This is a genomic window from Streptomyces sp. NPDC001507 (assembly GCF_042894765.1).
Taxonomy (GTDB): Bacteria; Actinomycetota; Actinomycetes; order Streptomycetales; family Streptomycetaceae; genus Streptomyces.
Genome location: NZ_JBIAVV010000008.1, coordinates 272,487 through 328,892 on the forward strand (window position 1 = coordinate 272,487; position 56,406 = coordinate 328,892).

The 56,406-nt window shown below is 71.6% G+C and carries 51 protein-coding genes (2 of these 51 running past the window's edge); 15 read left to right on the forward strand and 36 right to left on the reverse strand.

Annotated elements, in window-relative coordinates:
• Positions 1–962 carry the 5' portion of a type VII secretion-associated serine protease mycosin gene (gene mycP / locus ACFY0K_RS26335; RefSeq protein WP_390641917.1) on the reverse strand. It extends 202 nt beyond the left edge of the window, so the window shows 962 of its 1,164 coding nt (coding positions 1–962); the start codon lies at positions 960–962; its stop codon lies beyond the left edge, outside the window.
• Positions 959–3,433 carry a hypothetical protein gene (locus ACFY0K_RS26340; protein ID WP_390641918.1) on the reverse strand — a complete coding sequence of 825 codons (2,475 nt, stop codon included), beginning with the start codon at positions 3,431–3,433 and terminating at the stop codon, positions 959–961. Before ACFY0K_RS26340 ends, mycP begins: the two co-directional genes overlap by 4 nt.
• Positions 3,434–3,695: 262 nt before the next feature.
• Here ACFY0K_RS26340 and ACFY0K_RS26345 point away from each other — a divergent pair, with 262 nt between their 5' ends.
• Positions 3,696–4,898 (forward strand): amino acid deaminase/aldolase, encoded by a 1,203-nt coding sequence (locus ACFY0K_RS26345; protein ID WP_390641919.1) that lies wholly within the window; start codon positions 3,696–3,698, stop codon positions 4,896–4,898.
• 11 nt (positions 4,899–4,909) lie between these two features.
• On the opposite strand, the gene ACFY0K_RS26350 is transcribed toward ACFY0K_RS26345, so the two are convergent.
• Genes ACFY0K_RS26350 through ACFY0K_RS26365 form a run of 4 tightly spaced genes read right to left on the reverse strand, consistent with a single transcriptional unit; the run spans position 4,910 to position 9,321 of the window.
• Positions 4,910–5,713, reverse strand: coding sequence for a DUF2510 domain-containing protein (locus ACFY0K_RS26350; RefSeq protein WP_390642071.1), 804 nt, complete (start codon positions 5,711–5,713; stop codon positions 4,910–4,912).
• Positions 5,714–5,762: 49 nt separating this feature from the next.
• On the reverse strand, positions 5,763–6,572 hold the full coding sequence (locus tag ACFY0K_RS26355; protein WP_382724108.1) for a 3-oxoacyl-ACP reductase: 810 nt from the start codon (positions 6,570–6,572) through the stop codon (positions 5,763–5,765).
• Positions 6,569–7,954 carry an aldehyde dehydrogenase family protein gene (locus tag ACFY0K_RS26360; protein ID WP_390641920.1) on the reverse strand — a complete coding sequence of 462 codons (1,386 nt, stop codon included), beginning with the start codon at positions 7,952–7,954 and terminating at the stop codon, positions 6,569–6,571. The genes ACFY0K_RS26355 and ACFY0K_RS26360 overlap by 4 nt, the downstream gene beginning before the upstream one ends.
• Before the next feature lie 8 nt (positions 7,955–7,962).
• Entirely contained in the window at positions 7,963–9,321 is a 1,359-nt protein-coding gene (locus ACFY0K_RS26365) for a glutamine synthetase family protein (RefSeq protein ID WP_390641921.1), read from the reverse strand.
• A gap of 94 nt (positions 9,322–9,415) precedes the next feature.
• Here ACFY0K_RS26365 and ACFY0K_RS26370 point away from each other — a divergent pair, with 94 nt between their 5' ends.
• On the forward strand, positions 9,416–10,150 hold the full coding sequence (locus tag ACFY0K_RS26370; protein ID WP_181807830.1) for a FadR/GntR family transcriptional regulator: 735 nt from the start codon (positions 9,416–9,418) through the stop codon (positions 10,148–10,150).
• A gap of 59 nt (positions 10,151–10,209) precedes the next feature.
• Complete coding sequence (locus ACFY0K_RS26375) at positions 10,210–10,902, forward strand: gamma-glutamyl-gamma-aminobutyrate hydrolase family protein (protein ID WP_390641922.1); 693 nt, start codon at positions 10,210–10,212, stop codon at positions 10,900–10,902.
• 233 nt (positions 10,903–11,135) lie between these two features.
• Here ACFY0K_RS26375 and ACFY0K_RS26380 read toward each other — a convergent pair whose 3' ends face one another.
• Entirely contained in the window at positions 11,136–12,056 is a 921-nt protein-coding gene (locus ACFY0K_RS26380) for a LysR family transcriptional regulator (RefSeq protein ID WP_351958886.1), read from the reverse strand.
• A gap of 70 nt (positions 12,057–12,126) precedes the next feature.
• Here ACFY0K_RS26380 and ACFY0K_RS26385 point away from each other — a divergent pair, with 70 nt between their 5' ends.
• Positions 12,127–13,245 (forward strand): TDT family transporter, encoded by a 1,119-nt coding sequence (locus tag ACFY0K_RS26385; RefSeq protein WP_390641923.1) that lies wholly within the window; start codon positions 12,127–12,129, stop codon positions 13,243–13,245.
• On the opposite strand, the gene ACFY0K_RS26390 is transcribed toward ACFY0K_RS26385, so the two are convergent.
• The gene (locus ACFY0K_RS26390; protein ID WP_390641924.1) at positions 13,157–13,867 is read right to left on the reverse strand and encodes a helical backbone metal receptor; all 711 of its coding nucleotides are present in this window, start codon (positions 13,865–13,867) and stop codon (positions 13,157–13,159) included. The two genes, ACFY0K_RS26385 and ACFY0K_RS26390, sit on opposite strands and share 89 nt — an antisense overlap.
• Before the next feature lie 82 nt (positions 13,868–13,949).
• Positions 13,950–14,522 (reverse strand): helix-turn-helix domain-containing protein, encoded by a 573-nt coding sequence (locus tag ACFY0K_RS26395; RefSeq protein WP_390641925.1) that lies wholly within the window; start codon positions 14,520–14,522, stop codon positions 13,950–13,952.
• 674 nt (positions 14,523–15,196) lie between these two features.
• Between ACFY0K_RS26395 and ACFY0K_RS26400 the strand changes: the two genes are divergently transcribed.
• Both ACFY0K_RS26400 and ACFY0K_RS26405 read left to right on the forward strand, forming a co-directional pair.
• Positions 15,197–16,126 carry a 5'-3' exonuclease H3TH domain-containing protein gene (locus tag ACFY0K_RS26400; protein ID WP_390642072.1) on the forward strand — a complete coding sequence of 310 codons (930 nt, stop codon included), beginning with the start codon at positions 15,197–15,199 and terminating at the stop codon, positions 16,124–16,126.
• Between the two features lie 160 nt (positions 16,127–16,286).
• A complete protein-coding gene (locus tag ACFY0K_RS26405) occupies positions 16,287–17,132 on the forward strand; it encodes a siderophore-interacting protein (protein WP_390641926.1) in 846 nt (281 codons plus the stop codon).
• Between the two features lie 75 nt (positions 17,133–17,207).
• Here the strand turns inward: ACFY0K_RS26405 and ACFY0K_RS26410 are convergent, their stop codons facing one another.
• The 3 genes from ACFY0K_RS26410 to ACFY0K_RS26420 all read right to left on the reverse strand — a co-directional run bounded on the left by ACFY0K_RS26410 (position 17,208) and on the right by ACFY0K_RS26420 (position 19,795).
• Positions 17,208–17,984 carry an ABC transporter permease gene (locus ACFY0K_RS26410; protein ID WP_351958891.1) on the reverse strand — a complete coding sequence of 259 codons (777 nt, stop codon included), beginning with the start codon at positions 17,982–17,984 and terminating at the stop codon, positions 17,208–17,210.
• A complete protein-coding gene (locus ACFY0K_RS26415) occupies positions 17,981–18,994 on the reverse strand; it encodes an ATP-binding cassette domain-containing protein (protein WP_390641927.1) in 1,014 nt (337 codons plus the stop codon). The genes ACFY0K_RS26410 and ACFY0K_RS26415 overlap by 4 nt, the downstream gene beginning before the upstream one ends.
• Positions 18,995–19,162: 168 nt before the next feature.
• Positions 19,163–19,795, reverse strand: coding sequence for a PadR family transcriptional regulator (locus ACFY0K_RS26420; RefSeq protein WP_390641928.1), 633 nt, complete (start codon positions 19,793–19,795; stop codon positions 19,163–19,165).
• Positions 19,796–20,005: 210 nt separating this feature from the next.
• On the opposite strand from ACFY0K_RS26420, the gene ACFY0K_RS26425 reads away from it, so the two are divergent.
• Complete coding sequence (locus ACFY0K_RS26425; RefSeq protein WP_390641929.1) at positions 20,006–21,535, forward strand: amino acid permease; 1,530 nt, start codon at positions 20,006–20,008, stop codon at positions 21,533–21,535.
• 107 nt (positions 21,536–21,642) lie between these two features.
• Entirely contained in the window at positions 21,643–22,599 is a 957-nt protein-coding gene (locus ACFY0K_RS26430; RefSeq protein ID WP_390641930.1) for an RluA family pseudouridine synthase, read from the forward strand.
• Here ACFY0K_RS26430 and ACFY0K_RS26435 read toward each other — a convergent pair.
• The 6 genes from ACFY0K_RS26435 to ACFY0K_RS26460 form a co-directional block, all read right to left on the reverse strand.
• A complete protein-coding gene (locus ACFY0K_RS26435; RefSeq protein ID WP_390641931.1) occupies positions 22,596–24,083 on the reverse strand; it encodes a cytochrome P450 in 1,488 nt (495 codons plus the stop codon). The two genes, ACFY0K_RS26430 and ACFY0K_RS26435, sit on opposite strands and share 4 nt — an antisense overlap.
• Before the next feature lie 97 nt (positions 24,084–24,180).
• Positions 24,181–24,801: an ATP/GTP-binding protein gene (locus ACFY0K_RS26440; RefSeq protein ID WP_382724094.1), complete on the reverse strand. Its 621-nt coding sequence runs from the start codon at positions 24,799–24,801 to the stop codon at positions 24,181–24,183.
• Positions 24,782–25,210, reverse strand: coding sequence for a DUF742 domain-containing protein (locus tag ACFY0K_RS26445; protein WP_351958898.1), 429 nt, complete (start codon positions 25,208–25,210; stop codon positions 24,782–24,784). The genes ACFY0K_RS26440 and ACFY0K_RS26445 overlap by 20 nt, the downstream gene beginning before the upstream one ends.
• Positions 25,207–25,614, reverse strand: a complete 408-nt coding sequence (locus ACFY0K_RS26450; protein ID WP_046726726.1) for a roadblock/LC7 domain-containing protein — start codon at positions 25,612–25,614, stop codon at positions 25,207–25,209. The genes ACFY0K_RS26445 and ACFY0K_RS26450 overlap by 4 nt, the downstream gene beginning before the upstream one ends.
• A complete protein-coding gene (locus ACFY0K_RS26455; protein WP_390641932.1) occupies positions 25,611–27,230 on the reverse strand; it encodes a sensor histidine kinase in 1,620 nt (539 codons plus the stop codon). The genes ACFY0K_RS26450 and ACFY0K_RS26455 overlap by 4 nt, the downstream gene beginning before the upstream one ends.
• Positions 27,231–27,565: 335 nt before the next feature.
• Positions 27,566–28,192, reverse strand: coding sequence for a helix-turn-helix domain-containing protein (locus ACFY0K_RS26460; protein ID WP_352365060.1), 627 nt, complete (start codon positions 28,190–28,192; stop codon positions 27,566–27,568).
• Between the two features lie 184 nt (positions 28,193–28,376).
• On the opposite strand from ACFY0K_RS26460, the gene ACFY0K_RS26465 reads away from it, so the two are divergent.
• The 4 genes from ACFY0K_RS26465 (at position 28,377) to atzF (ending at position 35,241) form a co-directional block, all read left to right on the forward strand.
• The gene (locus ACFY0K_RS26465) at positions 28,377–29,201 is read left to right on the forward strand and encodes an urea amidolyase associated protein UAAP1 (protein ID WP_351958901.1); all 825 of its coding nucleotides are present in this window, start codon (positions 28,377–28,379) and stop codon (positions 29,199–29,201) included.
• Positions 29,198–29,812 (forward strand): urea amidolyase associated protein UAAP2, encoded by a 615-nt coding sequence (locus ACFY0K_RS26470; protein WP_390641933.1) that lies wholly within the window; start codon positions 29,198–29,200, stop codon positions 29,810–29,812. The genes ACFY0K_RS26465 and ACFY0K_RS26470 overlap by 4 nt, the downstream gene beginning before the upstream one ends.
• Positions 29,809–33,321 carry a 5-oxoprolinase/urea amidolyase family protein gene (locus tag ACFY0K_RS26475; protein WP_390641934.1) on the forward strand — a complete coding sequence of 1,171 codons (3,513 nt, stop codon included), beginning with the start codon at positions 29,809–29,811 and terminating at the stop codon, positions 33,319–33,321. The genes ACFY0K_RS26470 and ACFY0K_RS26475 overlap by 4 nt, the downstream gene beginning before the upstream one ends.
• Positions 33,322–33,570: 249 nt before the next feature.
• The gene (atzF, locus tag ACFY0K_RS26480; RefSeq protein WP_390641935.1) at positions 33,571–35,241 is read left to right on the forward strand and encodes an allophanate hydrolase; all 1,671 of its coding nucleotides are present in this window, start codon (positions 33,571–33,573) and stop codon (positions 35,239–35,241) included.
• An 88-nt stretch (positions 35,242–35,329) separates the two neighbouring features.
• Here the strand turns inward: atzF and ACFY0K_RS26485 are convergent, their stop codons facing one another.
• From ACFY0K_RS26485 to ACFY0K_RS26500, 4 genes are all read right to left on the reverse strand, one after another.
• Positions 35,330–38,182, reverse strand: coding sequence for a DEAD/DEAH box helicase (locus ACFY0K_RS26485; protein WP_390641936.1), 2,853 nt, complete (start codon positions 38,180–38,182; stop codon positions 35,330–35,332).
• 219 nt (positions 38,183–38,401) lie between these two features.
• Complete coding sequence (tatC, locus tag ACFY0K_RS26490; RefSeq protein ID WP_390641937.1) at positions 38,402–39,346, reverse strand: twin-arginine translocase subunit TatC; 945 nt, start codon at positions 39,344–39,346, stop codon at positions 38,402–38,404.
• 47 nt (positions 39,347–39,393) lie between these two features.
• Positions 39,394–39,678: a Sec-independent protein translocase subunit TatA gene (gene tatA / locus ACFY0K_RS26495; protein ID WP_352365046.1), complete on the reverse strand. Its 285-nt coding sequence runs from the start codon at positions 39,676–39,678 to the stop codon at positions 39,394–39,396.
• Between the two features lie 262 nt (positions 39,679–39,940).
• Positions 39,941–40,135, reverse strand: coding sequence for a hypothetical protein (locus ACFY0K_RS26500; protein WP_351958908.1), 195 nt, complete (start codon positions 40,133–40,135; stop codon positions 39,941–39,943).
• Between the two features lie 218 nt (positions 40,136–40,353).
• On the opposite strand from ACFY0K_RS26500, the gene ACFY0K_RS26505 reads away from it, so the two are divergent.
• On the forward strand, positions 40,354–40,686 hold the full coding sequence (locus ACFY0K_RS26505) for a hypothetical protein (RefSeq protein WP_390641938.1): 333 nt from the start codon (positions 40,354–40,356) through the stop codon (positions 40,684–40,686).
• Positions 40,687–40,843: 157 nt separating this feature from the next.
• On the opposite strand, the gene ACFY0K_RS26510 is transcribed toward ACFY0K_RS26505, so the two are convergent.
• From ACFY0K_RS26510 to ACFY0K_RS26540, 7 genes are all read right to left on the reverse strand, one after another.
• A complete protein-coding gene (locus ACFY0K_RS26510; RefSeq protein WP_388599535.1) occupies positions 40,844–41,104 on the reverse strand; it encodes a hypothetical protein in 261 nt (86 codons plus the stop codon).
• Positions 41,105–41,163: 59 nt separating this feature from the next.
• Entirely contained in the window at positions 41,164–42,183 is a 1,020-nt protein-coding gene (locus tag ACFY0K_RS26515; RefSeq protein ID WP_352365041.1) for a WYL domain-containing protein, read from the reverse strand.
• Between the two features lie 19 nt (positions 42,184–42,202).
• Positions 42,203–43,156 carry a helix-turn-helix transcriptional regulator gene (locus ACFY0K_RS26520; protein WP_390641939.1) on the reverse strand — a complete coding sequence of 318 codons (954 nt, stop codon included), beginning with the start codon at positions 43,154–43,156 and terminating at the stop codon, positions 42,203–42,205.
• A gap of 207 nt (positions 43,157–43,363) precedes the next feature.
• Positions 43,364–43,735 carry an FKBP-type peptidyl-prolyl cis-trans isomerase gene (locus ACFY0K_RS26525; protein WP_093505093.1) on the reverse strand — a complete coding sequence of 124 codons (372 nt, stop codon included), beginning with the start codon at positions 43,733–43,735 and terminating at the stop codon, positions 43,364–43,366.
• Positions 43,736–43,809: 74 nt separating this feature from the next.
• Positions 43,810–44,808, reverse strand: a complete 999-nt coding sequence (locus ACFY0K_RS26530; RefSeq protein ID WP_390641940.1) for an FKBP-type peptidyl-prolyl cis-trans isomerase — start codon at positions 44,806–44,808, stop codon at positions 43,810–43,812.
• Positions 44,809–44,950: 142 nt separating this feature from the next.
• Entirely contained in the window at positions 44,951–46,312 is a 1,362-nt protein-coding gene (gene pafA / locus ACFY0K_RS26535; protein ID WP_028801611.1) for a Pup--protein ligase, read from the reverse strand.
• Between the two features lie 9 nt (positions 46,313–46,321).
• Positions 46,322–47,581: an MFS transporter gene (locus ACFY0K_RS26540; RefSeq protein ID WP_390641941.1), complete on the reverse strand. Its 1,260-nt coding sequence runs from the start codon at positions 47,579–47,581 to the stop codon at positions 46,322–46,324.
• Positions 47,582–47,627: 46 nt separating this feature from the next.
• On the opposite strand from ACFY0K_RS26540, the gene ACFY0K_RS26545 reads away from it, so the two are divergent.
• Positions 47,628–48,686 carry a LacI family DNA-binding transcriptional regulator gene (locus ACFY0K_RS26545; protein ID WP_390641942.1) on the forward strand — a complete coding sequence of 353 codons (1,059 nt, stop codon included), beginning with the start codon at positions 47,628–47,630 and terminating at the stop codon, positions 48,684–48,686.
• Positions 48,687–48,785: 99 nt separating this feature from the next.
• Here the strand turns inward: ACFY0K_RS26545 and prcA are convergent, their stop codons facing one another.
• The 6 genes from prcA to arc all read right to left on the reverse strand — a co-directional run bounded on the left by prcA (position 48,786) and on the right by arc (position 54,969).
• Positions 48,786–49,544, reverse strand: a complete 759-nt coding sequence (gene prcA / locus ACFY0K_RS26550; protein ID WP_352365029.1) for a proteasome subunit alpha — start codon at positions 49,542–49,544, stop codon at positions 48,786–48,788.
• Between the two features lie 69 nt (positions 49,545–49,613).
• Positions 49,614–50,459: a proteasome subunit beta gene (prcB, locus tag ACFY0K_RS26555; RefSeq protein WP_390641943.1), complete on the reverse strand. Its 846-nt coding sequence runs from the start codon at positions 50,457–50,459 to the stop codon at positions 49,614–49,616.
• Positions 50,411–51,004, reverse strand: a complete 594-nt coding sequence (locus tag ACFY0K_RS26560; protein ID WP_351958917.1) for an endonuclease VII domain-containing protein — start codon at positions 51,002–51,004, stop codon at positions 50,411–50,413. Before ACFY0K_RS26560 ends, prcB begins: the two co-directional genes overlap by 49 nt.
• A 33-nt stretch (positions 51,005–51,037) precedes the next feature.
• Positions 51,038–51,256, reverse strand: coding sequence for a ubiquitin-like protein Pup (locus tag ACFY0K_RS26565; RefSeq protein ID WP_234531430.1), 219 nt, complete (start codon positions 51,254–51,256; stop codon positions 51,038–51,040).
• A 190-nt stretch (positions 51,257–51,446) separates the two neighbouring features.
• Positions 51,447–52,958, reverse strand: coding sequence for a depupylase/deamidase Dop (gene dop / locus ACFY0K_RS26570; RefSeq protein ID WP_351958918.1), 1,512 nt, complete (start codon positions 52,956–52,958; stop codon positions 51,447–51,449).
• Positions 52,959–53,202: 244 nt separating this feature from the next.
• Positions 53,203–54,969: a proteasome ATPase gene (gene arc, locus ACFY0K_RS26575; RefSeq protein ID WP_351958919.1), complete on the reverse strand. Its 1,767-nt coding sequence runs from the start codon at positions 54,967–54,969 to the stop codon at positions 53,203–53,205.
• A gap of 539 nt (positions 54,970–55,508) precedes the next feature.
• On the opposite strand from arc, the gene ACFY0K_RS26580 reads away from it, so the two are divergent.
• Entirely contained in the window at positions 55,509–55,814 is a 306-nt protein-coding gene (locus tag ACFY0K_RS26580; protein ID WP_351958920.1) for a ferredoxin, read from the forward strand.
• A 72-nt stretch (positions 55,815–55,886) separates the two neighbouring features.
• Here the strand turns inward: ACFY0K_RS26580 and ACFY0K_RS26585 are convergent, their stop codons facing one another.
• Positions 55,887–56,406: the 3' portion of a hypothetical protein gene (locus ACFY0K_RS26585; RefSeq protein WP_390641944.1), read on the reverse strand. Its footprint extends 62 nt past the window's final position; only the last 520 of its 582 coding nucleotides appear in the window; its start codon lies beyond the right edge, outside the window — the gene reads right to left on this strand; it ends in the stop codon at positions 55,887–55,889.

The following is a 56,406-nucleotide window of genomic DNA, read 5'->3' on the forward strand; positions in this document are numbered from 1 at the left end:
GCCGCCGGGTCGATCATGCCGAAGCCGCGGGAGTCGTCGCGGCCGCCGGCGGGGGCGTCACGGGCGGTGTCCTCCAGGAGTTTCTTGATCTGGGCCGGGGTGAGCCCGGGGTGGGCGGCCTTGATCAGGGCCACGGCACCGGAGACGAAGGCGGACGCGGCACTCGTCCCCCAGCCCTCGTAGTACTTGTGGTCCGGGTCGGCGATGACGATGTCGACGCCGGGCGCGCTGACCGTGGCGTACCAGCGGCGGGTGGAGAACCCGGCGCGGGTGCCGAACTTGTCGACCGCGGTGGCGGCGATGACGCCCGGGTAGGCGGCCGGGTAGGAGATGTGGTCGCCCTTGTCGCCGCCGTTGCCGGCCGAGGCGACGACCACGACGTCCTTCTTCAGGGCGTACTGGATGGCCTCGTCCTCGCTGGGCTCGGGGTGCGCGGAGTCCGAGTCGTCGCCGAGGGAGAGGTTGATGACGTCGGCGCCGTGGTCGGCGGCCCAGCGGATGCCCTCGGCGAGGGCGTTGCCCCGGGTGGAGCGGGCCTTGGCGCGGGCGCTGTCGCCGTCTTCGAGGATGACCCGGACGGGGAGGATCTTCGCCTCGGGCGCGACCCCCATCACGCCGTCGCCGTTGCCGACGCCGTGGCCGTGACCGGCGATGATGCCGGCCATGGCGGTGCCGTGCCGGGCCCAGTCGCGGTCGCCAGGACCGGCGCCGAAGCCGATCATGTCCTTGGCGGCCAGGACGTTGCCGGCGAGGTCCGGGTGGTCGGCCTGGACGCCGGTGTCCAGGACGGCGACGGTGATGCCCTTGCCCTTGGTGGTCCGCCAGGCCTCGTCGAGGTGCAGGGCGGACAGGCCCCACTGCTGGGCGCGGATGCTGTCCGCGTAGGCGGTCGTCGACGGCAGCAGGGCGAGCGAGCCGGCCAGCAGCAGGCTCACCGCGGCCCCGGTCGCGCGGCGCTTCATGAGGGCTTCTCCGTCGCCGTACCGACGATGTTCTGGCGCAGACGCCGTTCGATGCGGTCGGCCAGGCCCTCCGCCTCGTTGCCGAGGCCCGCCTGGGCCGCGGCCGTGGTGGCGCCGGACGCCTCGGCGTCGGCGGCGGGCTGCGGGGTGTCGACGGTGCGGCCGTCGGCCCAGCCGGAGACGGCGTAGGCGACGACCGGGGCGTCGGTGAGCACGGAGATCGTCCAGGATGCGCGCTGGTGCGGGCCGAACCGCTCGGCCGCGGTGTCCTTCGCGGCGTACGGGAGGGGCAGCAGGTCGGTACGACGGTCCAGGCGCTCGCTCGCGAACCGCTTGGCGAGGGCGGTCATGCCGGCCGAGTCGGCCTTGGTGAACAGCAGGCCTACGGTCGTCACGTAGCTCTGGGTGGCGTCGGTGTAGGTGGCGCGGATCAGGCGCTGGCAGCCCACGGGGGCGAGGGCCTTGCGCAGCAGCGGGTCGAAGGCGCCGGAGCAGCCACCGGCCGGGGCGACGGCGATCCGGGTCCAGGTGCGGTCGGCTCCGCCGGGGCCGGCGCCGGTGCCCTGCACGGTGCGCGGGAACAGCTCGTCGACGGGCACGTTGTGCCAGAGGCCGGAGGCGGAGCTGAAGCTGGTCGCCGCGCTCGCGTCACCGCCGTCGTCGACGATCCAGCCGCCGGTCACCGCGCCGCCGATGAGGCCGAGGCCGAGGACCATGCAGGCGGCGGCAGTGGCGGTACGGGGCGCCACGCGACCGGCCAACGACAGCCCCCGCCCCCGCTCGTCGTACCCCTCGGGCTCACCGAAGGTGACAACGGGCCGCTCCCGGCCGGGAGTTCCCGCGGAGGCGCTCCAGGACATCGAGGGGTCCGGGGCGGAGTGGAAGAGGCGGGGCGGCGGAGCGGTGTCGCGGTAGGAAGGCGGAGCGGGGGCGGCAGAGGGCACGGGGGCGGCGGCCGGACGAGCCGGGACCTGGGCGGGAGCGGCCGAGGGCCGTGGCGGTGCTCCCGCCGCCGGGCGCGCGGGACCGTCGACGGCCGGGAAAGCCGTACCGGTCGACGGCGCGTCGGCGGAACGCGGCTGGACCCCGCCGTCCGGCAGCCCCACCGGACGCGGCGGACGGGCGGCGGCGGGGCCACCCGTCCGAGCCGGCGCCTCGGCACCCGAAACACCGGCTGCCGGAGCCACCGTCGGACGCGGCGGGGCGCCGGACGCCGGGACGCCGGTCGGACGCGAGGGCTCGCCGGACGCCGGGACGCCGGTCGGACGCGGCGGGGCGACGGGCGCCGTGGGAACGCCGGTCGACGCGCGCCCCGTCGGGGACGGTGCGGCGCCCGCCGCCGGAGGATTCGCGGGACGCGCGGGGGCACCGGCCGGCGGAGGCCCGGCGGGGCGCGGTGGGGTGCCCGTCGGGCGCGACGGCGCGTCGGCGGACGGCGGCTGGGTCGGCCGGGGTGGCGGTGGGGCGGCCTTCGGGGGTCCCGTGGGGCGCGGCGGGGCGGTCGGGACGGGGAACGTCCGCAGGTGCGGGCTCCACGCGCTGCCCGGGTCCTGCGTGCCGACGGCGGTGGCCGGGTGGTCGCCGCGCGGCGGTTCGAGCCGTCCGGGCCCAGCCGCGCCGGACGTGCCGGACGGGCCCCCGGCGGTGTCGCCCGACGGCGCGGACGGCGTGCCCGGGCGTGCGGGCGACGGCCCTGCGGCGGCACGGCGCTCGTCCGGCTGCGACGACGGCCTCGGCTCCGCCGCCGCGCGGAGGGGACGCGACGGGGCGGCCGGAGCCGACCCGGAGTCCGCGCGACGGGGCGCCCGGGCCGGGCCGTACGACAGCCGGAACGGCGCGGTCCGCCCGGTCTCCCGCCCGGCGGACGCGGGCGGTACGGCGCGGTCCACGTCCCGCTCCGCGGCCGCCTGCGACCCCCCTCGGCCGGTCTCCCCGCCGGTGCCCTCGCCGGAGAACGCGGAGGGCGCCGGTGGCGTGTCCGGGAAGCGGGCCGAGGCCGGTGGTGGGGGCAGGGGTGCGGTGGCGGCGTTCCGGGGCGGCTGCTCCTGTGGGGGCCGGAGGCCGGGGTGGCGGGGCCGAACGATGCGTTCGGCGGACGTCGAGCGGGTGACCGCCCGGTCCCCCGCCCCCTGTTCGGCCTGCCCCACCGCACCGCCCCGACTCGTCCGGTCATCACGACTCTGCTGCCCGCCGGGCCGTCCCGGCAGCTGGTCCTGCCCGGTGGTCCCGGCCCCACCGGTGGATACGTCCGGCCGCCGCGACCGGTTCATCCGGGCCGGCCGGTCGAAGAACCCGGGCCGGTCCGCCCGGCGGGACGCGTCGGCCGGGGCCGGGGTGTCGCCCGGGCCGGTGCCGCCGTTGCCCGGCCGCGCCCGGTCGGGCGTCGGCGCGGGCTCCCCGTTGGGCCCCGTCGGGGTGTGGTCGGGCGAGGGGCGTCGTGGGACGGGGGCGTGCCGCGGTTCGCCGCTCATGCGCCCCCCGTTTCCTCGTGCCCGGGCCAACTTCTCGTACGGGCCGTCGTGCTCCCCGGTGCGAAGGCGTCCGCCCCGGGCACGCATACCCGCACGCGCGGATCCGCATCCCGGCGCGGGTCAGGCGGCCGTGGCGTTCCGCCGTACGTGCGCGTCACTCTACGGGTTGTGCGAGCGCGAACGGCAACCAGTCCGCGGGCCCGCGGCATCTGCCCGGATCGTCCCCCTACCCTGCGGTAATCCTGTCTGGCAGGCTTCGTTCATGACTGCGCGCGCCGCCGACCGGGCCCGTTACGACCGGGCCACCGCCCACCTGGACGCCCCTCTCGCGATCGTCGATCTGGAGGCCTTCGACGCCAACGCGGACGACCTCGTGCGCCGGGCCGGCGGCAAGCCGATCCGGGTCGCGAGCAAGTCCGTGCGCTGCCGCCACCTGCTGGAACGGGTGCTCGCGAAGGAGGGTTTCGCGGGGATCATGTCGTTCACGCTCGCGGAGTCGCTGTGGCTCGCGCGGTCGGGGTTCGACGACGTCCTGCTGGCGTACCCGTCCGCCGACCGGAGCGCGTTCGCCGAGCTGGCCGCCGATCCGAAGCTGGCGGCCGCCGTGACGGTGATGATCGACGACCCGGCGCACCTGGACCTGATCGACGCCGCCCGGGACGGCGGGGGCGAAGTGGTCCGGGTCTGCCTGGAGTTGGACACCTCGCTGAAGCTGTTCGGGGGCCGGGTGCGGGTCGGGGCCCGGCGCTCGCCGCTGTACTCCCCCGCCCAACTCGCGGACCTGGCGCGGACCGTGGTCCGGCGGCCGGGCTTCAAGCTGGTCGGGATCATGGGGTACGAGGGCCACATCGCCGGGGTCGGGGACGACGTCGCCGGCCGGCCGCTGCGCTCCCGCGCGGTGCGGCTGATGCAGGCCACCGCCCGCCGTGAGCTGGCCGAGCGGCGCGGCGCGGTGGTGCGGGCGGTCCGGGCGGTGGCCCCGGACCTGGAGTTCGTCAACGGCGGCGGCACGGGCAGTGTGCAGACCACGGCGGCGGAGGACGCGGTCACCGAGATAGCGGCCGGGTCGGGCCTGTACGTGCCGCGTCTCTTCGACAACTACACGTCGTTCACCGGCCGTCCGGCCGCGCTCTTCGCCATGCCGGTGGTGCGGCGGCCCGGTGTGGGGGTCGTGACCGTCCTCGGCGGCGGCTACCCGGCCTCGGGCGCCGCGGGCCCGGACCGGCTCCCGGTGCCGTACCTGCCCGAGGGGCTGTCGTACGACTCCCAGGAGGGCCCCGGCGAGGTGCAGACCCCGCTGCTCGGCTCGGCGGCGGACGACCTGCTGATCGGCGACAAGGTGTGGTTCCGGCACGCCAAGGCGGGCGAGCTGTGCGAGCGGTTCACGGGGCTGCAGCTGGTCGAGGGCGACCGGGTGACGGCGACCGTACCCACGTACCGGGGCGAAGGTCACACCTTCCTGTGACCGACCGGCCGCTAACCGGCCGGGCGGATCCCGCTGGTGATCTTGTCCATGTCGGCCAGCGGCGGGCCGTCCGGGCCCGCGTCGAAGACGAACCGGACGACGACGGGGGCCGGCATGCCGGTGTCGGAGGGGAAGGCCAGGGACTGGACGTAGCCACCAGGTCCGTCGGCCGTCCGGACCCGCCAGCGCACCAGGTAGCCGTCGCGGCCCGCCACCGCGACCCGGCCGGACTTGACGACCTGGTGGGACCGGATGCCGCCGTAGGGCCGCCGGCCGCCGGGGTCGCGGCCGTAGGCCGCGTCGGCCGCGTCGGGTACGTCCCGTTCGGCGACGGTGCGCGGGGAGGTACCGTCGGCGCTGGCCGCCGTGCGGCTGATGACCTGGCCGTGACGGCACCGGCCGGTGTGGGCCGGGCAGGCGTAGGTGCCGTCGGTGGTCATCACGACGTCGTCCTGGGCGAGGTAGGAGGAGCCGGTCCAGCCGGCCGGGACCGGCAGGGTGATGCCGTTGAGCTGGTCGACGACGAGGGACGGGGGCGCCGCCGCGCTGGGGACGGCGCGGACGGTGGTGTCGGTCCGGCCGCGCGCCTCGTCGGTCCGGAGCACGGTCGCGCCGGAGACTATCGCCGTCGCCAGCACGGCCGCGGCGGACGTCAGCGCGACCGCCCTGGCCCGTCCGGACGCCCGCGCCGCCGGGGTGGGCGGCGCGGGGAGGCCGGACGGGGTGCGCCGGTGCTCGGTCCAGGCCCGTCCGTCCCACCAGCACTCCAGGTGCGGGGCGTCGGGGTCGGGGAACCAGCCGGGCGGCGGCGTCATGCTCACTCCCGCACTGTAGGGCGGGGGCGGGGGGTCCGTACACGGACTCCTAGAGGGGCGTGACGTACGCCCCGGAGATCCCGCCGTCCACCAGGAAGTCGCTGGCGTTGACGAAGGAGGAGTCGTCGCTGGCCAGGAAGGCGACGGCGGCGGCGATCTCCTCGGCCTCGGCGAACCGGCCGAGCGGGATGTGCACCAGGCGGCGGGCGGCCCGCTCGGGGTCCTTGGCGAACAGCTCCTGCAGGAGCGGGGTGTTGACCGGTCCCGGGCAGAGCGCGTTGACGCGGATGCCCTCCCGGGCGAACTGCACGCCCAGTTCACGGGACATGGCCAGAACTCCGCCCTTGGAGGCGGTGTACGAGATCTGCGAGGTCGCCGCTCCCATCCTCGCCACGAACGACGCCGTGTTGATGATGGAGCCCTTGCCCTGCTGCCGCATGTAGGGGATGGCGGCCTTGCAGCAGAGGTAGACGGAGGTGAGGTTGACCTCTTGGACGCGCTTCCAGGCCTCGAGTCCCGTCTCCAGGATGGAGTCGTCGTCGGGCGGTGAGATGCCGGCGTTGTTGAAGGCGATGTCGACGCTGCCGTAGGTGTCGAAGGCGGTCTTGAACAGGGCGTCGACCTGTTCGGCGTCGGTGACGTCGACCTTCACGAAGAGCCCGCCGACCTCCTCGGCGGCGGCTTTGCCGCGGGTCTCGTCGACGTCGGCGCAGACGACGTTGGCACCCTCGGAGGCCAGCCGCCGCGCGGTGGCGAGGCCGATGCCGCTGCCGGCTCCGGTGATGACGGCGGTACGGCCGACGAGCCGGCGGCAGACGATGTCAGAGGTCTCAGAGGTCTCAGGGGTCTGAGCGGTCACTGTGCGGGGCCCTCCGTGCTGATGAAGACGTTCTTGGTTTCGGTGAAGGCGGTGAGGGCGTCCGGGCCGAGTTCGCGGCCGATCCCCGACTGCTTGAAGCCGCCGAAGGGGGTCCAGTAGCGGACGCTGGAGTGGGAGTTGACGGACAGGTTGCCTGCCTTGACGGCCTGGGAGACACGCAGGGCGCGGCCGACGTCACGGGTCCAGATCGAGCCGGAGAGGCCGTACTCGGTGTCGTTCGCGAGGCGGACGGCGTCGGTCTCGTCGTCGAAGGGAAGGACCACGGCGACGGGTCCGAAGACCTCCTCGGCGGCCACACGCGCGCGCGGGTCCACGCCGGTGAGGACGGTCGGCGGGAACCAGAAGCCGGGGCCCTCGGGGGCCTTGCCGCGGATGCCGGGCGCGTCGGCGTCGACGTACGAACGGACCCGTTCCAGCTGGGCCCTGGAGATCAGCGGGCCCATGTCCGTCTTCTCGTCCGCCGGGTCGCCCACGGTCACGGCCTCGATGGCGGGGGCGAGGAGCTCCAGGAAGCGGTCGTACACGGTCCGCTGGACGAGGATGCGGGTGCGGGCGCAGCAGTCCTGGCCGGAGTTGTCCAGGAAGGACATGGGGGCCGCTGCCGCCGCGGCCTCGATGTCGGCGTCGGCGAAGACGAGGTTGGGGCTCTTGCCGCCGAGTTCGAGGGTGACGCGCTTCACCTGGTCGGCGCAGAGCGCCATGATGCGCTTGCCGACGCGGGTGGAGCCGGTGAACACGATCTTGGCGACGCCCGCGTGTTTCACGAGCGCCTCGCCGGCGATGTCGCCGCGGCCGGGCAGCACCTGGAAGAGGTGCTCGGGAAGGCCTGCCTCCAGGGCGAGTTCGGCGAGGCGGAGGGCGGTGAGCGGGGTGGTCTCGGCGGGTTTGAGGACGACCGCGTTGCCGGCGGCGAGGGCGGGGGCGGTGCCCCAGGCCGCGATGGGCATGGGGAAGTTCCAGGGGGCGATGACGCCGACCACTCCGAGGGGTTCGAGGAGGGTGACGTCGAGGCCGCCGGGGACCGGGATCTGACGGCCGGTCAGTCGCTCCACTCCGCCGGCCGCGTAGTCGAGCAGGTCCCGGACGTTGCCCGCCTCCCAGCGGGCGTTGCCGACGGTGTGCCCGGCCTCCCGGACCTCCAACCGGGCGAGCTCCTCCTGGTGTTCGTCGACAATGACGGCGAACCGGCGCAGCAGCCGGGCCCGTTCGCCGGGCGCGAGCGCGGCCCACCGCTCCTGGGCCCGCGCGGCCCGGCGGACGGCGGTGTCGACGTCCGCCTCCACGGCGCCGGGGACGGTCGCGATCACCTCCTCCGTGGCCGGATTGAGGACGTCGAGTTCGTACTGCTGTGGTTGCGACAAGGGGTGCCTCACATGCGTTCGAAGGAGCGGCGCAGCTCCCAGTCGGTCACCGCGGCGTCGAAGGCCGCCAGCTCGACGCGGGCCATGTTCCGGTAGTGCGCGACGACCTCGTCCCCGAAGGCGGCTTTCGCGACGGGGCTGTTCTCCCAGAGCTCGGCGGCCTCGCGCAGGGTGGTCGGGACGTGTGCGAAGTCGGCGGTGTAGGCGTTGCCGGGGCAGGCCTCGGGCAGTTCCAGCCGCTGCTCGATGCCGTACAGCCCGGCCGCGATCAGACCTGCCACGGCGAGGTGCGGGTTGACGTCGCCGCCGGGCAGCCGGTTCTCGAAGCGCAGCGAGCGGCCGTGGCCGACGACGCGCAGCGCACAGGTGCGGTTGTCCTGGCCCCAGGCGACGGCGGTCGGCGCGAAGGAGCCCGGCTGGAACCGCTTGTAGCTGTTGATGTTGGGGGCGTAGAGGAGCGAGAAGTCGCGGAGGGCGGCGAGCTGTCCGGCGAGGAAGTGCCGCATCACGTCGGACATGCCGGGCCCGTCGGCGAACACATTGCGGCCGTCCGCGTCCGTCAGCGACAGGTGGATGTGGCAGGAGTTGCCCTCCCGCTCGTTGTACTTGGCCATGAAGGTGAGCGAGACGCCCTCCTGGGCGGCGATCTCCTTGGCACCGGTCTTGTAGATGGCGTGCTGGTCGCAGGTGACCAGGGCCTCGTCGTAGCGGAAGGCGATCTCGTGCTGCCCGGGGTTGCACTCGCCCTTGGCGGACTCGACGGTCAGGCCGGCGCCCGCCATCTCGTTGCGGATCCGGCGCAGCAGCGGCTCGATCCGGCCGGTCCCGAGCACCGAGTAGTCGATGTTGTACTGGTTGACCGGGGTCAGCCCCCGGTAGTTGGCGTCCCAGGCCGCCTCGTAGGTGTCCTTGAACACGATGAACTCCAGCTCCGTACCGACCTGTGCGGTGTAGCCGAGTTCGGCGAGGCGCTCCAGCTGGCGGCGGAGGATCTGCCGGGGCGCGGCGACGACCGGGGAGCCGTCGTTCCAGGCGAGGTCGGCGATGAGCATCGCCGTGCCCGCGTTCCACGGCACGCGGCGGAGGGTGGAGAGGTCCGGGTGCATGGCGAAGTCGCCGTAGCCGCGGTCCCAGGAGGACATGGCGTAGCCGTCGACGGTGTTCATCTCGGTGTCGACGGCGAGGAGGTAGTTGCAGCCCTCGGTGCCGTGGCGCAGGACCTCGTCGAGGAAGAACCGGGCGGCGAACCGCTTGCCCTGCAGCCGCCCTTGCATGTCGGGGAAGGCCAGGACGACAGTGTCGATCTCACCGCTCGCGACGAGGGTGTGCAGCTCCTCGACGCTCAGCGGGGGTGTGCGGTCTGCCACGGGAGCTCCTTCGACTGGCGATGTGCTGCTGCGGCCGGGCGGGGAGCTCTAAGGTATTGAAGAGAACCATTGCTTGGGAAGGGGGTACGGCCACATGTCGCTGGACGCGGACGGCGCCCTCGACGACCCGTTGACGCCGGTGCTGCGACCGGTGCGGGCGGGCAACGGCTTCGAGGAGGCGCTGGAGCAGATCCTGCAGGTGGTCCGGCTGGGCCTGGTCCCGGGCGGCGAGCGGCTGCCCGCCGAGCGGGTGCTGGCGGAGCGGCTCGGGATCAGCCGGGTGACGCTGCGCGAGGTCCTGAAGGTGCTCCAGGACCAGGGGCTGGTGGAGTCCCGGCGCGGGCGCTACGGCGGGACGTTCGTGTTGCCGCGCACGGACGCCGGCGGCGAGGACGAGCTGCGGCGCCGGATCACCGAGGTCGACATCGAGGACGTGCTGCGCTTCCGGGAGGTCCTGGAGGTGGGCGCGGCGGGCCTGTGCGCGGCGCACGGCCTGACCGGCGAGCAGGCGCTCCGCCTCCGCGAGGCGCTGGCCCGCACCCACGAGGCACCGCTGGCCGACTACCGCCGCCTCGACACCCTGCTCCACCTCACGATCGCCGAACTGTGCGGCTCCCCCTCCCTGACCGCCCAGTACGCGGCGGTACGGGCCACGGTCAACGACCTCCTGGACTGCATCCCGCTCCTGGTCCGCAACCTGGAGCACTCGCAGCGCCAGCACATCGCGCTGGTGGAGGCGGTGCTGGACGGGGACGCGGACGGCGCGCGGGAGATGATGCGGGAGCACTGCGCGGGGACGGCGGCGCTGCTGCGGGGCTTTCTGGCGTAACGGGACCTGCCCATGTCATAAAGGTATTCGCGCACACCTTTGTGACTCGGGAGGGGTCCATGACCGGACGGCCGCTGATCGGCGTGAGCACGTACCTGGAGGCCGGGGCCCGCTGGGGTGTCTGGGAGCTGGAGGCGGCCCTGCTGCCGGCCGGCTACCCGCGCCTGGTGCAGCGGGCGGGCGGCCTGGCGGCGATGCTGCCGCCGGACGCCCCGGAGCATGCGGCGGCGACGGTGGCCCGGCTGGACGGCCTGGTGATCGCGGGCGGCCCGGACGTGGAGCCGGTCCGTTACGGCGCCGAGCCCGGTCCCCGGACCGGCCGCCCCGCCCGGGTCCGGGACGCCTGGGAGCTGGCCCTGATCGACGCGGCGCTGGGCGCGGGGGTACCGCTGCTCGGGATCTGCCGGGGCATGCAGCTGCTGAACGTCGCGTTGGGCGGCACGCTGGTGCAGCACATCGACGGGCATGCGGAGGTGCCGGGGGTGTTCGGCCGCCATCCGGTCAAGCCGGTCCCCGGCACCCTGTACGCCGGGACGGTTCCGGAGGAGGCGTCGGTCCCGACCTTCCACCACCAGGCGGTGGACCGCCTCGGCGCGGGGCTCGTGGCGTCGGCGTACGCGGCGGACGGCACGGTCGAGGCGGTCGAACTGCCCGCCGGGCACGGGTGGGTCCTCGGGGTGCAGTGGCATCCGGAGATGGGGGAGGATCTGCGGGTGATGCGAGCGCTGGTCGCGGCCGCGTCGGGGTCCTGAGGGGAGTTCTCGCCCCCGCCGCCCCTACCCGTCCCGTCCCCCAGGGGGTGGCCCCCCTTCGACCGCCCGCCCCGGGGGCTGCCGCCCCCGGCCCCCCGCATCGGCCTGAACGGCCTCGTCCTCAAACGCCGGACGGGCTGCGGTCCACTCTCCAGCTCCCCCTCTCGAGAAAGCGAGTCTGGTGGTGGGTGGGCAAGGGAACCGGGGGTGCAGGGGGCGGAGCCCCCTGGGGGTCAGGTGCGGGTCAGGGTCAGCAGGTCGCGGGCCGGGCCGGTCGGGCGGTGGCCGGTCGGCCAGACGGCTCGTAGGTCGCGGCGGAGGGCGATGCCCTCCAGCGGGATGCTGACCAGCCGCCGCATCGACAGCTCCTCGCCCACCGCCAGTTCGCTGAGGACCGCGGGGCCCGCGCCGCTGACCGCCGACGCCTTCACCGCCGTGGTCGAGGACAGTTCGATCAGCGGGCGGGCCAGGCCGCCCAGCGCGACGTCGAGGACCTGGCGGGTGCCGGAGCCGCGTTCGCGCAGGATCAGCGGGGTCGCCGCCAGTTCCGCCGCGGCGAGCGGGCGCCGGCGGCGGGCCCAGGGGTGGGCGGGGGCGACCACGACGATCAGCCGGTCGTGGGCTATCACCGCCGAGTCCAGGCCGTGCGGGACCGTCAGGCCCTCCACGAAGCCGAGGTCCGCCTCGTCCGCGAGCAGCCGTTCCGCCACCGCCGCCGAGTTGCCGGCGAGCAGGGACACCGCCGTGTCGGGGCGCTGGGCGCGCAGCGCGAGCAGCCAGCCGGGGAGCAGGTACTCGGCGATGGTCATGCTCGCCGCGACCCGCAGCCGCGAGTCCCGCCGGTCCCGGAGCGCCTGGGTCCCCGCGTCGAAGGCCTCCGCCGCCTCCACCACCCGCCGCGCCCAGTCGGTCACCAGCGCCCCCGCGTCGGTGAGCCGGGAGCCGCGCGGTGAGCGGTCGACCAGGGCCACGCCCAGCTGCCGCTCCATGGACCGGATGCGGCTACTGGCCGCCGGCTGGGTGATGCCGACCTCCCGCGCGGCCGCCCCCAGGCTGCCCAGCCGCGCCACCGCCAGCAGCAGCTCCAGCGCGCCGAGGTCCGGCACCCGGTGCGCCAGTGTGCCGCCGCCCGACCGTTCCTCCGTCTCGCTCATAAGACCAGCTTATGTCCCCATAGAAGCGGACTCCCTGGTCGCGGTCCCGAAGCGGCGGGACCGTGGAGCCATGGTCACCGCAGTCCGGCATCTCGGCCCCAACTGGTACGCGTCCGTCATGGGCACCGCGGCCCTCGCCCTCGGCGGCGCCGCGCTCGGCACCGACGGCCCGCGCGAGCTCCTCACCGGCGTCTGGGCGCTGTCCCTGCTGCAGCTCCTGGTCCTGCTGGTCGCCCGTGCCCTGCACTGGGCCCACCACCGCGACCAGGCCCTCGCCGGCCTTCGCGACCCCGCGGTCGCCCCCTTCTACGGCTGCCTGGCGATGGCGCTGCTCGCCGTCGGCGCCGGTGCCCTCGCCCTCGGGCAGGACTGGATCGGTGAGCCGGCCGCCGTCGCGCTCGACTCCGTGCTGTTCGTCGCCGGTACCGCCGTGGGACTCGTGGCCGCCGTCGCCGTGCCGTACCTGCTGGCCGTACGGCACCGGGTCGAGCCCGGTCAGGCCTCGCCGGCCTGGCTGCTGCCGCTGGTGGCGCCGATGGTGTCGGCCGCGGTGGGCCCGCAGCTGGTCCCGCATCTGCCGCCCGGGCAGCCGCGCGAGGCCCTGCTCTACGGCTGCTTCGCACTCTTCGGGCTGAGCCTGCTGGCCACGCTGCTGATGCTGACGCTCGTCTTCGCCCGGATGGTCACCGGCGGCCCGCTGCCGCTCGCGCTGACGCCGATGGTCTTCCTGGTGCTGGGCCCGCTCGGGCAGTCCACGACGGCGGTCGGTGCCTTCGCGGACCTCGCCCCGGGGGTCGTACCGGCGCCGTACGCGGCCGGCTTCGCTCTCCTCGCCGTGCTGTACGGCGTTCCGGTCATGGGGTTCGCCCTCCTGTGGCTGGCGCTGGCGGCCGCGCACGTGGTGCGGGCCCGGCGGCACGGGATGCGGTTCGCCATGACGTGGTGGGCCTTCACCTTCCCGGTGGGCACGTGCGTCACGGGCGCCGCCGCGCTCGGGCGCCACACCGGGTTCGCCGGCTACCACTGGCTGGCGGTGGGGCTGTACGGCCTGCTCGTCGCCGGCTGGCTCGCGGCCGCCTCCGGCACCGTACGCGGGCTGCTCAGCGGAGAGCTGCTCGCAGCGCCTCGCCCAGCACCCGCGGCGCCTCGGCCAGTGACGGTCCATACCACGTCAGGTGCCGTCCGCTGAGCAGCGCGCACGGCAGCCCGGGGAACGCCTCCGGGCCGTCGGCGGCGGTGAAGCGGTAGGGCTCGTCCGGGAGGACGACCAGGTCGGGGCCCGCGTCGCGGAGTCCATCGAGCGGGATGCGGGGGTAGCGCTCGGGGTGGTTCCCGAAGAGGTTGCGCACGCCGAGCCTGGCCAGCACGTCACCCGCGAAGGTGTCCCTGCCCAGGACCGTCCACGGCCGCCGCCAGATCGGTACGACCGCCGTGGCAAGGGGCTCGGGCAGCGGTGCCGACCACGCCTGCTCCGCCTCGTCCAGCCAGCGAGGGCGGCCGTTCGCCCCGCACGCGGCCAGCATCCGGGCCAGCTCGCGGAAGGCCTGTGGCACGTCCCGTACCTCCGTGACCAGGACCTCCACGCCGGCGGTGCGCAGGGCGTCCAGGTCGGGGGCGCGGTTCTCCTCCTCGTTGGCGATCACCAGGTCGGGGGTGAGGGCGAGGACGCGGTCGAGGGCGGGGTTCTTGGTGCCGCCGATGCGGGGGAGGTCGAGGCCGGCGGGGTGGGTGCACCAGTCGGTGACGCCGACGAGGACTTCAGGGAGCGTTTCTGCGATTGCCTCGGTGAGGGAGGGGACCAGGGAGACCACGCGCCGTGGTCCTCTGTCGGTCCGTTGTGGTTGCGCGCGCAGTTCCCCGCGCCCCTTGTGGGGCGCTTCAGTACGGGGGATGTCAGCGCTGGCGATCGTGGACTGCCTCGATGTGTTCCGCCACCGCGACCACGACGACCCGGGTGTCCGGGACCGTCGCGCGCCAGCGGTGGCGGACTCCGCCGGTGAGGTAGAGGGTGTCGCCGCGGCCCAGGCGGTAGGCGCGGCCCTCGGCCTCGACCTCCACGGCGCCGTCGGCGACGTACATCAACTCGTCGTTGCGGTGCTGGAATTCGCGGCCTGCTTCGTGGTCGCCGGTGAATTCCGAGGCGTGCAGCTGGTGGTGGCCGCGGACCAGGGAACGTACCCGGGGCGCGAAGTCCGGCCCGGAGGCGTCGTCGGCGCGCACGACGTCGACACTGCACGCGGGGTCGGCGGCGGCGAGGAGTTCGACGGCCGTGGTGCGCAGGGCGTCGGCGAGCTTCTCCAGGGAGGTGCGGCTGGGGCGGGCCCTGTCGTTCTCGACCTGGCTCAGGAAGGGCACCGACAGGCCGCTGCGTTCGGCCACGACGGCGAGGGTGAGCTCCAGCGCACGGCGGCGCCGCCGGACTGCCGCGCCCACCCGCACGGGCTGCTGGTCTTTGTGGTCGCCCATCGCTCCGGCTCCCTCCTTCGCTCGTCGTTCCGTCCTCCGGGTGCCCGGCTTGGACCGGACCCCTCCTGATGGGTTCTCTGCACCCTACGCATGTTCGGCAAACCGTTTCAGGCGGCCGTCACATCCCTGTCACGTCCGGTGAGTGCGACCCTCACAGTTCGCGCCAGTGCACGAGCCCGCCGGACTCACCGGGCGCGGGCTCCTCCTCCGGAATGAACACGCTGACCGGGCGGGCCGGACGGCCGTCGGATCGGTCAGCAGTGCGGCCGACGGACCGGCGAAGGCGCGGCTGCCGCCGGGGGTACGCGCCCTGTCAGGACGCGGGGACACCCCAAGGGCTCAATGCGCGAGCGGTCGCCGATGTTCCCGGCGGCGCCCCGGTCGAGGAGTGCCTGTTCGGCGCGGTGCTCCGGGCGCGTCCGCCGGACGAGCAAGTCCCGCGGGGTGCACCGGAGTTGCGGCCCGCTCCACGGTGCCTCGGGATACCCCGACGAGGTCGGGGGGTGACCTCGGCGCGCGTGGACGGGGTGGCGGCGCGTCGAACGCACGGTCGGCCGATCCGGCGGCAGGACGGAAAGGCTTGGGCAGTGCCGTAGCGCTATGTGGTTGGCCGGATCCTTTTCGTGGACGAGGGCCGCCGCACCGGACGGTCGCTGTCGGTGCCGTACGGCATGATGCCTGGCGTGACCGCACGACTGATGCTTCTCGACACCGCCTCGCTGTACTTCCGCGCCTACTTCGGCGTCCCGGACTCCGTGAAGGCGCCGGACGGCACGCCGGTGAACGCCGTGCGCGGGCTGCTGGACTTCATCGACCGGCTGGTCAAGGACCACCGGCCGGACCTGCTGGTGGCCTGCATGGACGCGGACTGGCGGCCGCAGTGGCGGGTCGACCTCATCCCCTCGTACAAGGCGCACCGGGTCGCCGAGGAGCGCGAGACGGGACCGGACGAGGAGGAGGTGCCGGACACCCTCTCCCCGCAGGTGCCGGTCATCGAGGAGGTACTGGACGCGCTCGGCATCGCCCGGGTCGGAGTCGCCGGGTACGAGGCCGACGACGTGATCGGCACCTTCACCGCACGCGCGGCGGGCCCGGTGGACATCGTCACCGGCGACCGCGACCTCTACCAGCTGGTGGACGACGCGCGCGGGGTGCGGGTGCTGTACCCGCTGAAGGGTGTCGGCACGCTGCAGACGACGGACGAGGCGTGGCTGCGCGAGAAGTACGGGGTGGACGGAGGCGGGTACGCCGACCTGGCGCTGCTGCGCGGCGACCCGAGCGACGGGCTGCCCGGGGTGCCCGGCATCGGCGAGAAGACGGCCGCGAAGCTCCTCGCCGAGTTCGGCGACCTGGCCGGGATCATGGCTGCGGTCGACGATCCGAAGGCGAAGCTCACGCCGTCGCAGCGCAAGCGGCTGGACGAGGCCCGGCCGTACGTCGCCGTGGCGCCGAAGGTGGTCCGGGTCGCCGGTGACGTACCGCTGCCGGAGGTCGACACGGCGCTGCCGAAGTCCCCGCGGGCCCCGGCGCGCCTGGACGCCCTCGCCGCCCGCTGGGGCCTGGGTGGCTCACTGAACCGCCTGCTGGCGACACTGGAAGCCTGACCACGCCTCCCCCCGAGGGCATCCCCGCGGGCATCCCCGCGGGCATCCCCGGAGGAATTGTTCCGGCAAAGGCCGCTCATGAAGTGTTCATGGAAGAGGTGTTCACTGGGAAAGAGGTGCTAACTTAGGTAAACCTAACCATTGAGCAGGGAGGTCGGTCATGGCAGAGCGCCCGGGACGTAAGCCGCGCAAGCCCCATTCCGCTCAGGTGGTGCGCACCGAGCGGCTGAGCCCGCACATGCAGCGCGTGGTCCTCGGCGGTGACGGGCTGGCCGGTTTCGCCGCGGACACCTGCACCGATCACTACGTGAAACTCCTCTTCGGGCCGGCGGGCGTCACCTATCCGGAGCCCTTCGACCTGGAGCGGATCAGGGCCGAGTTCCCCCGTGAGCACTGGCCGGTGACCCGGACCTACACCGTGCGCTCCTGGAATCCCGAACACCGGGAGCTGACCCTGGACTTCGTGGTGCACGGCGACGAGGGCCTGGCCGGGCCGTGGGCCTGCCGTGTCCAACCCGGCGAGACCGTGCGCTTCATGGGCCCCGGCGGTGCCTACGCCCCCGACACGGAGGCCGACTGGCATCTGCTCGCCGGTGACGAGAGCGCGCTGCCCGCGATCGCCCGTGCTCTGGAGTCCCTGCCGGCCGGGGCGAAGGCCTTCGCCTTCGTCGAGGTCGCCAGCCCCGAGGAGGAGCAGAAGATCGACTCCGACGTGGAGGTCGTCTGGCTGCACCGGGGCGGACGGCCGGTCGGCGAGGCCCTGGTCGCCGCCGTACGGTCGCTGGACTTCCCGGAGGGCCGGGTGCACGCCTTCGTGCACGGCGAGGCGAGCTTCGTGAAGGAACTGCGGGCGCTGCTGCGGGTGGAGCGCCAGATCCCGCGCGAGGACCTGTCGATCTCCGGCTACTGGCGTCTCGGGCACAACGAGGACGGCTGGCAGGCCTCCAAGCGGGAGTGGAACGCCCGGATCGAGGAGGAGCAGGAGGGCGACGCCGCCGCCGCGTGAGCCGACTGGCGGCACCTCACGAGAAGGTGCCGCCACCCGTTGCCGGTCACACCGGCCGCCGGTTCCGCGTGCCGGTCACACCGACCGCTGGTACGACCTGAATGTCCTGATCGACAGCCACACGGCCGCCACCGCCAGCGCCAGCAGCGCCCCGCCGCGGCCGAGCACCGCCCCCCAGTCGGGGTCCGCCGACAGCGCCGAACGGCTCGCCACCATCGCCCAGTTGAGCGGGTTGAAGTCGGCGATGTGCCGCATCCAGCCGGGCATCTGGGACGGTGCCATGAAGGCGCTGGACAGGAAGGTCAGCGGGAGCAGCAGGAAGGTGTTGATCCCGATGATCGACTCCCGCTCGCGCACCAGCATGCCGAGCGCGTTGGACAGCGCCCCGAAGATCGTGCCGAGCAGTACCGCGGAGACCAGCAGGACGGCCACGCCGCCGATCCCGCCCGGGTAGTCGGCGCCGCCCAGCAGGCCGAGCAGCACGATGATCAGCGACTGGCCGGCGGTGACCAGGCCGTTGTTCACCACGTTGCCGTTCATCAGCGCGGCCCTGCTGACCGGTGTGGTCAGGAAGCGGTTGAGGGTGCCGCGCTGGATCTCCTCCAGAGTGCCCATGCCCGCCCACATGTTGGAGCTGAGGGCGCTCATCACGACCACGCCCGGCACCAGGTAGTCGAGGTAGGAGGTGGTGCCGAAGCCGCCCAGCTCGACGACCTTCCTGAAGAGGTTGCCGAACAGGAACAGCCAGATCACCGGCTGGATCAGGGTGATGACGGCGAACGCGGGCTGCCGGGCGAACACCACGAGCTGACGCTGGGTCATGTACCAGGTCTGGGAGACGGCGTTGCTCATCGGGCACCTCCGGCCAGGGCGAGGGAGCCGGAGCCGGCGGTGTCGGCGTCGGCGTAACGACGGCCGGCGTAGCGCAGGTAGACGTCGTCGAGGGAGGGCCGGGCGACGGTCGCGGCGACCACGGTCACCCCGGCTCGCTCCAGGGCGGCCAGCAGCGCCGGCATCGCGGCCGCGCCGTCGTCGGCGCGGGCGCTGATCCGGCGCCCGTCGAACAGCGCCTCGCGCACGCCCGGCAGTCCGGTCAGCGCGCCGGTGAGCAGGGTGCGGCCGGCTTCCCCGGGCGCCTCGCGCAGCTCCACGTGGACGGCGTCGCCGCGCAGTTCGCCCTTGAGGGAGTCCGGGGCGCCCTCGACCACGACCCGGCCGCGGTCGACGATCGCGATCCGCTCGGCGAGCCGGTCGGCCTCCTCCAGGTAGTGCGTGGTGAGCAGGATGGTCAGGCCCTCCTGACCGGCCAGCCGGCCGATCTCGTCCCACATCGCGGTGCGCGCCTCGGGGTCGAGACCGGTGGTGGGCTCGTCGAGGAAAAGCACCTCGGGGCGGTGGACCAGGCCGAGGGCCACGTCGAGCCGGCGCCGCATGCCGCCGGAGTAGCCCTTGACCTGGCGGCCCGCGGCGTCGGTGAGGGTGAAGCGGTCCAGCAGCTCGTCGACCCGGCGGTCCAGCGCGGCCCCGCGCAGGCCGTAGAGCCTGCCCTGGAGCTGGAGGTTCTCCCGCCCGGTGGCGACGGGGTCGGCCCCGGAGTTCTGGGCGACCACGCCGATCGCGCGGCGCACCCGGTCCGGGTGGCGCAGCACGTCGTGCCCGGCCACGGTGGCGGTGCCGGAGTCGGGGCGGGCCAGGGTGGTGAGGATCTTGACAGTGGTGGACTTGCCGGCGCCGTTGGGCCCGAGGAGCCCGAAGACGGTGCCGGGTTCGACGGTGACGTCCATGCCGTTGAGCGCGGTGACGTCGTTGGGATAGGTCTTGATCAGCTGGCGCGCCTGCACTGCGGGCGCACGGGTGTTCATGACAGGGCTCTCCTGAATGAGCGGATGACAGCTGATCCGCCTGAGGAGCACCGGGCTATCCTGGGTGTGCCGCACCTCGATCGCCCGGATCTGCCTCTCGGCGGGTTCAGCTCGGGGTTCGAGACCCTGGCGGGGCTGCTGCAACAGCTCCGCCGGGGTCTGTTTCTGTTACCGGTCCGCCTCCGTGAACTCCGGCGGGACTTCGCCGGTCTCGTGGTACCGGCGCCATTCCTCGACGCCCGGCAGCGAACCGTCCTGCATCTCCCGCACGAAGCCGCGGACCCATTCGGTCTGCGCTTCCAGCATGTGCAGGTGGTATTCGACCTCGACGACGAACAGTCGGGGCAGTGTCTCGTGCAGCTTCTCCAGCACGGCCCGGCCGCCGGTGACCTCGACCTCCAGGGTGCTGAGCCGGTCCTCCAGCAGACGCTCGACCTCGTCGGGCGGCAGGGCGCCCATCAACGAGAGCGCCGTCTCGAAGATCGGGTACTCCTTCACCGGGACGGCCATCAGGTCGGACAGCCAGTGGATCATCTCCTCGCGCCCGGCGTCGGTGATGCCGTAGACCGTGCGCTCCGGGCGGTTGCCCTGCCGCTCCACGTCGGCCACCTCGACGAAGCCGTGCTTCTCCAGGTTCTGCATGACCGTGTAGAGCGAGCCGTAGTTGATCCGGGTGCTGGTGTCCTTGCCCTGACGGCGCATGGTCTGGGCGATCTCGTACGGGTGCATCGGACCCTGCAGGAGGGTCGTCAGCACGACGAGGGCCAGAGGATTGCTGAGCTTGCGCCGCTTCACCGCCATGCCGACCACCCCGCTTCCGAATATCCGTGGCCGAACATATCGCGTCCCCATGGCGTACGTCAATACACACGATGTATCGCGTCTGGAGCGATCACGCAAGGACGTGAGGACTTGGGACCGCCCCGGACACGCCCGTGTGACGCCTTCGAAACAGCGCGTCCCTAATTTCTGTCGCCCGACAGGAAATCGGCCTGACAGGCAGGTACCGCCGTGACGACCATCGACGACCACTCCCTGAGGGAGTCCGACGACCGCTCCCTGGAGGAGTTCGGCTACCGCCAGGAGCTGCATCGCAGCCTCGGCCGGTACGCCTCGTTCGCCGCCGGGTTCTCCTTCATCTCCGTACTGACGACCGTCTTCCAGTTCTTCGCCTTCGGGTACGCCTTCGGCGGCCCGGTCTTCTTCTGGGCCTGGCCGGCCGTCCTGGTCGGCCAGTTGCTGGTGGCCGCGTGCTTCGCCGAACTGGCCGGCCGCTACCCGATCTCCGGCGCCATCTACCAGTGGTCCTCCCGCCTGTCGAACCCGTCCTTCGGCTGGTTCGCCGGCTGGATCATGGTGATCGGGCAGGTCGTGGTGGTCGCGGCGGCCGCACTCGCCCTCCAGATGGTGCTGCCCGCGCTGTGGTCCGGCTTCCAGCTGATCGGCACGGACACCGCGGTGACCTCGGCCGACGGGGCCGCCAACGCAGCCGTGCTGGGCGTCGTCCTGCTGGTGCTCACCACCCTCGTGAACATCATGGACAACCGGGTGATGTCCGTGATCAACCGGGTCGGGGTGACCGCCGAGATCATCGGCGCGGTACTGATCATCGTCCTGCTGCTCACCCACTCCAAGCGCTCCCCCGGCATCACGTTCCACACCGGTACGGCCGCCGAGGGCGGTCTGCTGGGCGCCCTCCTGGTCGGCTCGTTCACGGCCGCCTACGTGATGATCGGCTTCGACAGCGCGGGCGAGATGAGCGAGGAGACCCACCACCCGCGGCGCACGGCGCCGCGCACGATCCTCACGGCGCTGACCGCCGCGGGCCTGCTCGGCGGCCTGGTCATCCTGGGCGGCCTGCTGGCCGCGCCCAGCCTGACCGACGGGCACCTCGGGGTCGACGGGCTCAGCTACGTCCTCACCAGCAGCCTCGGCGACGGGGTGGGCCGGGTACTGCTGGCCGACGTGGTGGTGGCCATCGCGGTGGCGACGCTGGCGATCCAGACCGCGGCCTCCCGGATGCTGTTCTCCATGGCGCGGGACGGGCAGCTGCCGTTCGCCGAGCGGCTGGCGCGGGTGAATCCGCGCACCGGGATGCCGGGGGCGCCGGCCGTGGTGGTGGGGGTGCTGGCCGCCGTACTGCTGTTGCTCAACTTCGCGTCGCCGGACGCGTTCCTGGCGATCGGGACCACGTGCATCGTGATGCTGTACCTCGCGTACGCGATGGTGACCGGGCCGCTGCTGGTGCGGCGGCTGCGCGGGGAGTTCCGGGCCGAGGGGGCGGACGAGACCGGGGCGCCGCTGTTCTCGCTGGGGCGGTGGGGGGTGCCGGTGAACGTGGTCGCGCTGCTGTACGGGCTTGCGATGACCGTGAATCTGGCGTGGCCTCGGGGGGCCGTGTACGACCCCAGTGGGGGGCACTGGTACTTCCGGTGGTTCACCGTGTTGTTCTTGACGGTGACGGTTGTGGTGGGTGCGGTCTGGCGACTTACCCGGACGGAGTCCAGCAGCGCGGTCGCCGTGCCGGAGGCTGTGGCGTAGTCGTCGGGTGCGGGCGGGCGGGGGCTGGTCGCGCCCACGCGGCGGAGCCGCATATCGACAGAGCCCCGCGCCCCTGACGGGGCGCGTCCCCGTAGCCTTGGCTGCAAATGAGACGCAAGACCGCAGCCCCACCCTCTCCCCTCCCCCAGCGCCAGGGGGTGGACCCCGTGCGGGTCCGGTTGCCCTTCTCCGACGGCTGGGCCACGGTCGGTGACTATCTGATCGAACGGCTCTCCGGAGCCGCCCCCGGCGAAGTCGCCGCGATGCTGGACTCAGGGCTCGTCGTGGGCGCCGACGGACACCCCGTCGCCGCCCACGCCCCCTACTCCCCCGGCCGCTACCTCTGGTTCCACCGCGACCTGCCCGCCGAGGTCGCCGTCCCCTTCCCCCTCGAAGTCGTCCACCGGGACGATCACCTCGTCGTCGCGGACAAGCCGCACTTCCTCGCCACCACCCCCCGCGGCAGTCACGTCACCGAGACCGCGCTGGCCCGGTTGCGGCGGGAGCTGGGGATTCCCGCGCTGGGGGCGGCGCACCGGCTGGACCGGCTCACGGCCGGGCTCGTGCTGTTCACCGTGCGGCCCGAGGAACGGGGGGCGTATCAGACGCTGTTCAGCGAGCGCCGGGTGCGCAAGGAGTACGAGGCGATCGCGCCGTACGACCCCTCGCTCGCCGTTTCCCGGACCGTGCGCAGCCGGATCCTCAAGGAGCGCGGGGTACCGGCGGCACGGGAGATCGAGGGGGAGCCCAACGCCGAGACGGTCGTCGAGCTGGTCGAACGCAGAGGTGACCTGGGGCGGTACCGGCTCACCCCGCGCACCGGCCAGACCCATCAACTGCGCGTCCACATGAGCGCGCTGGGTGTGCCGATCCTCGGCGATCCGCTGTATCCGGTCGTGGCCGGCCCCGTGCCGGACGGTGACTTCCGGCGGCCGCTGCAACTGCTGGCGCGGCGGCTTGAGTTCACCGATCCGGTCACGGGGGTGGAGCACCGGCTGTGCAGCGGGCGGACGCTGCAGGCCTGGGAGTCGTACCAGGCGTGGGCCGGTGACCGGGTCCGTTAGCGGCCCAGCCACCAGCGGCGCAGCCTGGGCCAGACGCCGCGGGGCCTGGCGGGTTCGGAGGCGGACACGGCCACCGGCGCCGGCTGGGGCTCGGGGGCGGGGACAGGGGCGGGGATCGGTTCCGGTGCTGCCGGGCGGGGGATGCCGACCTGCCAGTCGGTGCGCTGCGGAGGGACGAGGGCCGGGCTCGGCATCAGGGTGACGTCCTGCTTCGGCTTGGGGTCGAAGCGCACCGGCAGTTCCACCAGGTGCCGGGAGGCGATCGACGCGCGCCAGCGCAGCTCCTCCTCCTCGCAGTCCAGCTGGATGTCGGAGAGCCGGGTCAGCAGCTGGTCGACGCCGACGTCGGCGATGGCACGGCCGATGTCCTGGCCGGGGCATTCGTGCGGGCCGCCACCGAAGGCGAGGTGGGAGCGGTTGCCCTGCATGTTGGCCTTCAGGTCGGGGCGGACGCGCGGGTCGACGTTGCCCGGCGCGGGCGCGTAGAGCAGTCCGTCGCCCTTGCGGATGCGCTGGCCGCCGAGTTCCGTGTCCTGCTTGGCGAAGTAGGCGAAGACGGTACTGAAGGGCGGCTCGTCCCACAGGGACTGCTCGATCGCCTCCGGCACGGTCATCTGACCGCCGTTGAGCTGGGCGCGGAAGCCGGGCTCGGTGAGGACCATGCGCAGCGCGTTGGCGAGGAGGTTGGCGGTGGTCTCGTAAGCGGCGTAGAGGACGACCCGCAGGTGCTGGGCGACCTCGTCGTCGTTGAGTCCGGCCGGGTGGTTGACGAGGTGGCTGGCGAAGTCGTCCTCGGGGCGGGCCCGGCGGCGGGCGGTGAGCCGGGTCAGGGCGCCCATGACGTACTCGTTGCTGGCGATCGCGGTCTCGGTGCCCTTGAGCGCGTCCCGGGTGGCCTCCACGATCCGGTCGTTGTACTCCTCTGGCATGCCGAGGAGTTCGCACATGACCGCCATCGGCAGGTGCTCGGAGTACTGGGAGACCAGTTCGGCGCGGCCCTTCTCGCAGAACTCGTTGACCAGCAGCTGGGTGTAGCGGCCGATGAGGCGGCGGATGCTGCGGTGGTCGATGGTGGTCATGGCGCCCTGGACCGCGGCCCGCAGCCGCAGGTGTTCGTCGCCCTCGGCGTGCGAGCAGATCGGCTGCCAGGCGATGTGCGGCATGAGCGGGTGGTCGGGCTTGACCATGCCCTCGCGCAGCGGGGTCCAGATGCGGCTGTCCCGGGTGAAGACGGCGGGGGTGCGGACCATCTGGAGGTTCTCGGTGAGCCCGAGGACCACCCAGATCGGCACGTCGTCGTGGAGCAGGACGGGCGCCACGGCACCGTGTTCCTCGCGCAGCTTCTCGTACAGCTCGCCCAGGTGGTCCGCGTCGGCGCCGTAGAGCCGCTGCAGTCCGCCGGGGCCGCGGTCGTGCGCGGGACAGCCGGGCGGCGGGACCGGGTCCGTGCTGGCGCCGGCCTGGAAGGGGGATTCAGGCGTCACAGTGATCGCTCCGAGGAGATCCGAAAGAGTTCGAAGGACTGCGTAGGAATGCGCAGGAATGCGAAGGAGTTCGACAGAGGCTGGGGGAGCCCGGGTGTCAGGTGAGCGCGCCGGACATGGCGAGCGAGTGCAGGAAGCGCATCAGGGTCATCAGGACGTCGCGGCTGGAGGCCCGGCGGCGGGCGTCGCACTCGATGATGGGGACGTCGGGGGGCAGGTCCAGCGCGGTGCGCAGTTCCTCGACGGGATAACGGGGCGCGTCCGGGAAGGAGTTGACGGCGACGACGAACGGCACGCCGCGCTCCTCCAGGCGTCCCATCACGTCGAAGCTGACCTCCAGGCGCCGGGTGTCGATGAGGACGACCGCACCGAGGGCACCTTCGAACAGGCCGTTCCACAGGAACCAGAAGCGTTCCTGGCCGGGGGTGCCGAAGAGGTAGAGGACCAGCTGGTCGGTGATGCTGATGCGGCCGAAGTCCATGGCCACGGTGGTGGCGGTCTTGGAGTCGGAGCCGTAGTTGTCGTCGACCCCGATACCGGCCTGGGTCATGGTCTCCTCGGTGGTCAGCGGTCTGATCTCGCTGACGGAACCGACCATGGTGGTCTTGCCGACCCCGAAGCCGCCCACGATCACGATCTTCACCGCGGCCTGCGCGGAGTGCGGGAGATGGTCCTCGGTGCGGGGGCCGGGGATCGTGTCAGAGCTTTTGAAGTCCATGCATCACCGCTTCGAGAAGTGAACGGTCGGGGAGCGCCTGGCGGACGATCGGGGCGCGCGCCTGCACCAGTTCGGCCGTGATCAGCTCGGTGATCAGTGCCGTCATCGCGCTGAACGGCAGGTTGAGGTAGGCCGAGAGCTCGGCCACGGAGAGCGGGGCGAGACAGAGCCGGAGCAGCGCCGCCTGCTCCGGGGTGACGGAGGGCGGTGCGGCGGCGCGCGCCACGATTAAGGTGACCAGGTCGAGTTCGGCCCGCGCGCCGTCGGCACCGCTGATGACGTAGAGCCGTTCGGGGTTCTTGTTGTCCTCGTCCTCGCCGCCGTTCTCGGGGGCCGGCGGCGCGGACGGGACTCGGGGTGGAGCGAGTTCCGGCCTGGGTTGGCGCCGTTTGCGTTGCGGAGGAGTCATACGGTCTGCCCGTTCCGCCGGGGCGGACTGGTGAGGTGGGCGCCGATGCGGACGACGAGGTCGCGCATCATCTCGCTCATCCGGCCGGGTTCGCAGGTGACGTCGGCGAGCACGGCGAGGTAGGCGTTGGCGCCGGCGGACATGAGGTAGAAGTAGCCTCTGTCGATCTCGATCAGGACGAGGTTCATGTCGCCGTTGCTGATGGGGAGTTCCTGGGCGACGGCGCCGGCCAGGCTCTGCACGCCCGCGCAGGCCGCGGCGAGCCGGTCGGCCGCGTCGGGGTCACCGCCGTGCCGGGCGATGCGCAGGCCGTCGGCGGAGAGCACGACGATCATCTCGACGCCCGGTACGCCGTCGGCGAGTTGCTTGAGCATCCAGTCGAAGTTGCCTCGCTGCTGGATCACTTGAGGTCCCCCTCGTCGTCGGCCTCGGTGCCGGCCGGATCGTTGATCAGATGCAGGTACTTGGTGGGGTTCCGGGTGAAGTCGGTGGGGTGGACACCCGGGTTGTTCTTCTTGAGCCCCTCCCAGAAGGCATCGACCCAGAGGCCGGGCTCGCGGCGCTCGGGCTCCGGCTCGGGTTCGGGCTCCTTGTGCTGCGACCAGATGGTCGGGTTGCCCTCGCGTTCGGCGCGCTCGATGGCGGCCTGCTCGGCGATCCGCTGGCTGAGCGGCGTCTTCATCCGGCTGCGCCGCTGCGGCAGACCGCCCGCCGTCCATTCGGTGACCTCGGGGACGTCGTCCTCCATGGAGATCCCGGCGGGGATGCGGGGGCTGGTGGGCCGGCGCCGCTTGGGCGGGCGCTTGGGGCCTTCGAGGGCGCCGAGTTCGGGCTTGGGGATGCCGGTGGCGCCGATGCCGTGGGCGATGCCGGGGGCGGGGTCGGTGGTCATCATGTCGCTGGGCACGATGAGGACGGCCCGGACCCCGCCGTACGCGGAGGCGCGCAGCGAGACGTCCATGTTGTACGTCTTGCACAGGCGGCCGACGACCGAGAGGCCGAGGCGCGGGTTCTCGCCGAGGACCTGGATGTCCTTGCCCTGCTTGGCCTTCTCCAGCAGGCCCTCCAGGCGGTCGCGGGCCTCCTCGTTGAGGGTGACGCCGGCGTCCTCGATCTCGATGCACACGCCGGACTGCACCTCGACGGCGGTGACGTGCACCTTGGTGGAGGGCGGCGAGTAGCGGGTGGCGTTGTCGAGGAGTTCGGCGGCCGCGTGGATGACCGGCTCGACGGAGGTGCCCTTGATGTTGACCTGGCAGATGGAGTGCAGCTCGATGCGCCGGTACTCCAGGATCCGGGACATGGCGCCGCGCAGCACGCTGTAGAGGGCGACGGGGTTGGGCCACTGGCGGCCCGGCCGGCCGCCGCCGAGCACGGAGACCGAGTCGGCCAGGCGTCCGATCAGCGCGGTGCCGTGGTCGATGCGCAGCAGGTCGTCGAAGACCTCGGGGTTGCGGCCGTGGTCCTCCTCCATCTCCCGCAGTTCGTGGGCCTGCTGGTGGACGATGGCCTGGACGCGCCGGGCGACGCTGACGAAGGAGCGCTCCAGGGAGTCGCGCTGGAGGTCCTCCTCGTCGACGATGTCGAGCATGATGCGGATCAGCCGGCGCTGCGACTCGGGGGCGTGGCGCATCCGCGGGTCGACGTCGAAGAGCTGGCGCACCACCTCTTTGGGTGACTCGCCGGCCTTCAGCCGGTAGAGCGCGGTCGGGAAGACCTCCCGGCCGAGGTGCTCGATCTCTTCCTCGCTCGCGGTGAGGCGCCGTTCCAGATACGCGCGGTGACGGTCGTGCTCGGCACGGGCGTCCTGGAGCCTGCGGCCGCGGCGCACCGCTTCCGCCGCCGTCGCGAGCACCAGCAGCATGCCGACGGCCCCGCACACGCCGACGGCGATCCGGGCGGACCCCGCCACCAGGACGACGGCGGCGACGGTCGCCGCGGCCATCAGTATGGCGGGCAGCAACAGCACGCGCGCCAGGGAAAGTTCACGGCCATCGGGAGGCGATTGCACACTCACCATGTATGCCTTCTGAGACGAATCGGCTGGGTGTCGGGGGAGCTCGTGGGGGGAAGGTTCATGGAGCAGTCTGGATCTTCCGTATGTTTGGGAACAGGCGCACGAATTCACCTCAACTCGGTGCGCCGCGGGCGAGCTTAGTCCGACCGGATCAACGCCGTGTCATATTCGGCAAGCACCTGAAAATGCCCGAAGCACTGGAGTACCCTCGGTCGTTTTGCACGGAGGGCATTCATTCGAACACTACCTGTTACGGCGTACAGGCATACGAAAGTGACTCACCGTGACGAGTGAAAGGCGCCTTCGGAGCGAAACCTCCGCCGTCCCCGCGAGGCTCCTCAGACCCCCACGATCCGCAGCGCGGCCTCGGCCGTGGCGCGGGCGAACTCGTGGGCGGGGCGCTCCGGTTCGGAGCGGTGGACGAGGATGACGCCCTCGATCAGCCCGAAGACGAGATCGGTCCGCAGCTCCAGCTCCCCCTTGGCCAGCGCCCCGCCGGCCGCCGTGCCGGCGATCAGCTGCCGGTAGGCGTCCTTGAGCTCGGCGCGTACGGCATGGAACCCGGCGAACCGCTCCGCGTGCACCTCGGGCAGCAGGTAGAGCGCGCCGAGGTTGTGCGGTCCGGCGCACAGCAGCTCCACGTCGGCCCGGCACAGGACCCGCAGCCGTTCCTCGGCCGGGGTCACGTCGTCCGCGAGCAGTTCCCGCGCGCAGGCCAGGGAGGGCGTGACGGTGGACTCGAGGAGCTCGGCGAGGAGTTCCTCCTTGCCGGAGACGTAGTGGTACATCGACGCCTGCCGCATGCCCGCCCGCTCGGCGACGGCCCGGGTGGTGGTGGCCGCGTAGCCGCGGGTGGTGAACAACTCGGCCGCCGCCGCCAGCAGTTCGGCCCGCGGTTCGAGACCGCTGTCCGGTCGCTGCGCGGCCCGCGGCCGGCCGACCCGGCGGCCACTGCTCGTCCCCATGCGTTCGATCCTCGCACACGACGCCGTACGGCGATCACGCCGACGCCGCACCCCGGCCGGCCGCCGCCCCCGGTGAGCCGTCGGCAACCGGGCCGTTACGCCGCGGCAACGCCGCCGACCCGGCCCGCCCCTAATTTCTGTCGAGCGACAGAAATCCCCCAGTCCAAGGAGCCGGAGGTCAGCGATGGCGACAGCGACCACGTACGGAGCCCGCGCCCACGCCCGCGCCCAGGAGGGCACCCGCGCCGAGGCCATGCCCGTCGTACCGGCCGCCGACTGGCCGGACCCGCCCTGCGAGGCGGGCCACCTGGTGTGGGCCGAGACGGTGGCGGGCGGCAACTACACGCACCGCGTCCTGGCCCGCGGCACCGAACTGCGCCTGACCGACCCGGCCGGCGACGCCTGCGCGCACCTCCTGCTGTACGCTGACGGCCGCCCCTGGGAGCGGCTGAACGTCGCCGACACCGTCAAGGTCCAGTGGAACGCCTACCTCGGCGAGGGCGTCCTGCTCCTCTCCGACCAGGGCCGGGTCCTCGCCTCCGTCGTCGCCGACACCTCCGGCCGGCACGACGCGCTGTGCGGCACCTCCACCCTGGCCCGCAACACCGAGCGGTACGGCGACGGTACCCCGCAGTCGCCCTCACCCGCGGGCCGCGAGCTGTTCAAGCTGGCGGCGGCCAAGAACGGCCTGGAACCACGCGACCTGCCGCCGTCCCTGTCGTTCTTCCAGGGCGTGGAGGTGCGCGAAGACGGCTCGCTGGACTTCACCGGCCCGTCCGGCCCCGGCGGCAGCGTCACGCTCCGCACCGAGCAGGACGTGACCGTACTGATCGCGAACGTCCCGCACCCGGCCGACCCGCGCCCCGACTACGTCAGCACCCCCCTGGAGGTGCTGGCCTGGCGCGCGGCGCCCACCCCGCCCGGCTCCGCGCTCTGGGACGCCACCCCCGAAGGCCGCCGCGCCTTCCTCAACACCGCCGAATTCCTCGCCGCCAGGGGGCTCGCATGAGCACGAGCACGCAGACCGCCGTCGTCCCGGCCCGCGCCGCCTGGTCCGCGGTGATCCCCGCGGGCGACACCCTCACCATCACCGACCTGCACGGCAACCAGGCCGTCGACTTCCTCGTCTACGACGCCCACGACACCTCGGTCCGCTACAGCGCGCCCGACACCGTCCACGCCCAGGGCAACATCTTCCTCACCACCGGCAGCGTGCTGCTCTCCAACGAGCACACCCCGCTGATGACGGTGACCGCCGACGAGGTCGGCCGGCACGACACGGTCGGCGGCGCCTGCTCCAAGGAGTCCAACACCCTGCGCTACGGCCACCACACCTGGTCGCAGCACGCCTGCGTGGACAACTTCCTCGCCGAGGGCGCCCGGCACGGCCTCGGCAAGCGCGACCTGGTCTCCAACATCAACTGGTACATGAACGTGCCGGTCGAGAAGGACGGCACCCTCGGCATCGTCGACGGCCTCTCGGCCCCGGGCCGGAAGCTGAGCCTGCGCGCCGAGCGCGACGTCCTCGTCCTGGTCTCCAACTGCCCCCAGATCAACAACCCCTGCAACGGCTTCGACCCGACGGCCGTGCAGATGACGATCACCGGGGCCGCGGAATGACCTCCTTCGACAAGCTGCTGATCGCCAACCGGGGCGAGATCGCCGTCCGCATCATCCGCACCGCCCGCGAACTGGGCCTGCGCACGGTCGCCGTCTACTCCGACCCCGACCGCTCGGCCCCGCACGTACGCCTCGCCGACGAGGCGGTACGGCTCGGCCCGGCGCCCGCGAAGGAGTCGTACCTCGACGCCGACCTGGTCCTCAAGGCGGCCAAGGACACCGGCGCGGGCGCGGTCCACCCCGGCTACGGATTCCTGTCCGAGGACGCCGACTTCGCCCGGCGCTGCACGGAGGCCGGGATCGTCTTCGTCGGCCCGACCCCCGAACAGCTGGAACTCTTCGGCGCCAAGCACACCGCGCGGGCGGCGGCCCAGGCCGCCGGTGTCCCCCTCGCGCCCGGCACCGGCCTGCTGCACGACCTTCCCGAGGCCCTGCGCGAGGCGTCCGCGATCGGCTACCCGGTCATGCTCAAGGCCACCGGCGGTGGTGGCGGTATCGGTATGTCGGCATGTCGGTCGGCCGACGAACTGACCGATGCCTGGGACCGCGTCCAGCGGGTCGCCGCCGCCTCCTTCTCCTCCGCCGGGGTCTTCCTGGAACGCCTGGTCGAGCACGCCCGCCATGTCGAGGTCCAGGTCTTCGGCGACGGCGACGGCCGGGTCGTCACCTTCGGCGACCGGGACTGCTCCCTCCAGCGCCGCAACCAGAAGGTCGTCGAGGAGGCCCCCGCCCCCGGCCTGCCCGGCCACGTACGCGCCCGGCTCGCCGCCGCCGCCCGCGACCTGTGCGCCTCGGTCGGCTACCGCTCGGCCGGCACGGTCGAGTTCGTGTACGACGCGGCCCGCGAGGAGGCCTACTTCCTGGAGGTCAACACCCGCCTCCAGGTGGAACATCCGGTCACCGAGGAGATCTACGGCGTCGACCTGGTCGCCTGGATGCTGCGCCTCGCCCGCGGCGAGACCGGCGTGGTCCGCGACCCGGGCACCCCGCGCGGCCACGCCGTCGAGGCCCGCGTCTACGCCGAGGACCCCTCCCGCGAGCACCGGCCCAGCGCGGGCCTGCTGACCCGGGTCGGGTTCCCGGACGGGGTGCGCGTCGACGGCTGGGTGGAGACCGGCACCGAGGTGACCACGTCGTACGACCCGATGCTCGCCAAGGTGATCGCGTACGGCGCCGACCGCGCCGAGGCGCTGCGGCGGCTGGACGAGGCGCTGGCCCGCACCCGCGTCGACGGCATCGAGACCAACCTCGGCCTGGTCCGCGCCGCGCTCGCCGACCCCCGCTTCCGTTCCGCCGCCCACTCCACGGCCACCCTCGCCACCGTCACCGACCCCACCCCCCGCGTCGAGGTCGTCGCCGCCGGCACGCTCACCACGGTCCAGGACTGGCCGGGCCGCACCGGCCACTGGCAGGTCGGCGTCCCGCCGAGCGGCCCGATGGACGACCGCTCCTTCCGCCTCGGCAACCGCGCCCTGGGCAACCCGGAGGGCGCGCCCGGCCTCGAATGCACCCTCCAGGGCCCCTCCCTGCGCTTCACCCACCCCACCACCGTCTGCGTGACCGGCGCCCCGGCCCCGGTGACGGTCGACGGCGTCCCGGCCGCCCAGTGGGAGCCGGTGACCGTCCCGGCCGGCGGCCTGCTGGAGATCGGCGCCCCCGCCGAACACGGCCTGCGCACCTACGTCCTGTTCGCCGGCGGCGGCCTGGACGTCCCCGGCTTCCTCGGCAGCGCGAGCACCTTCACCCTGGGCCGGTTCGGCGGCCACGGCGGCCGGGCGCTGCGCACGGGTGACGTCCTGCACGGCGGCGCCGTGACGGACGGCGCGCCGGTCGCCGACCGCCCGCGCTTCACCACCGCCTGGCAGGTCGCGGCCGTCGAAGGCCCCCATGCGGCCCCGGAGTTCTTCACCGAGGACGACATCCGCGACTTCTACGCGGCCGAGTGGAAGGTGCACTTCAACTCGGCGCGCACCGGCGTCCGCCTGGTCGGTCCCAAGCCGCGCTGGGCCCGCACCGACGGCGGCGAGGCGGGCCTGCACCCGTCCAACATCCACGACACCCCGTACTCGGTCGGCGCCGTCGACTACACCGGCGACATGCCGGTCCTGCTCGGCCCCGACGGCCCCTCCCTGGGCGGCTTCGTCTGCCCGGCGACCGTGCTGAGCGGCGAACGCTGGAAGCTCGGCCAGCTCCGTCCCGGCGACACGGTCCGCTTCACTCCTGTCGACGTCACGGGCGCCCCCCGCCCCGAGATCGTCGACGGCGGAGTCCTGGCCCGCGACGGTGACGTGACCTACCGGCGCAGCGGCGACGACAACCTGCTGGTCGAGTTCGGCCCCATGCAGCTGGACCTCGCCCTGCGGATGCGTGTCCACGCGCTGATGGAGGCGGTGACGGCGGCGGAGCTGCCCGGGGTCACGGACCTCACCCCCGGCATCCGCTCCCTCCAGATCCGGACCGATCCCCTCGTCCTCCCCCAGGCCGAACTCCTGGGCACGGTACGGCAGATCGTGGACGGACTGCCGCCCACCGACGAGCTCGTGGTCCCCTCCCGCACGGTCCACCTCCCCCTGTCCTGGGACGACCCGGCGACCCGTGAGGCGATCGCCCGCTACATGGCGGGCGTCCGCGACGACGCGCCCTGGTGCCCGTGGAACATCGAGTTCATCCGCCGGATCAACGGCCTGGACTCGCCCGACGACGTCTACCGCACGGTCTTCGACGCGGAGTACCTGGTCCTGGGCCTCGGCGACGTGTACCTGGGCGCCCCGGTCGCCACCCCGCTGGACCCCCGCCACCGCCTGGTCACCACGAAGTACAACCCGGCCCGCACCTGGACCGCCGAGAACTCCGTCGGCATCGGCGGCGCCTACCTGTGCATCTACGGCATGGAGGGCCCGGGCGGCTACCAGTTCGTGGGCCGTACCACCCAGGTGTGGTCGGGCTGGCAGCAGCGCGGCGCGTTCGAGCCGGGCATGCCGTGGCTGCTGCGGTTCTTCGACCGGATCAGGTGGTACCCGGTGTCCGCGGACGAACTCCTCGACCTGCGCGCCGACATCACCTCGGGCCGGTTCGTCCCGCGCATCGAGGAGGGCACCTTCTCCCTCGCCGCGTACGAGAGCTTCCTCGCCGAACACGCCGCACCCATCGCGGAGTTCAGGTCACGTCAGCAGACGGCCTTCGCGGCGGAGCGCGACGCGTGGGAAGCGGCGGGCGAGTTCGCACGGGCGGAGGCCTCGGCCGCACCGGCCGCCGCACCGGCCGAGGTGTCGATCCCGCCGGGCGGCCGTCTGATAGAGGCCGAGTACGCGGCATCCGTGTGGCAGTTGAACGTCGCGCCGGGCGACGAGGTGACGGCGGGCCAGCCGCTGCTCGCCCTGGAGGCGATGAAGATGGAGTCCAGGGTGCACGCGCCGATGCCCGGTGTGGTGACGGAGATCCTGGCCCGGCCCGGCGACCAGGTGGAGGCGGGCACCGCCCTGCTCGTCCTGGCGCCGGCCGCGAACTGAGCCCAGGGGGTGTCTTCTGGATCATGCCAGCGACGCGGGCCCTGGCACGCACTCCCCCAGAGGGGGCACCCCCAGCCGCGTTGTCGTCACTCGCCGACGTCCCCCAGCCTTCGGCCGGGAGGTGCCCCCACCGCGTCGACACCCTCCTCCGCCTTGCAGCTGCACGCACCAGACCCCGCTCGGCTCGGCAGAAAGGCGCCGCACCTATCCGCCGGCCTGATCCAGAAGACACCCCCTAGGAGCAAGACCATGTCCAGCACCCTCTCCCGTGTCCGGGCCGCCTACGCGCGCATCGAGGCCGTCGACCGGCCCGAGATCTGGATCGACCTGCGCCCGCGGACCGAGGCCGAGGCGGAGGCCCGCACGATCGACGAGCGGGTGGCCGCGGGGGAACACCTCCCCCTCGCGGGCCGCCTGTTCGCCGCCAAGGGCAACATCGACGTGCACGGCCTGCCCACCACGGCGGGCTGCCCGGCGTACGCCTACGAACCGGAGGCCGACGCGCCGGCGGTGGCCCGGCTGCGGGCGGCCGGCGCACTCGTCCTCGGCACCACCAACCTCGACCAGTTCGCGACCGGCCTGGTCGGCACCCGCTCCCCGCACGGCGCGGTCCGCAACGCGATCGACCCCAGCCGGATCAGCGGCGGCTCCAGCTCCGGCTCGGCCGTCGCCGTGGCCCTCGGCATCGTCGACCTCGCCCTCGGCACGGACACCGCGGGCTCCGGCCGGGTCCCCGCCGCCTTCAACGGCATCGTCGGCCTGAAGCCGACCCGCGGCCTGGTCCCGACGGCCGGTGTGGTCCCGGCCTGCGCGTCCATCGACTGCGTGACGGTGTTCGCCCGGACGCTGGCGGAGGCGGAGCAGGCACTGTGCTATGTCACATACCACCCGGACCGCGCCCTCCCGCCCCTCCCCCAGCGCCCCCCTGGCCCCTGGCGCATCGCCGTCCCGCCCCTGACCCAGCTCGGCGAGCTGGACGAGGGCTGGGCCGAGGCCTACGAGGCGGCGGTGCACCGCCTGGCCGCCGCCGGCGCCTCGGTCCGCCCCATCGACCTGACCCCCTTCACCGAGGCGGCCACGATGCTGTACGAGGGCGCGTTCGTGGCCGAGCGCTACACGGCAGTGGGTCCCTTTGTCGACAAATTGATCTCGTCCGGCGGCGAGGGCCTCGATCCCACCGTGGCCGGCATCATCACCCGGGCCCGGGACATCCCGGCCCACCGGCTCTTCACCGACCAGGTCCGCCTGGCGGACCTGCGCACCCGCGCCCTGGCCGAACTCGGCGACGCGGACGCCCTGCTGCTCCCCACCACCCCCGGCCACCCCACCCTGGCCGAGGTGGCCGCCGACCCGCTGGGCGCCAACGCCCGCCTGGGCCGCTTCACCAACTCGACGAACCTCTTCGACCTGGCCGCGGTGGCGGTACCGGCGGGCGAGGTGAACGGCCTGCCGTTCGGCGTGATGCTGATCGGTCCGGCGTTCACGGACGACCGGCTGGCCACGATCGCCCGCGCCCTGGAGCCGCGGGTGAGCCTGGCGGTGGTCGGCGCCCACCTGACGGGCCAGCCCCTCAATCCCCAGCTCCTGGCGCTGGGGGCGGTGCTGGAGCGCACCACGACGACGGCACCGACGTACCGCTTCCACGCGCTGCCGACGACCCCGCCGAAGCCGGGCCTGGTCCACGTGGGCGAGGGCGGCGCCGCGATCGAGACGGAGGTGTGGAGCCTGCCCCCCGATGGCCTGGGCCGCCTGCTCGCGACCCTCCCGCACCCGATGGCACTGGGCAGCGTCGACCTGGCGGACGGCACCAGCGTCCCCGGCTTCCTCTGCGAACCGAGCGCGCTCGTGGACGCCGAAGACATCACCCACCACGGAAGCTGGCGAGCCTACTTGCAAGAAGCCCGGGAAAAGCGCCCCTGAAAGGGGCGCTGGGGGTCCCCCCGGCCGAGGGCCGGGGGAGGAACTGCGCGACCAGCCACACCCCAACCCGCACCCGCCGACGAATCCGTCACCCCACCGACGAGTAGGCCACCACTCCCCGCAGCACCAGATCAACCGCCTTCCGCGCAGCCTTCCCCACGGTCGAGCCCTCAGCAGGAGAAGCCGCCGAGATCTGCCCGAGCACGTCGATGACCTGCTTGCACCACCGCACGAAGTCGCCGGCGGGCATCTCCGCCTCCCGCAGCACCTCGTCCAGGCCCATTCCGGTGGCCCACATGTAGGCGGCCCAGGCGAAGCCGAGGTCCGGTTCGCGCTGCCCGACGCCCTCGGTCTGGTTGATCCGGAAGTCCTCCTCAAGAGCGTCGAGGCGCCCCCAGATCCGGACCATCTCGCCGAGCGCGGCCTTGGCCTTCCCGGAGGGCAGCTTGGGCGCCATCGCGTCGTCGCCGACCCGGGCCTCGTACACCAGCGCCGAGACGCACGCGGCGAGTTCGGCGGGGCTGAGTCCCTCCCAGACGCCGGCCCGCAGGCATTCGCTGGCGAGCAGGTCGAGTTCGCCGTACAGCCGCGCCAGCCGCTTGCCGTGTTCGGTGACCTCGTCGCCGCGCAGGTAGTCCAGCTCGGTCAGCAGCGCCACGATCCGGTCGAAGGTCCGGGCGATGGTGTTGGTCCGCCCCTCGATGCGCCGCTCCAGCTGGGAGGTGTCCCGGATCAGCCGGTGGTAGCGCTCTGCCCAGCGGGCGTGGTCCTCGCGGTCGTTGCAGCCGTGGCAGGGGTGCGCCCGGATCGCGGTGCGCAGCCGCGCGATCTCCCGGTCGTCGGCCGCCTGCGAGCGCTTCTTGCGGGCCCGCTCCGGCGGGATGTGCCCGGCCTTGGTGCGCAGCGCGGAGGCGAGGTCCCGACGGGACTGCGGGGAGCGGGGATTGAAGGACTTGGGGATCCGCATCCGCTCCAGTGCCTCGACCGGCACCGGGAAGTCGATGGAGGCAAGGCGCTTGACCTGCCGCTCGGCCGTGAGGACCAACGGCCGGGGCCCGTCGTGCTGCTCGAAGCCGCGGTGGCCGTTGGACCGCCCGGCCGGCAGCCCGGGGTCCAGCACGAGCGCCAGACCGGCGTACTTGCCCGTCGGGACGTGGATGACGTCCCCCGGCTTGAGCTTCTCCAGGGCGACCGACGCCTCGGCGCGCCGCTGGGCCGCGCCCTGGCGGGCCAGTTCGGTCTCCCGGTCCTTCAGCTCCCGCCGCAGCCGCGCGTACTCCTCGAAGTCGCCGAGGTGGCAGGTCATGGACTCCTTGTAGCCGGCGAGTCCCTCCTCGTTGCGCTGGACCTGGCGGGAGATCCCGACGACCGACTTGTCGGCCTGGAACTGTGCGAACGACGTCTCGAGCAGCTCCCGCGAGCGGTGCCGCCCGAACTGCTCGACCAGGTTGACCGCCATGTTGTACGACGGCTTGAAGCTGGACCGCAGCGGGTAGGTGCGGGTGCCGGCGAGCCCGGCGAGGTGCTCGGGGCTCATGCCGCGCTGCCAGAGCACCACTGCGTGGCCCTCTACGTCGATGCCGCGGCGGCCCGCACGGCCGGTCAGCTGGGTGTACTCGCCCGGGGTGATGTCGGCGTGCTGCTCGCCGTTCCACTTGACGAGCTTCTCCAGCACCACCGAGCGGGCGGGCATGTTGATGCCGAGCGCGAGGGTCTCGGTGGCGAACACGGCCTTCACCAGGCCGCGTACGAAGAGTTCCTCGACGACCTCCTTGAAGGTCGGGAGCATGCCGGCGTGGTGGGCGGCGATGCCGCGCTCCAGGCCCTCCAGCCACTCGTAGTAGCCGAGGACGTGCAGGTCCTCCGGCGGGATCGACGAGGTGCGCTCCTCGACCAGGGCGCGCACCTTCTCCCGCGCCTCGTCGTCGTTGAGCCTGAGACCCGCGTACAGGCACTGCTGGACGGCGGCCTCGCAGGCGGCGCGGCTGAAGATGAAGGTGATCGCGGGCAGCAGGCCCTCGTTGTCGAGCCGTTCGATGACCTCGGGGCGGCCCGGTGTCCACACCCGGGACCGCTGCCTGCGCTCCCGCTCCCGGTCGGCCTCGCGCATGGCCCGGCCGCGTCTGCGGTCCTGGTACGACGGACGCTGTGCCTCCATGCGGGCCAGCCGGGCGAGGTCGGGGTTGACGGCCTTCTTGTGGCCCTCGCCCTCCTCGAACAGGTCGTACATCCGGCGTCCGGCGAGCACGTGCTGGAAGAGCGGGACCGGCCGGTGCTCGGAGACGATGACCTCGGTGTCGCCGCGGACGGTGTCGAGCCAGTCGCCGAACTCCTCGGCGTTGGAGACGGTGGCCGACAGGGAGACCAGGGTGACGGACTCCGGGAGGTGGATGATCACTTCTTCCCAGACGGCGCCGCGGAACCGGTCGGAGAGGTAGTGGACCTCGTCCATGACCACGTAGCCGAGGCCGAGGAGGGTCTGGGAGCCCGCGTACAGCATGTTCCGCAGGACCTCGGTGGTCATGACGACCACGGCGGCGTCGGGGTTGATGCTGTTGTCTCCGGTGAGCAGGCCCACCATGCCGTCGCCGTAGCGGCGGCAGAGGTCGGCGTACTTCTGGTTCGACAGCGCCTTGATGGGTGTCGTGTAGAAGCACTTCTTGCCCTGCATGAGGGCGAGGTGGACGGCGAACTCGCCCACGATCGTCTTGCCGGAGCCGGTGGGGGCGGCCACCAGTACGCCCTTTCCGGCTTCGAGCGCCTGGCAGGCCTCGATCTGGAAGGGGTCGAGGCCGAAGTCGTACATCTCGCGGAACGACGCGAGCGCGGTGGCCTGCTCGGCGGCCCGCTTGCGGGCCGCCGCATACCGCTCGGCCGGTGAGAGGTCCTCTGTCATCGTGCTTTCGAGCGTACCGGTCCCCACTGACAACAGGACGATCATTATCAAGGACCGGGCAACCGCCGTCCGCGTCCCGTCCGGCTTCGGCGCCTACCCCTCGATCACGAGGCGAACAGACATGATCACCCACGTGGGAACGCTTGTTCGAAATTGAATGGGGGGCTCCCCGTCCATCTGATCACCGACGCACGACGGGGTGCCGTCCGCGGCGAGCGGGCGGCACCCCGTCGCTGCCGGTCGGCAGAGGGAGGATCCGGCGCCTCAGGTCACGTCGTCGTACCCGTTCACCCGGTCCGCGCCCGGCTGGTGCGGAAGCGCGCGGCCGGCGGACACGGTCTCGATCTCGCCGATGTCCTCGGGCGTGAGGTCCAGGTCGGAGGCCTCGTCGTCGGCGGGGCCCGCCTCCTCGCGACGGCGCTTGCGGCGGTCGTTCAGCAGCGAGAAAACGCTCGCGCCGAAGTAAAGAACCCAGATCGGTCCGGCGAGCGCCAGCATGGTCAGCGGGTCCGTGCTGGGCGTCGCCACCGCGGCGAAGACCGTGATGCCCAGGATCATGGCGCGCCACCAGCCGATCATGCGCTTACCGCTGAGCACACCGGTGAGGTTCAGCATGACCAGGAACAGGGGCAGCTCGAAGGAGAGGCCGAAGACCAGCACCATGCGGACGATCAGGTCCAGCAGATCGTCGAGGGGAAGCTGGTTGTCCAGGTTCGCCGGCGAGAAGCCGAGCAGGACCTTCGCCATGGTGGGAAGGGTCTTGTACGCGAAGAAGGCCCCGCCGAGGAACAGCGGGAACCCGGTGGCGACGAAGGCCAGCGCGTACTTCTTCTCGTGACGGTGCAGCCCCGGGGCCACGAACGCCCAGAGCTGGTACAGCCAGATCGGCGACGCGAAGATCACTCCGGCCATCAGGGAGACCTTCAGAGCCAGCGTGAACGGGGTCAGCAGGCCGTTCAGCACGATACGGGCGCAGGTCCCGCTCGACCTCACCGACAGCTCGGACAGCGTCGATTTGCAACCGACGGCGCTGAGGATCGGGTTCGTGAAGAACTCGATGATGTCCTTGTAGAAGAAGGCAGCTGCGATCGTCACGACGACGATCGCCAGGACTGCCTTCGCGAGCCGGTTGCGGAGCTCACGAAGGTGATCCGCGAGAGGCATCCGCCCCTCGGGATCCTTCTCCTGTTTGCGGGCAGACTTTTGCAACCCACATCCTCATCTCGTGCGGCAGGCCGGGGGCTACCGGCCTTGCGTCAGCGCTGGGTGGAGTCCGACGGCTCGTTGACCGGGCGGGCGCTGGTCACGTCGCCGGGGGCCGCCTGGATGGTGCGCTGCGCCTGGGACTGCTCGCCGGAGGCGGGCGCCTGGGCGGAGGTGGTGGTGTTACCGTCTTCCTTCATCGCCTTGGCCTCGCTCTTGAGGATGCGAGCGGACTTGCCGAGCGAGCGCGCCATGTCGGGAAGCTTCTTCGCGCCGAACAGCAGGATGACGACGACGAGGATGAGAATGATCTCGGGGGCGCCGAGCCTTCCGAACATAAGTCTTTACCTTCTCACCGAGGCGGCTGGGGTGGGGTGCCGTCCGACCGGTTGGACACCTGTCCGATCGACCGTGCTGACAGCGATCGTAACGCCGAGGAGTGAACATCAGGCAATCCCCGTGCGTACTCCCGGTCCGCGGTCCGGGCCTCGTTCTCCGGGGCCGCGCCAGCAGCCTACCCGCCACTATGGCCCTGGTGACAGGTCGAAGTGACCCAAAACGGCCGCACCGCCGAGACTCACACCCCTCGCACAGCGCCGCTCACAGGCTGTCCGCGGCCCGTGCGGCGCTCGCCGCGGCCCGCTCCAGGTCCTCGGCGGCCCGGTTGATCCGCCGCGCCGAGTCCGTGACCTGCCTGCCGAGGCGCCGGGCCTCCAGGAACACCCGCACGGCGCACACGCCGAGCACGGCGAGACCCAGGAAACCCACAGCTACAGCGAACATCGGCCAGAACATGAGGCCGAGCCTAAGGGGTGCTGGGCCATGGTTGCCCGGGACACCGGGCGAGGTCAGCGTGCGCACTCGCAATGTCGCTTGACACCCGTTGCCGATCTTCAGTTACTCTCTGCCCGACCAGAGGCCAGGGACCACTAACTCTCCTGCATGTAAGGCGAGTTGACCGACCATCCATCGAGTGTTCCTTGGTCTTCCTTTTGCAAACCCCTGGGGGGAACATGAGTTTCAGGCACCGCTTCGCCGTCACCGCCGCCAGTTCCGTGGCGATCCTCGGCATGGTGGCCGTCACACCGGCGAGCGCGGCCACCTTGTCGCCCGCCTCCTCCCACACCGGCAGCGTCGGCTGCTTCAACTACTCCTGGGCCGACGGCACCGTGTCCTACACGATCTACTACCACAACACCTGCACCGTGAAGTCCGCCATAGCCGGCACCACCGACGCCCTGTTCGACAACAAGTGGTGCGCGAACGTGGCCGCGGACGGCAAGGGGCACACCGTCGTGTACAACAAGCCGATGACCTTCTCGTCCGCCCGGGGCGGAAGCTGCTGACCCGCTGACGACGGGGCGTGACGGCGAGCTGCCGGATCCTGGCCGTCGGCCCCCTTCAGCACCGGCCGTGGCCGGGGCCCCTGTGCGGGCCCCGGCCACGCGCCGTCCAGCGGACGGCCTCGGAAGACCGGCGGCCCCGGCGACTCGACACGGCGCCTCAGACCGAGGGGTGCAGCCGCAGTGTCCTGACCCCGCCGCCGGTGAGCAGTTCGACGATCCGCTCGCCGGCGGGCTTGCGGACGGCGGCCCCGCAGTCGGGGCAGGTGAACGAGTAGAACGTCGTCTTGCTGGTGGCTCCGATGGCCAGGCGCAGGGCGCTCGCGGCGAGCTCGAAACTGCTCCGGCAGTCCGGGCAGCCGGCCCTGAACACCACGGGGACCACTCTTCTCATCCCGGCGAAGGCGGCCGCGACCGTCATCTCCCGCGCGCCCGCGCCGCCGGAACCCGAAGACCCGTCCAGAACCCCCGAAGACTCGTTCAAAACCCTCGCCCCTGCCCTTCCTCGTCGCCGTGCCCGACGTGGTCGTACGCCGCCAGTGCCTCGCGGGCCGCCCGGCGGGCGCTGTCGGCCAGCTCGGGCGGTGACACGATCCGGCCGTCGCCGCCGAGCCTGAGCGCCAGCCGGCGCAGGGAAGCCGGATCGGGGGTGCGCAGAGTAATACGCAGCCCGCCGTCGGGAAGCTCATCCGCGCTGTCGTGCGGGTAGTACTCGGCGACCCAGCGCCCACCGGGGCCGACCTCGACGACCACCTCGGGGTCCTCGGCAGCCGGCTGCACCAGGGCCTCGGACAGGTCGCGCAGCTCGATCTCGGGGGGTGCGGACGGCTCGTCGAGGATCCTGATCTCGGCGACCCGGTCGAGACGGAAGGTGCGCCGGGCCTCGGAGCGGCGGCACCAGGCCTCCACATAGGTGTGGCCGACGCTGACCAGGCGGATGGGATCGATCTCGCGCTCGGTGACCTCGTCGCGGGCCGGTGAGTAGTAACGGATCCACAGCCGGCGGCGCTCGGCGATCGCCCGGTCGACGTCGGCGAAGACCCCGCCCTCGGACTCGAAGGTCACCGAGAGCCGGGCGCTGGCATCGCCCGCCTCGCCCGCCGCGGTCTCCACCTTGGCGGTGGCCCGCAGCAGCGCCTGCCGGTCGCCCTCGCGCAGGCCGGGCAGGGTGGCCACCGCGCGGGCGGCGACCAGGAGCGCGGTCGCCTCGTCGGCGGCGAGCCTGAGCGGTTCGGCGGCCTCCTCGCCGAGCGCGGCCGCGTTGTGCCACCAGATCCGCTCGCCGTCGGTGTCGATGTCCAGCAGATCGCCGCCCCGGAAGCTGGTGCCGCACATGGGCAGCACGTCGAGGTCGGAGACCAGTTCGTCCTCGGTGATCCCGAAGGCGCGCGCCACGTCCGCGATCCGGGCGCCGGGGCGCTCGCGCAGGTAGGTCACCAGGGAGAGCATCCGCCGGGTCTGGTCGATGGCGTTCACGGGCCTGACCGGTTTGCCTGCCACTGCCTTGCTCCGCTCCCCCTCAGCCCTTGGCCACGGCACGCAGCCGGTCCACCACGTCCGCCCGCAGCTCGGCCGGCTCCACCACCATGACGTCCGGCCCGAACTCCACCAGCCAGGCGTCCAGCCCGTGCCCGTACGGAATCTCCAACTCGTCCCACCCGTCTCCGAGTTCCCGCACCGCGGTGGCTTTCGCCCGAAGGGGGTAGCCGGCCCCGGAACGCAGCCGGATCCGCGCGGAACGGTCCGCGATCTCACCGGCCCAGCTCGCCACGGTCTCGCGGACGGTGACGACGTCCGGGACCGGCGCCGTGAAGGCGGTGCCCCGGGAGCGGACCTTCCCGGTGATCCGGGACAGCCGGAACACCCGCTCGGCACCCCGGTCGCGGTCCCAGCCCGCCAGGTACCAGTGGCCGCGCCAGCACTCCAGGGCCCAGGGCTCCACGTTCCGGGTCTCGGGGTGGGCGGCGGTTGCCTTGCGGTAGTCGAAGACGACCGGGCGGCGGTCCCGGCAGGCCAGCATCAGAGGCTCGAAGGCGGCCTCGTGCACCGGGATCCGCGGCTCCAGCGCGCCGTGCGCCTCGTACGGGTCGACGTCCTCGGGGAGGCCCGCCGCGCGCAGTTTCTGCAGGGCGCCGCTGGCGGCACCGGCCAGCCGGGCCTGCTGCCAGACCTTGGCCGCGAGACCGAGGGCGGCGGCCTCCTCGGCGTCCAGGGTGATGGGCGGCAGCCGGTTGCTGTCGCGGCGCGCGAGGTAGCCGACCTCGCCGTCCAGGTTCTCGACGGTCTCGATCACCAGCCCGAGTTCGCGGAGATCGTCCTTGTCCCGCTCGAACATCCGGCTGAAGGAGTCGTCGCTGCCCGCCTCCAGGTAGGCCTCGATGGATTCGCGCAGCTCACGCTTGCTGAGCGGCCGCCGTGTCCCCAGCAGGCACAGCGCCAGGTTCATCAGCCGCTCGGCCTTGGCAATGGCCATCGACGCCCTTCGCCTTCCCTATGGTGCTCCTGACCGATGACCGTACCGCTCCGGAGTGTCACGGCAAAAGCCGGTCCAAACAATGGCGGCCGAAACGGACACGGCACGACAAACGCCGAGGGCCCGCGCACACGGCACGGGCCCACGGCCGGCCTGTTCCCGGTCAGGACCGGCCGGCGTCCGGACGACGCCGGCCGGGGACGGGGATCAGACCCCGAGCAGGTCCACGACGAAGATCAGCGTCTCGCCGGGCTTGATCGCCGGCGTCGGGCTCTGGTCGCCGTAGGCGAGGTGGGCCGGGATGGTCAGCTGGCGGCGCCCGCCGACCTTCATGCCCTGCACGCCCTGGTCCCAGCCCTTGATGACCCGGCCACCGCCCAGCGGGAAGCGGAAGGGGGTGCCGCGGTTCCAGCTGGCGTCGAACTCCTCGCCGGTGCTGAACGCGACACCCACGTAGTGCACGGTGACGGTCTGGCCGGCCTGGGCCACCTCGCCGTCACCCTCCCAGATGTCCTTGATCTCCAGGTCGGCCGGGGCCGGGCCCTCGGGGAAGTCGATCTCGGGCTTGTCGATGCTCACGTCTTCTGCTCCTGCTTGTGTACGACACGGAACCCGCACAGTCTTTCATCCCCGCCCGGGTCACGCCCCCGCGACTACATCGCCGCAAGAATGTCCACGGTGAACACCAGCGTCGAACCCTTCTTCACCACACCACCGCTCGGCGGGTTGTTCCCGTAGGCCAGGTCCGGCGGCGTGACGACGACGATCCGGCTGCCCACCTTCTTGCCGGTGATGCCCTGCGCCAGCCCCTTGACGACCTGCTGCATCTGCTGGACCGAGAACTGGGCCAGCCGCCCGCTCTCGTACGTCTGCTCGAAGACCTTGCCGCTGTCCCAGACCTCGCCCTTGAACTGGCACAGGACGGTCTGCGTCGACTGCACCTCCGCGCCGTCGCCCTCCAGCACGTAGTTCGACACCAGCGTCTTCGGCGGGTCCACCTTCGGGATGTCGATCGAGGGGGCCTTGCCGTCCGTGTTCGTGCCGACCTTGGGGAGCGCGGGGTCGCTCTGCGCGACCACCTTGCCCGTGCTGGAGCTCTTCGAGTTGAACGAGTTCAGGATGTCCACCACGAACACCAGCGTGTCCGTGCCCTTGATCCCCGCCTGCGAGTTGCCCGAGCTGCCGTACCCCCAGGTCGGCGGCACGGCCATCAGCACCCGGCTGCCGACCTTCTTCCCGGCCAGTCCGTACCGCCAGCCGTCGATGATGCTGCCCGCGGCGAGCTGCATCAGCAGCGGCGTGCGGTCGTACGACTGGTCGAAGACCTTCGCCGTGGACCAGATCTGCCCCAGGTAGTTGGCCTGGATGAAGTCGTTCTCCGCGACCGTCTTGCCGCTGCCCGCGATCACCGTCTTGACCGCCAGGTTCTTCGACGGGTCACCGGTGCCCTTGGCGACCGTCGGCTTCTCGTCGAACTTCGTGCCCGCCGTGATCGCCGGCAACGGCCCGTCCACGATCTTCGGCGGCGGCACCGAGGCGGACGCCGACGGCGAGGCGCTGGCCTTGCTGGAGGAGGACGAGTTGTCACCACACCCGGCGAGCGTGACCAGTCCCGCGGGAACAGCGGCAAGGAGAAGAGAGCGTCGGCGCACGGAAGAGCCTCGTAATCGGTCGATCTTGCGGATGGCGTGCGCGCAACTCTACGACGTGAGAAGGGCGCCGTACGGAAAACGTACGGCGCCCGTGTGGCGTTCTGTGCCGATCTCTCGCAGGCCGGTGATCACATACCGGCGATCACATACCGGCGATGAGCTTCTCCACCCGGTCGTCGACCGAACGGAACGGGTCCTTGCACAACACCGTGCGCTGTGCCTGGTCGTTGAGCTTGAGATGCACCCAGTCGACCGTGAAGTCCCGGCGCTGCTCCTGGGCCCGCCGGATGAAGTCACCGCGCAGCCGCGCCCGAGTCGTCTGCGGCGGAACCGACTTGCCCTCGAAGATCTTCAAGTCATTGCAGATCCGCGCGGCTTGACCCTTCTTCTCCAGCAGGTAATACAGACCCCGACGACGGTGAATGTCGTGATAAGCGAGGTCTATCTGCGCCACCCGCGGATGGGACATGGTCATGTTGTGCTTGGCCCGGTACCGCTCGATGAGCTTGTACTTCATCACCCAGTCGATCTCGGTGCCGATCCGGTCCAGGTCCTCGGCCTCGATCGCGTCCAGCGTCCGGCCCCACAGCTCCAGCACCTGCTCGACCGTGCCGGTGCGGATACCGCGGCGCTCGCAGAAGTCCACGGCCTTCTCGTAGTACTCCCGCTGCACCTCGAGGGCGGAGGCCTCCCGGCCGCTGGCCAGGCGCACCTTGCGCCGGCCCGTGATGTCGTGGCTGACCTCGCGGATCGCCCGGATCGGGTTCTCCAGGGTCAGGTCCCGCATCACCGTGCCCGCCTCGATCATGCGCAGCACCAGGTCGGTGGCGCCGACCTTGAGCAGCATCGTCGTCTCGGACATGTTGGAGTCGCCGACGATGACGTGCAGCCGGCGGTAGCGCTCGGCGTCCGCGTGCGGCTCGTCGCGCGTGTTGATGATCGGCCGGGACCGCGTCGTCGCCGAGGAGACGCCCTCCCAGATGTGCTCCGCCCGCTGGCTCACGCAGTACACCGCACCGCGCGGCGTCTGCAGCACCTTCCCGGCGCCGCACAGCAGCTGCCGGGTCACCAGGAACGGAATGAGGATGTCCGCGAGCCGGGAGAACTCCCCGTGCCGCGCCACCAGATAGTTCTCGTGGCAACCGTAGGAGTTGCCCGCCGAGTCCGTGTTGTTCTTGAAAAGGTAGACGTCGCCCGCGATTCCTTCCTCATGCAGGCGTCGTTCGGCGTCCACCAACAGCCCTTCGAGAATGCGCTCGCCGGCCTTGTCGTGGGTGACCAGTTCGGTCACATTGTCACACTCGGGTGTCGCGTATTCCGGATGTGAGCCCACGTCGAGATAGAGCCGGGCGCCGTTCCGCAGAAAGACATTGCTGCTACGGCCCCATGACACGACACGGCGGAAGAGGTACCGCGCCACCTCGTCAGGCGACAGGCGGCGCTGTCCCCTGAACGTGCACGTGACGCCGTACTCGTTCTCCAGCCCGAAAATGCGGCGGTCCATGACTGAACATTACGCCCGATCCCCTGAGCTGAAACGGGGTTCGACAGCACGATTTGGATCATTTTCCGAACCGGCCGCAACCACCGCACCCCCACCGGGAGCTGCGAGGACCCGCCCCGTGACCGCCAGGACCAGCAACGACACACCCCCCGCCGCACCCGGCACCGCGAACCCCCACAGGGCCCCGCCCGCCTCGACCACCGGCCCGGCCACGCCCGTTCCGACCGACGCCCCCACTGTGAACGTCGTCACAAGCCAGGAGAACGCCTCGGTGACCGTACCCCGCGGCGCATGCCGGTCCACCAGCACGAACGCACACGCGATCGCCGGCGCCAGGAACACCCCGGCCAGCACTGTGAGCAACACCATGGCCCACGCCCCCGGCATCAGCATCAACGGCAGATAACACACCGCCAGAAGAGCCACCAGCACCCGCAGTCGCCGCGCCGGCTCCCCCGCCCACCGCCGCGCCCCGTAGACACTGCCGCCCAGCAGCGCACCCAGCCCCAGCGCCGCCATCATCCAGCCGTACACCGCGTCACCCCCGTGGCCGTCCGCGTACGGCACCGACGCCACCGTGATGGACCCCAGCGCGATCCCCACGAACAGGAACGCGCCCAGCAGCGCCAGCAGCCCGGACGAACGCAGCGCGCCCAGCCAGTGCGCCTCACGCGGCGCCGACCGCCACGCACGCGACGGCGCCGAGACCACCACCGAGAGCGCCCCGAGCACCCCCACCACGTTCACCACCAGCAGCGCCGCCTGCGCCGACCACAGCGACACGCACAGCGTCACCAGCAACGGCCCCACCGTGAACATGACTTCCTGCGCCACCGCGTCCATCGCATACGCCGTGTGCACCCGCTCCTCCGCACCGAGGACACTCGGCCACAGGGCCCGCAGCCCGCCCTCCAGCGGCGGAGTGAACAGCCCGGCCGCCGCCACGGCCGCGTACGCGACCGGCAGCGACCCGGTACCCGCGAACGCGAACACGGCCATCGCGGCCGCCGACGCCAGCGCCGCGGGCAACTGGACCCGCGGCTGCCCGCACAGATCGACCAGCCTCCCCAGCACCGGCTGACCCACCGCGTTGGCCACCCCGTACACCGCCGCGAGCACCCCCGCCAGGCTGTACGTACCGCCCTGCGCCCGCACGAACAGCACGATCGCGATCGCGGCCGTCGCGTTCGGCAACCGCCCCACCAGCGTCCCCGTCAGCAGCCGGGCCGCGTGCCTCGCCCTGAGGATCTCCAGGTACCCCGCGGCCATGTCCCACCTCCACGTTTTACGTATAACCCCGCCTCCCATACGTACCATGTGCGCTGTTCACACGTCCAGACGAAGGAGCCCACCCCCGGTGCCACCCAGCAGCACGCGCCCCACGAGCCGCGACGTCGCCCAGGCAGCCGGCGTCTCCCAGGCCGCCGTGTCGCTCGTGCTCGGCGACAAATGGCGCGGCCGCGTCTCCGAAGCCACCGCCCAACGCGTCCGCGAAGCCGCCCGCGACCTCGGCTACCGCCCCAACCTCGCCGCCCGCAACCTCCGCCTCGGCCGCACCCGCACCGTCCTCCTCGTCGTCCCCGCCCTCACCACCGAGTTCTTCGCCGGCGTCTACACCGGCGCCGCCCGCGTCGCCTCCGCCCACGGCTTCGGCGTCCTCCTCTACCCCTCCCCCGAAGGCATCGGCCCCGCCCGCGACCCCTTCGCCTCCGCCCAGGCCGCCCTCGACGGCGTCATCGCCTCCTCCATGGCAGCCGACGCCCTCACCGCCATCCGCGGCGACCAGCTCCCCCTCGTCATGCTCGACAGCGACCCCGACGGCAGCCTCGGCGCCGCCACCGTCAACCTCGACATCGCCGACGGCGTACGCCAGACCGCCGACCACCTCCTGAACCTCGGCCACCGCCACTTCCTGCACCTGGCCGCCGACATCGCCTCCTGGACCTTCGAAGTACGCGCACACGAACTGGCCACCCGCACGTCAGCGGTACCCGGCACCTCACTGCGCACGATCCGCGCCCCGATCTCGATCGAAGGCGCCCAAGCCGCCACCGAAGCCGCCCTCACCACCCCCGGCCCCCGCCCCACCGCCCTCGTCTGCGACGACGACAAACTCGCCGCCGGCGCCTACAAAGCCCTCCGCCGCCGAGGCCTGCGCATCCCCGACGACATCTCCGTCACCGGCCTGGACGACCTCGCCCTCGCCACCGCCATCGATCCCGAGCTGACGACCGTACGCCTGGACGCGGAACTCTTCGGCGAACGCGGCATGCAGGCCCTCCTCGCCGTCCTGGACGGCCGCGAACCCGAACACGGAGACATCCCCGTCGAACTGGTCGTACGAGGCTCCACAGCGCCCCCAGGCCCCTCATGAAACGCCCGCGCCCCGTCCGACGATCACCGGACGGGGCGCGCAGAACGGGGCGGATACGAGCCGATACGAACAGCTACTCGACGTCTCCCAGCTACTCGACTACTCGACGTCTCCGCCGGACTCCTCGGCGTCCTCGGCCTCCGCAGCCGTCGCCGCACCGCCCGACTCCAGCAGCCGCGACAACTGCGGACCCACGATCCGCTTGAACTTCCGCTGCTGCGGACGCGTCCGGTCCAGCACCGCGACCTCCAGACGCTCCGCCGGAATCTCCCGCTGCGTCCCGTTCGACTCCCGCGACAACGCCGTCACAGCCAGCTTCAGAGCCTCCGCCAGGGTCATCCCCTCCCGGTGCTCACGGTCCAGATACGTACTGATCTGCTCCGCACTGCCACCGACCGCCACCGAACCGTGCTCGTCCACGATCGAACCGTCGTGCGGCAACCGGTAGATCTGGTCACCCTCCGGAGTCTCCCCCACCTCCGCGACGACCAGCTCCACCTCGTACGGCTTCTCCGCCGCCGACGAGAAGATCGTGCCCAGCGTCTGCGCGTACACGTTCGCCAGACCACGCGCCGTCACATCGTCACGGTCATAGGTGTAACCACGCAGGTCGGCATAGCGCACACCGCCGATCCGCAGATTCTCGTACTCGTTGTACTTGCCGGCGGCCGCGAAACCGATCCGGTCATAGATCTCGCTGAACTTGTGCAGCGCACGGGACGGGTTCTCACCGACGAACACGATGCCGTCGGCGTACTGGAGCACAACCAGGCTGCGGCCACGCGCGATGCCCTTGCGGGCGTACTCGGCACGGTCCGCCATCGCCTGCTGAGGTGAGACATAGAACGGCGTCGACACCGGTATCCGTCCCCTTCCTTAGGGTTCCGTCGAAGTCACTGGGATCACCTTGATAAGAACGCCGGCGCCCTACAGCAGCGCCGCGCGCGGGCCGTCCGGCTCCTCCAGACGGCGCGCCAGCACCGCACGGGCCAGCTCGGAGGACTCGTCGTCCGTGAGCCGGCGGAAGCCGGCGTCGGTGATCACGGTGATGATCGGGTAGATCCGGCGGGCGACATCGGGACCACCCGTCGCCGAGTCGTCGTCGGCCGCGTCGTACAGAGCCTGCACCACCAGTGTGGTCGCCTGCTCCTCGGACAGGTCGTCACGGAACAGCTTCTTCATCGCACCGCGCGCGAAGATCGAGCCGGACCCCGTGGCCGCGAAGTTGTGCTCCTCGGAACGGCCGCCGGTGACGTCGTAGGAGAAGATCCGGCCCTTGGCCCGGTCCACGTCGAACCCGGCGAACAACGGCACGACCGCCAGCCCCTGCATCGCCATGCCGAGGTTGGACCGGATCATCGTCGACAGCCGGTTCGCCTTGCCCTCCAGGGACAGCTGGGCCCCCTCGACCTTCTCGAAGTGCTCCAGCTCCAGCTGGAACAGCTTCACCATCTCCACGGCGAGACCGGCGGTGCCGGCGATACCGACGGCCGAGTACTCGTCCGCCGGGAACACCTTCTCGATGTCCCGCTGGGCGATCACATTGCCCATCGTGGCCCGACGGTCACCGGCGAGCACCACGCCCCCGGGGAAGGTCACCGCCACGATCGTCGTCCCGTGCGGCGCCTCGATCACCCCCTGCGTGGGCGGCAACTGCCGCCTGCCGGGCAGCAACTCCGGCTGGTGCTCACCGAGAAAGTCCATGAACGAGGACGACCCAGGCGTCAGGAAGGCAGCTGGTAGACGCCCGGTGCTACGAGTGTTGGCTTCCACGGAGTTCCTTCCAGGTAGGCGGCTGCCCGACGAACAGCGTCGGGGTCGTCTCCCAACTTGCCGATGGCCGAATTGCAGTTGAAGCACAGTACGCCACGGACCCTACCCGTCTCATGGCAGTGATCCACATGTACGGGGGGAGCTTTCAAGCAGATCACGCAGAGGCCCATCTGCGAGGCGATCATGGCGTCGCGCTCGGCTTCCGTAAGGCCGTAGCTGCGCTTCAAGTGCCCGGCACGCCCTTTCGCCGCCCGGCAGTCCTTGCAACTGGTCGAGAGACCGTCGGAAGCCGTGGCATTCCGATGCCACTCACTGTGCGGTTTGATCTGCTTGCAGCTTCGGCAGTACTTGTGCCCCTCGGGTGTGTCCACGCGAGGCCGTACATTCTTTCCCTTGGCGAGTTGTCGGGCCTGGTGATACCCCGCCCAGCACTCCCGGCAGTAGGCCTGCAACCCGTCACGGGCGCTCTTGTTGCTGGCGAACGCTGCTCGCGATTTGGATTCCCCACACCGCGAGCAACGCTTCACACCTTCTTCGATCTCCACCGTACGACGCCCCCGACTTCTTCGATTCGAAGGCTACTCGCCGCCCTTCTGAACGAAACTTCGAACGAAGTCCTCCGCATTTTCCTCGAGGACATCGTCGATCTCGTCCAGAACCGAGTCGACGTCGTCGCTCAGCTTCTCGTGGCGCTCCTTGAGGTCCTCGGAGCCCTGCGACTCTGCCGCCTGCTCCTCGACCTCCTCGGTCGAGTGCGTCGCCTTCTGCTGTCCGCCGCCGGTGTCCTTGGTTGCCATGACACTCACCCCGCTCAGTTCGCCCGACATGGGTCGACAGGTCGGCTTTCCTGCCGATCGGTGATGATCAGACCCTACAAGCCGGGTCCGACATCGGCCCCGCAGTTTCTCCAACGTACGGGGGCCACCTCGATGATTCCCGGGCGCCGGGGTTTTGACCCCGGCCGCCCGGTGTGCTCCGGGTACCCGTTCAGCCGCCGGAGAGGACCCTGACCAGGTCTTCTGCGGTGCGGCAGCGGTCCAGGAGCTCTTTGACGTGATTTCGCGTTCCGCGTAGCGGTTCCAGGGTTGGGACGCGCTGGAGGCTGTCCCGGCCGGGGAGGTCGAAGATGACCGAGTCCCAGCTGGCCGCGGCGACGTCGTCGGCGTACTGCTCCAGGCAGCGGCCGCGGAAGTAGGCCCGGGTGTCCTCAGGGGGGCTGGTGCGGGCCCGTTCCACGTCGGCCTCGTCCAGCAGCCGCTTCATGCGTCCGCGGGCGGCGAGGCGGTTGTAGAGGCCCTTCTCGGCCCGTACGTCGGCGTACTGGAGGTCGAGGAGGTGCAGCTTGGCGGCGTCCCAGTCGAGCTCGTCGCGGCGGCGGTAGCCCTCCATGAGCTCCTTCTTGGCCACCCAGTCGAGTTCGCCGGAGAGACTCATGGGGTCGTTCTCCAGGCGGTTGAGGGTGTCCTCCCAGCGCTGCAGGACGTCCCGGGTCTGGTCGTCGGCGTCGGCGCCGTAGCGCTCCTCCACGTATTTGCGCGACAGCTCGTAGTACTCCATCTGGAGCTGGACGGCGGTGAGTGTGCGGCCGCTGCGGAGGGTGACGAGGCGCTTGAGGCCGGGGTCGTGGGAGACCTGGTGGAGGGTGCGTACGGGCTGGTCGACGGCGAGGTCCACGGCGATGAAGCCGTCCTCGATCATCGAGAGCACGAGGGCCGTCGTGCCCAGTTTCAGGTAGGTCGAGATCTCCGACAGGTTCGCGTCGCCGATGATCACGTGGAGGCGGCGGTACTTCTCCGCGTCCGCGTGGGGCTCGTCCCTGGTGTTGATGATGGGCCGCTTCAGCGTCGTCTCCAGGCCGACCTCGACCTCGAAGTAGTCGGCGCGCTGGCTGAGCTGGAAGCCGTGTTCGTGGCCGTCCTGGCCGATGCCGACGCGGCCGGCGCCGGTGACGACCTGGCGGGAGACGAAGAAGGGGGTGAGGTGGCGCACGATGTCCGAGAAGGGGGTTTCCCGCTTCATCAGGTAGTTCTCGTGCGTGCCGTAGGAGGCGCCCTTGTTGTCGGTGTTGTTCTTGTAGAGGTGGATGGGCTGGGCGCCGGGGAGTGCGGCGGCTCGTTCGGCGGCTTCGGCCATGATGCGTTCGCCGGCCTTGTCCCAGAGGACGGCGTCGCGGGGGTTGGTGACCTCGGGGGCGCTGTATTCGGGGTGTGCGTGGTCGACGTAGAGGCGGGCGCCGTTGGTGAGGATCACGTTGGCGAGGCCGATGTCCTCGTCGGTGAGCTGGCTGGCGTCGGCGGCCTCGCGTGCGAGGTCGAAGCCTCGGGCGTCCCGTAGCGGGTTCTCCTCCTCGAAGTCCCAGCGGGCCCGGCGGGCCCGGTGCATCGCCGCCGCGTAGGCGTTGACGATCTGGGACGAGGTGAGCATGGCATTGGCGTTGGGGTGGCCGGGGACGGAGATCCCGTACTCCGTCTCGATGCCCATTACTCGCCGTACGGTCATGCGGCCCTCCTTGCCCGGCGGAGCCCTCGGTCGTGGGCTGCGCTCGCGTACCGCTGGCGCTCCGGTGCGTGTGCGGTGCCCGTCCCCGCACTGCGCGACTCGGCGGTAGGAAAGAGCCTAGAACGCCTTTGCGCTGGTGGGGAGATCATTTGCGTCATTGCCTTGCTCGCCTCGGTTCCGGTTTTGGCCGGAAAAACAGTCGGCTGCGGGTACCCGGTGAGGGCACCCGCAGCCGCCCTGTGTTTTACAGGTACTGTCCGGTGTTCGCCACCGTGTCGATGGAGCGTCCGGTGTCCGCGCCCTGCTTTCCGGTGATGAGGGTACGGATGTAGACGATCCGTTCGCCCTTCTTTCCGGAGATCCGGGCCCAGTCGTCGGGGTTGGTGGTGTTGGGCAGGTCCTCGTTCTCCTTGAACTCGTCCACGCAGGCCTGGAGGAGGTGGGAGACGCGGAGGCCCTTCTGGTTGTGCTCGAGGAAGTCCTTGATCGCCATCTTCTTGGCGCGTCCGACGATGTTTTCGATCATGGCGCCGGAGTTGAAGTCCTTGAAGTAGAGGACTTCCTTGTCGCCGTTGGCGTAGGTGACTTCCAGGAAGCGGTTTTCCTCGGATTCGGCGTACATGTGTTCTACCGCCGTCTGAATCATGCTTTCGACGGTGGTGGCCTTGCTGCCGCCGTGTTCTCCGAGGTCGTCGGCGTGCAGCGGGAGCCGTTCGGTGAGGTACTTGCCGAAGATGTCCTTGGCGGCCTCGGCGTCGGGACGCTCGATCTTGATCTTCACGTCGAGACGGCCGGGGCGGAGGATGGCGGGGTCGATCATGTCCTCGCGGTTGGAGGCGCCGATGACGACCACGTTCTGGAGGCCTTCGACACCGTCGATCTCGGCGAGCAGCTGGGGGACGATGGTGTTCTCCACGTCCGAGCTGACGCCGGAGCCGCGGGTGCGGAAGAGGGACTCCATCTCGTCGAAGAAGACGATGACGGGGGTGCCCTCGCTGGCCTTCTCCCGGGCACGCTGGAAGACGAGGCGGATCTGCCGCTCGGTCTCGCCGACGTACTTGTTCAGGAGCTCGGGGCCCTTGATGTTGAGGAAGAAGCTCTTGCCCGCGGCCTGGCCGGTGACTTCGGCGACCTTCTTGGCCAGCGAGTTGGCGACGGCCTTGGCGATGAGCGTCTTGCCGCATCCGGGGGGTCCGTAGAGCAGGACGCCCTTGGGCGGGCGCAGTTCGTGCTCCTTGAACAGGTCCGGGTAGAGGTAGGGGAGCTCGACGGCGTCCCGGATGGCCTCGATCTGGCCGCCGAGTCCGCCGATCTGCTCGTAGCCGATGTCGGGGACCTCTTCGAGGACGAGTTCCTCGACCTCGCTCTTGGGCACGATCTCGTAGACGTAGCCGGAGCGGGGTTCGAGCAGGAGGGCGTCGCCGGGCCGGATGTTCACGTCCAGCAGCGGCTCGGCGAGCCGTACCACCCGCTCCTCGTCGGTGTGCCCCAGTACCAGGGCGCGCTCGCCGTCCTCGAGGATCTCCTTGAGGGTGACGATGTCGCCGACGCGCTCGTACTCCATGGCCTCGACCACGTTGAGCGCCTCGTTGAGCATGACTTCCTGGCCGCGCCTGAGGTCGTCCAGGTCGACGCTCGGGCTGACGTTCACCCGCAGTTTGCGGCCGCCGGTGAAGATGTCGGCGGTGCCGTCCTCGTTCGCCGTGAGGAAGACACCGAAGCCGGCCGGCGGCTGTGCGAGCCGGTCGACTTCTTCCTTGAGGGCCACGATCTGGTCGCGGGCCTCGCGGAGGGTGTTCGCGAGTCGCTCGTTCTGGGCGGACACGCCGGCCAGGTTCGTCTGCAGCTCGACGATCCGCTCTTCGAGAATCCTCGTGTGTCGCGGAGAGTCGGCGAGCTTGCGTCGCAGGACGGCGATCTCCTGCTCAAGATAGGCGATCTGCTCGGACGGGTCGTCGGACCCTCGTCCCGGGCGGATGCCGCGGTTCATGTCGTCGTCGTGGGCTGCCACGGTCCTCACCTCCTCCAAGGGGAGCTGGACGCTTCCAGACCCTACCTGGGTGGGTGTCGATTGAAACCCCTAGATCACAAAGACTGTCAAGGTGTGTCGTCGGTCACCCATCGCGTTCTCCCTCGTGCCGGGTGGATACCCACTCAACGCGATTCAGAAGCCGCGTGTTCCAGGCCCGGAGTGGTCAAAACCCTTCGTTACTGACCGGAGTTGTCCGCTCCAGTGCCGGTTCAGGGGTTGTGCCCCAGTGGCGGATTTCTTACACAGAGCGACCGTCCGGATGTGCCGCGTGTTCGCGGTGGCGGGGTGCGGGTTGGCTCAAGTCGATCGGCCGGGTGGCCGGACGCCGCCGTCCCGCGCCGGTGGGGGCGCCGTCCGCGCGGGCGCAGAGCGTGGACGGAGGGCGCTCGGGAGGGTGCGCGAGGAGGGTGCGCGGGCGGCTTCGGGCCGGAGGTAGGGTCGAAGGCGTTCAACACCCGCCGGGGCGGGACCGGGTGACCGCCGGGTCCGGCCGTCCGGCGCTTTCTACGGCAGGAGAGATGACCGTGCAGCAGGAGGCCCTGGCCGGCGGTGAGGCGCTCGAGGTCTGGATCGACCAGGACCTGTGTACGGGTGACGGGATCTGTGCCCAGTACGCCCCGGAGGTGTTCGAGCTGGACATCGACGGCCTGGCCTATGTGAAGGGCGCGGACGACGAGCTGCTGCAGGCGAAGGGTGCGTCGGTGCCGGTGCCGCTGCCGTTGCTCACGGACGTGGTGGACTCGGCGCGGGAGTGTCCGGGCGAGTGCATCCATGTGCGCCGGGCCGCGGACCGTGTCGAGGTGTACGGGCCGGACGCGGAGTGACTTTCCGGCCACTCCGCGTGGCGTGGGCTGCGGGCCTTCGGGCCGGCGCGGTCGGCGTGACCGGCGTGGCCGTCAGACGCTGTGGGCGGCGGCGGGGGTGGAGCGGACGAACGCGTGGCCGTTCCACTGCCACTTGGCGCCGGCCTTCAGGTCCGGGCAGCAACTGGGCACGTTGTCCGAGGAATAGCCGAGCAGGGTGGCGGTGACCGCTTTGCCGGCGACGGCGAAGTCGGTCACGGTGTAGCGGTCCTTGGGGTCGACCAGGGTGGCGACGACGCGGGGGCTGGTGGCGCCGGCGGCCTGGGTGAGGACGTAGACCCCGTCGGGCGGGGTGCCCATGGCCGAGTCGCAGTGGACGACCACGACGGTTTCCGGTCTGCCGTCTCCGTCGAGGTCGCCGGTGGCCTTCTTGACGACCAGCTCCTTCACGGGGCCGCAGTCGAGGGGGAAGTCCACGCCGGTGGTGCTGGGCGGCGCGGCGGCCGCGGGGGCGGATTTCGTCCCGGTCGGGGCGGTGGGCTGGGCGGCTTTGGCCGAGCCCGGCTGGAAGAGGGACGACAGAGCTACGACCCCGGCCACGGCAGCGGCGGTG

Bases quoted from the DNA above. Each gene is read 5' to 3' on its own strand.
- ACFY0K_RS26340 (WP_390641918.1), bottom strand. From the start codon at position 3,433: ATGAGCGGCGAACCGCGGCACGCCCCCGTCCCACGACGCCCCTCGCCC.
- ACFY0K_RS26345 (WP_390641919.1), top strand. From the start codon at position 3,696: ATGACTGCGCGCGCCGCCGACCGGGCCCGTTACGACCGGGCCACCGCC.
- ACFY0K_RS26350 (WP_390642071.1), bottom strand. From the start codon at position 5,713: ATGACGCCGCCGCCCGGCTGGTTCCCCGACCCCGACGCCCCGCACCTG.
- ACFY0K_RS26370 (WP_181807830.1), top strand. From the start codon at position 9,416: ATGTCGCTGGACGCGGACGGCGCCCTCGACGACCCGTTGACGCCGGTG.
- ACFY0K_RS26375 (WP_390641922.1), top strand. From the start codon at position 10,210: ATGACCGGACGGCCGCTGATCGGCGTGAGCACGTACCTGGAGGCCGGG.
- ACFY0K_RS26380 (WP_351958886.1), bottom strand. From the start codon at position 12,056: ATGAGCGAGACGGAGGAACGGTCGGGCGGCGGCACACTGGCGCACCGG.
- ACFY0K_RS26385 (WP_390641923.1), top strand. From the start codon at position 12,127: ATGGTCACCGCAGTCCGGCATCTCGGCCCCAACTGGTACGCGTCCGTC.
- ACFY0K_RS26395 (WP_390641925.1), bottom strand. From the start codon at position 14,522: ATGGGCGACCACAAAGACCAGCAGCCCGTGCGGGTGGGCGCGGCAGTC.
- ACFY0K_RS26400 (WP_390642072.1), top strand. From the start codon at position 15,197: ATGCCTGGCGTGACCGCACGACTGATGCTTCTCGACACCGCCTCGCTG.
- ACFY0K_RS26405 (WP_390641926.1), top strand. From the start codon at position 16,287: ATGGCAGAGCGCCCGGGACGTAAGCCGCGCAAGCCCCATTCCGCTCAG.
- ACFY0K_RS26410 (WP_351958891.1), bottom strand. From the start codon at position 17,984: ATGAGCAACGCCGTCTCCCAGACCTGGTACATGACCCAGCGTCAGCTC.
- ACFY0K_RS26415 (WP_390641927.1), bottom strand. From the start codon at position 18,994: ATGAACACCCGTGCGCCCGCAGTGCAGGCGCGCCAGCTGATCAAGACC.
- ACFY0K_RS26420 (WP_390641928.1), bottom strand. From the start codon at position 19,795: ATGGCGGTGAAGCGGCGCAAGCTCAGCAATCCTCTGGCCCTCGTCGTG.
- ACFY0K_RS26430 (WP_390641930.1), top strand. From the start codon at position 21,643: ATGAGACGCAAGACCGCAGCCCCACCCTCTCCCCTCCCCCAGCGCCAG.
- ACFY0K_RS26440 (WP_382724094.1), bottom strand. From the start codon at position 24,801: ATGGACTTCAAAAGCTCTGACACGATCCCCGGCCCCCGCACCGAGGAC.
- ACFY0K_RS26445 (WP_351958898.1), bottom strand. From the start codon at position 25,210: ATGACTCCTCCGCAACGCAAACGGCGCCAACCCAGGCCGGAACTCGCT.
- ACFY0K_RS26455 (WP_390641932.1), bottom strand. From the start codon at position 27,230: ATGGTGAGTGTGCAATCGCCTCCCGATGGCCGTGAACTTTCCCTGGCG.
- ACFY0K_RS26460 (WP_352365060.1), bottom strand. From the start codon at position 28,192: ATGGGGACGAGCAGTGGCCGCCGGGTCGGCCGGCCGCGGGCCGCGCAG.
- ACFY0K_RS26465 (WP_351958901.1), top strand. From the start codon at position 28,377: ATGGCGACAGCGACCACGTACGGAGCCCGCGCCCACGCCCGCGCCCAG.
- ACFY0K_RS26470 (WP_390641933.1), top strand. From the start codon at position 29,198: ATGAGCACGAGCACGCAGACCGCCGTCGTCCCGGCCCGCGCCGCCTGG.
- ACFY0K_RS26475 (WP_390641934.1), top strand. From the start codon at position 29,809: ATGACCTCCTTCGACAAGCTGCTGATCGCCAACCGGGGCGAGATCGCC.
- atzF (WP_390641935.1), top strand. From the start codon at position 33,571: ATGTCCAGCACCCTCTCCCGTGTCCGGGCCGCCTACGCGCGCATCGAG.
- ACFY0K_RS26485 (WP_390641936.1), bottom strand. From the start codon at position 38,182: ATGATCGTCCTGTTGTCAGTGGGGACCGGTACGCTCGAAAGCACGATG.
- tatA (WP_352365046.1), bottom strand. From the start codon at position 39,678: ATGTTCGGAAGGCTCGGCGCCCCCGAGATCATTCTCATCCTCGTCGTC.
- ACFY0K_RS26500 (WP_351958908.1), bottom strand. From the start codon at position 40,135: ATGTTCTGGCCGATGTTCGCTGTAGCTGTGGGTTTCCTGGGTCTCGCC.
- ACFY0K_RS26505 (WP_390641938.1), top strand. From the start codon at position 40,354: ATGAGTTTCAGGCACCGCTTCGCCGTCACCGCCGCCAGTTCCGTGGCG.
- ACFY0K_RS26510 (WP_388599535.1), bottom strand. From the start codon at position 41,104: ATGACGGTCGCGGCCGCCTTCGCCGGGATGAGAAGAGTGGTCCCCGTG.
- ACFY0K_RS26520 (WP_390641939.1), bottom strand. From the start codon at position 43,156: ATGGCCATTGCCAAGGCCGAGCGGCTGATGAACCTGGCGCTGTGCCTG.
- pafA (WP_028801611.1), bottom strand. From the start codon at position 46,312: ATGGACCGCCGCATTTTCGGGCTGGAGAACGAGTACGGCGTCACGTGC.
- ACFY0K_RS26540 (WP_390641941.1), bottom strand. From the start codon at position 47,581: ATGGCCGCGGGGTACCTGGAGATCCTCAGGGCGAGGCACGCGGCCCGG.
- ACFY0K_RS26545 (WP_390641942.1), top strand. From the start codon at position 47,628: ATGTGCGCTGTTCACACGTCCAGACGAAGGAGCCCACCCCCGGTGCCA.
- ACFY0K_RS26565 (WP_234531430.1), bottom strand. From the start codon at position 51,256: ATGGCAACCAAGGACACCGGCGGCGGACAGCAGAAGGCGACGCACTCG.
- dop (WP_351958918.1), bottom strand. From the start codon at position 52,958: ATGACCGTACGGCGAGTAATGGGCATCGAGACGGAGTACGGGATCTCC.
- ACFY0K_RS26580 (WP_351958920.1), top strand. From the start codon at position 55,509: ATGACCGTGCAGCAGGAGGCCCTGGCCGGCGGTGAGGCGCTCGAGGTC.